The 56,685-nt window shown below is 64.2% G+C and carries 54 protein-coding genes (1 of these 54 only partly in view); 31 read left to right on the top strand and 23 right to left on the bottom strand.

Annotated features, from left to right (window positions below; genetic code table 11):
* The 5 genes from N430_RS25735 to N430_RS25715 all read right to left on the bottom strand — a co-directional run.
* Positions 1–1,770 carry the 5' portion of an ABC transporter ATP-binding protein gene (locus tag N430_RS25735; RefSeq protein ID WP_110639594.1) on the bottom strand. The gene continues 63 nt to the left of window position 1, outside the view, so the window shows 1,770 of its 1,833 coding nt (coding positions 1–1,770); it begins with the start codon at positions 1,768–1,770; the stop codon falls past the left edge of the window.
* Complete coding sequence (locus N430_RS25730; protein ID WP_110639593.1) at positions 1,763–2,395, bottom strand: DsbA family protein; 633 nt, start codon at positions 2,393–2,395, stop codon at positions 1,763–1,765. Before N430_RS25730 ends, N430_RS25735 begins: the two co-directional genes overlap by 8 nt.
* 3 nt (positions 2,396–2,398) lie before the next feature.
* Complete coding sequence (locus N430_RS25725) at positions 2,399–3,331, bottom strand: rhodanese-related sulfurtransferase (protein ID WP_110639592.1); 933 nt, start codon at positions 3,329–3,331, stop codon at positions 2,399–2,401.
* A gap of 205 nt (positions 3,332–3,536) precedes the next feature.
* A complete protein-coding gene (locus tag N430_RS25720) occupies positions 3,537–3,833 on the bottom strand; it encodes a BolA family transcriptional regulator (protein WP_110639591.1) in 297 nt (98 codons plus the stop codon).
* Positions 3,834–3,843: 10 nt separating this feature from the next.
* Entirely contained in the window at positions 3,844–4,368 is a 525-nt protein-coding gene (locus tag N430_RS25715; protein WP_110639590.1) for a DUF2059 domain-containing protein, read from the bottom strand.
* Between the two features lie 154 nt (positions 4,369–4,522).
* On the opposite strand from N430_RS25715, the gene N430_RS25710 reads away from it, so the two are divergent.
* Positions 4,523–5,917: a class II fumarate hydratase gene (locus N430_RS25710; RefSeq protein ID WP_110639589.1), complete on the top strand. Its 1,395-nt coding sequence runs from the start codon at positions 4,523–4,525 to the stop codon at positions 5,915–5,917.
* Positions 5,918–6,043: 126 nt separating this feature from the next.
* Here the strand turns inward: N430_RS25710 and N430_RS25700 are convergent, their stop codons facing one another.
* Together N430_RS25700 and pap are read right to left on the bottom strand one after the other, a co-directional pair.
* A complete protein-coding gene (locus tag N430_RS25700; protein WP_110639588.1) occupies positions 6,044–6,997 on the bottom strand; it encodes a DMT family transporter in 954 nt (317 codons plus the stop codon).
* 117 nt (positions 6,998–7,114) lie between these two features.
* On the bottom strand, positions 7,115–8,608 hold the full coding sequence (gene pap / locus N430_RS25695; protein ID WP_110639587.1) for a polyphosphate:AMP phosphotransferase: 1,494 nt from the start codon (positions 8,606–8,608) through the stop codon (positions 7,115–7,117).
* A 106-nt stretch (positions 8,609–8,714) separates the two neighbouring features.
* Between pap and mnmC the strand changes: the two genes are divergently transcribed.
* The 5 genes from mnmC (at position 8,715) to N430_RS25670 (ending at position 16,020) form a co-directional block, all read left to right on the top strand.
* On the top strand, positions 8,715–10,682 hold the full coding sequence (mnmC, locus tag N430_RS25690; protein ID WP_110639586.1) for a bifunctional tRNA (5-methylaminomethyl-2-thiouridine)(34)-methyltransferase MnmD/FAD-dependent 5-carboxymethylaminomethyl-2-thiouridine(34) oxidoreductase MnmC: 1,968 nt from the start codon (positions 8,715–8,717) through the stop codon (positions 10,680–10,682).
* Between the two features lie 225 nt (positions 10,683–10,907).
* Positions 10,908–12,695, top strand: coding sequence for an N-acetylglutaminylglutamine amidotransferase (locus tag N430_RS25685; protein WP_110639585.1), 1,788 nt, complete (start codon positions 10,908–10,910; stop codon positions 12,693–12,695).
* 3 nt (positions 12,696–12,698) lie between these two features.
* A complete protein-coding gene (ngg, locus tag N430_RS25680; RefSeq protein WP_110639584.1) occupies positions 12,699–14,444 on the top strand; it encodes an N-acetylglutaminylglutamine synthetase in 1,746 nt (581 codons plus the stop codon).
* 108 nt (positions 14,445–14,552) lie between these two features.
* Complete coding sequence (locus N430_RS25675; protein WP_110639583.1) at positions 14,553–15,737, top strand: osmoprotectant NAGGN system M42 family peptidase; 1,185 nt, start codon at positions 14,553–14,555, stop codon at positions 15,735–15,737.
* 55 nt (positions 15,738–15,792) lie between these two features.
* Entirely contained in the window at positions 15,793–16,020 is a 228-nt protein-coding gene (locus tag N430_RS25670; protein ID WP_013971435.1) for a YheU family protein, read from the top strand.
* Between the two features lie 153 nt (positions 16,021–16,173).
* Here N430_RS25670 and N430_RS25660 read toward each other — a convergent pair whose 3' ends face one another.
* Both N430_RS25660 and N430_RS25655 read right to left on the bottom strand, forming a co-directional pair.
* The gene (locus tag N430_RS25660) at positions 16,174–16,356 is read right to left on the bottom strand and encodes a carbon storage regulator (protein ID WP_110639581.1); all 183 of its coding nucleotides are present in this window, start codon (positions 16,354–16,356) and stop codon (positions 16,174–16,176) included.
* Positions 16,357–16,482: 126 nt separating this feature from the next.
* Positions 16,483–17,292, bottom strand: a complete 810-nt coding sequence (locus N430_RS25655) for an SDR family oxidoreductase (protein ID WP_110639580.1) — start codon at positions 17,290–17,292, stop codon at positions 16,483–16,485.
* A gap of 312 nt (positions 17,293–17,604) precedes the next feature.
* Between N430_RS25655 and N430_RS25650 the strand changes: the two genes are divergently transcribed.
* Positions 17,605–17,757: a DUF3309 family protein gene (locus tag N430_RS25650; protein ID WP_012271016.1), complete on the top strand. Its 153-nt coding sequence runs from the start codon at positions 17,605–17,607 to the stop codon at positions 17,755–17,757.
* Positions 17,758–17,811: 54 nt separating this feature from the next.
* Here N430_RS25650 and N430_RS25645 read toward each other — a convergent pair whose 3' ends face one another.
* The 3 genes from N430_RS25645 to N430_RS25635 form a co-directional block, all read right to left on the bottom strand.
* Positions 17,812–19,476 carry a cation acetate symporter gene (locus tag N430_RS25645; protein ID WP_110639579.1) on the bottom strand — a complete coding sequence of 555 codons (1,665 nt, stop codon included), beginning with the start codon at positions 19,474–19,476 and terminating at the stop codon, positions 17,812–17,814.
* Entirely contained in the window at positions 19,473–19,784 is a 312-nt protein-coding gene (locus N430_RS25640; RefSeq protein WP_110639578.1) for a DUF485 domain-containing protein, read from the bottom strand. The genes N430_RS25645 and N430_RS25640 overlap by 4 nt, the downstream gene beginning before the upstream one ends.
* 217 nt (positions 19,785–20,001) lie before the next feature.
* Entirely contained in the window at positions 20,002–20,862 is an 861-nt protein-coding gene (locus tag N430_RS25635) for a glycine betaine ABC transporter substrate-binding protein (protein WP_110639577.1), read from the bottom strand.
* 197 nt (positions 20,863–21,059) lie between these two features.
* Between N430_RS25635 and N430_RS25630 the strand changes: the two genes are divergently transcribed.
* Complete coding sequence (locus tag N430_RS25630; RefSeq protein ID WP_110639576.1) at positions 21,060–22,625, top strand: beta (1-6) glucans synthase; 1,566 nt, start codon at positions 21,060–21,062, stop codon at positions 22,623–22,625.
* Between the two features lie 137 nt (positions 22,626–22,762).
* Here the strand turns inward: N430_RS25630 and N430_RS25625 are convergent, their stop codons facing one another.
* A complete protein-coding gene (locus N430_RS25625) occupies positions 22,763–23,128 on the bottom strand; it encodes a hypothetical protein (RefSeq protein WP_110639575.1) in 366 nt (121 codons plus the stop codon).
* 189 nt (positions 23,129–23,317) lie between these two features.
* On the opposite strand from N430_RS25625, the gene N430_RS25620 reads away from it, so the two are divergent.
* Both N430_RS25620 and N430_RS25615 read left to right on the top strand, forming a co-directional pair.
* Positions 23,318–24,616 carry a serine/threonine protein kinase gene (locus N430_RS25620; RefSeq protein WP_110639574.1) on the top strand — a complete coding sequence of 433 codons (1,299 nt, stop codon included), beginning with the start codon at positions 23,318–23,320 and terminating at the stop codon, positions 24,614–24,616.
* Positions 24,617–24,692: 76 nt separating this feature from the next.
* Positions 24,693–25,436 (top strand): VacJ family lipoprotein, encoded by a 744-nt coding sequence (locus N430_RS25615; RefSeq protein WP_371922798.1) that lies wholly within the window; start codon positions 24,693–24,695, stop codon positions 25,434–25,436.
* Positions 25,437–25,541: 105 nt separating this feature from the next.
* Here N430_RS25615 and N430_RS25610 read toward each other — a convergent pair whose 3' ends face one another.
* Both N430_RS25610 and N430_RS25605 read right to left on the bottom strand, forming a co-directional pair.
* Positions 25,542–26,690: a patatin-like phospholipase family protein gene (locus N430_RS25610; protein ID WP_099814776.1), complete on the bottom strand. Its 1,149-nt coding sequence runs from the start codon at positions 26,688–26,690 to the stop codon at positions 25,542–25,544.
* 65 nt (positions 26,691–26,755) lie between these two features.
* Positions 26,756–27,691: a lipid A biosynthesis lauroyl acyltransferase gene (locus N430_RS25605; RefSeq protein WP_110639572.1), complete on the bottom strand. Its 936-nt coding sequence runs from the start codon at positions 27,689–27,691 to the stop codon at positions 26,756–26,758.
* 111 nt (positions 27,692–27,802) lie between these two features.
* On the opposite strand from N430_RS25605, the gene minC reads away from it, so the two are divergent.
* The 7 genes from minC (at position 27,803) to N430_RS25575 (ending at position 34,450) form a co-directional block, all read left to right on the top strand.
* Complete coding sequence (gene minC / locus N430_RS25600; RefSeq protein WP_110639571.1) at positions 27,803–28,570, top strand: septum site-determining protein MinC; 768 nt, start codon at positions 27,803–27,805, stop codon at positions 28,568–28,570.
* 100 nt (positions 28,571–28,670) lie between these two features.
* Complete coding sequence (gene minD, locus N430_RS25595; protein WP_054893840.1) at positions 28,671–29,483, top strand: septum site-determining protein MinD; 813 nt, start codon at positions 28,671–28,673, stop codon at positions 29,481–29,483.
* 3 nt (positions 29,484–29,486) lie between these two features.
* Positions 29,487–29,741, top strand: a complete 255-nt coding sequence (minE, locus tag N430_RS25590) for a cell division topological specificity factor MinE (RefSeq protein WP_003252572.1) — start codon at positions 29,487–29,489, stop codon at positions 29,739–29,741.
* 166 nt (positions 29,742–29,907) lie between these two features.
* The gene (locus N430_RS25585) at positions 29,908–30,543 is read left to right on the top strand and encodes an RluA family pseudouridine synthase (protein ID WP_110639570.1); all 636 of its coding nucleotides are present in this window, start codon (positions 29,908–29,910) and stop codon (positions 30,541–30,543) included.
* Between the two features lie 44 nt (positions 30,544–30,587).
* Positions 30,588–31,877, top strand: a complete 1,290-nt coding sequence (locus N430_RS25580) for a M18 family aminopeptidase (RefSeq protein ID WP_110639569.1) — start codon at positions 30,588–30,590, stop codon at positions 31,875–31,877.
* A 207-nt stretch (positions 31,878–32,084) separates the two neighbouring features.
* A complete protein-coding gene (locus N430_RS29510) occupies positions 32,085–32,252 on the top strand; it encodes a hypothetical protein (protein WP_165837385.1) in 168 nt (55 codons plus the stop codon).
* 44 nt (positions 32,253–32,296) lie between these two features.
* Complete coding sequence (locus N430_RS25575; RefSeq protein WP_110639568.1) at positions 32,297–34,450, top strand: mechanosensitive ion channel family protein; 2,154 nt, start codon at positions 32,297–32,299, stop codon at positions 34,448–34,450.
* Positions 34,451–34,488: 38 nt separating this feature from the next.
* Here N430_RS25575 and N430_RS25570 read toward each other — a convergent pair whose 3' ends face one another.
* The gene (locus N430_RS25570) at positions 34,489–35,202 is read right to left on the bottom strand and encodes a UTRA domain-containing protein (RefSeq protein ID WP_110639567.1); all 714 of its coding nucleotides are present in this window, start codon (positions 35,200–35,202) and stop codon (positions 34,489–34,491) included.
* A 316-nt stretch (positions 35,203–35,518) separates the two neighbouring features.
* On the opposite strand from N430_RS25570, the gene N430_RS25565 reads away from it, so the two are divergent.
* From N430_RS25565 to N430_RS25540, 6 genes are all read left to right on the top strand, one after another.
* The gene (locus tag N430_RS25565) at positions 35,519–36,583 is read left to right on the top strand and encodes an ABC transporter substrate-binding protein (protein WP_110639566.1); all 1,065 of its coding nucleotides are present in this window, start codon (positions 35,519–35,521) and stop codon (positions 36,581–36,583) included.
* Between the two features lie 156 nt (positions 36,584–36,739).
* The gene (locus tag N430_RS25560; RefSeq protein ID WP_110639565.1) at positions 36,740–37,546 is read left to right on the top strand and encodes an alkaline phosphatase family protein; all 807 of its coding nucleotides are present in this window, start codon (positions 36,740–36,742) and stop codon (positions 37,544–37,546) included.
* Entirely contained in the window at positions 37,543–38,373 is an 831-nt protein-coding gene (locus N430_RS25555) for an ABC transporter permease subunit (RefSeq protein WP_110639564.1), read from the top strand. Before N430_RS25560 ends, N430_RS25555 begins: the two co-directional genes overlap by 4 nt.
* The gene (locus tag N430_RS25550) at positions 38,363–39,157 is read left to right on the top strand and encodes an ABC transporter permease (protein WP_110639563.1); all 795 of its coding nucleotides are present in this window, start codon (positions 38,363–38,365) and stop codon (positions 39,155–39,157) included. The genes N430_RS25555 and N430_RS25550 overlap by 11 nt, the downstream gene beginning before the upstream one ends.
* A gap of 1 nt (position 39,158) precedes the next feature.
* Positions 39,159–40,148 (top strand): ABC transporter ATP-binding protein, encoded by a 990-nt coding sequence (locus tag N430_RS25545; RefSeq protein ID WP_110639562.1) that lies wholly within the window; start codon positions 39,159–39,161, stop codon positions 40,146–40,148.
* A 14-nt stretch (positions 40,149–40,162) separates the two neighbouring features.
* Positions 40,163–40,816: an HAD family phosphatase gene (locus N430_RS25540; protein WP_110639561.1), complete on the top strand. Its 654-nt coding sequence runs from the start codon at positions 40,163–40,165 to the stop codon at positions 40,814–40,816.
* Between the two features lie 128 nt (positions 40,817–40,944).
* On the opposite strand, the gene N430_RS25535 is transcribed toward N430_RS25540, so the two are convergent.
* Positions 40,945–41,907 carry an NAD(P)H-quinone oxidoreductase gene (locus N430_RS25535; protein ID WP_110639560.1) on the bottom strand — a complete coding sequence of 321 codons (963 nt, stop codon included), beginning with the start codon at positions 41,905–41,907 and terminating at the stop codon, positions 40,945–40,947.
* 143 nt (positions 41,908–42,050) lie between these two features.
* Here N430_RS25535 and N430_RS25530 point away from each other — a divergent pair, with 143 nt between their 5' ends.
* Both N430_RS25530 and N430_RS25525 read left to right on the top strand, forming a co-directional pair.
* Positions 42,051–44,132 carry a carboxy terminal-processing peptidase gene (locus N430_RS25530; RefSeq protein WP_165837384.1) on the top strand — a complete coding sequence of 694 codons (2,082 nt, stop codon included), beginning with the start codon at positions 42,051–42,053 and terminating at the stop codon, positions 44,130–44,132.
* A 114-nt stretch (positions 44,133–44,246) separates the two neighbouring features.
* Positions 44,247–45,302 carry an EAL domain-containing protein gene (locus N430_RS25525; protein ID WP_110639558.1) on the top strand — a complete coding sequence of 352 codons (1,056 nt, stop codon included), beginning with the start codon at positions 44,247–44,249 and terminating at the stop codon, positions 45,300–45,302.
* On the opposite strand, the gene N430_RS25520 is transcribed toward N430_RS25525, so the two are convergent.
* The 6 genes from N430_RS25520 to N430_RS25495 form a co-directional block, all read right to left on the bottom strand.
* Positions 45,284–45,652: a hypothetical protein gene (locus N430_RS25520; RefSeq protein WP_060509068.1), complete on the bottom strand. Its 369-nt coding sequence runs from the start codon at positions 45,650–45,652 to the stop codon at positions 45,284–45,286. The two genes, N430_RS25525 and N430_RS25520, sit on opposite strands and share 19 nt — an antisense overlap.
* Positions 45,649–45,987, bottom strand: coding sequence for a helix-turn-helix transcriptional regulator (locus N430_RS25515; protein ID WP_110639557.1), 339 nt, complete (start codon positions 45,985–45,987; stop codon positions 45,649–45,651). Before N430_RS25515 ends, N430_RS25520 begins: the two co-directional genes overlap by 4 nt.
* Before the next feature lie 101 nt (positions 45,988–46,088).
* On the bottom strand, positions 46,089–46,529 hold the full coding sequence (locus tag N430_RS25510) for a YkvA family protein (RefSeq protein ID WP_110639556.1): 441 nt from the start codon (positions 46,527–46,529) through the stop codon (positions 46,089–46,091).
* A 279-nt stretch (positions 46,530–46,808) separates the two neighbouring features.
* Positions 46,809–47,564, bottom strand: a complete 756-nt coding sequence (locus tag N430_RS25505; protein ID WP_027918134.1) for an FKBP-type peptidyl-prolyl cis-trans isomerase — start codon at positions 47,562–47,564, stop codon at positions 46,809–46,811.
* Between the two features lie 217 nt (positions 47,565–47,781).
* Positions 47,782–48,714, bottom strand: coding sequence for a pca operon transcription factor PcaQ (gene pcaQ / locus N430_RS25500; RefSeq protein ID WP_110639555.1), 933 nt, complete (start codon positions 48,712–48,714; stop codon positions 47,782–47,784).
* A 10-nt stretch (positions 48,715–48,724) separates the two neighbouring features.
* The gene (locus N430_RS25495) at positions 48,725–49,654 is read right to left on the bottom strand and encodes an AraC family transcriptional regulator (protein WP_110639554.1); all 930 of its coding nucleotides are present in this window, start codon (positions 49,652–49,654) and stop codon (positions 48,725–48,727) included.
* Positions 49,655–49,948: 294 nt separating this feature from the next.
* Here N430_RS25495 and N430_RS25490 point away from each other — a divergent pair, with 294 nt between their 5' ends.
* The 6 genes from N430_RS25490 to tssI all read left to right on the top strand — a co-directional run.
* Entirely contained in the window at positions 49,949–51,289 is a 1,341-nt protein-coding gene (locus tag N430_RS25490; protein ID WP_110639553.1) for an MFS transporter, read from the top strand.
* Between the two features lie 219 nt (positions 51,290–51,508).
* Positions 51,509–52,219: a fumarylacetoacetate hydrolase family protein gene (locus tag N430_RS25485; RefSeq protein ID WP_110639552.1), complete on the top strand. Its 711-nt coding sequence runs from the start codon at positions 51,509–51,511 to the stop codon at positions 52,217–52,219.
* A gap of 17 nt (positions 52,220–52,236) precedes the next feature.
* Positions 52,237–52,995, top strand: coding sequence for an SDR family oxidoreductase (locus N430_RS25480; protein ID WP_110639551.1), 759 nt, complete (start codon positions 52,237–52,239; stop codon positions 52,993–52,995).
* 24 nt (positions 52,996–53,019) lie between these two features.
* Entirely contained in the window at positions 53,020–53,970 is a 951-nt protein-coding gene (locus tag N430_RS25475) for a 2-hydroxyacid dehydrogenase (protein WP_110639550.1), read from the top strand.
* Between the two features lie 264 nt (positions 53,971–54,234).
* Positions 54,235–55,116: a type IVB secretion system protein IcmH/DotU gene (gene icmH, locus N430_RS25470; protein ID WP_110639549.1), complete on the top strand. Its 882-nt coding sequence runs from the start codon at positions 54,235–54,237 to the stop codon at positions 55,114–55,116.
* A gap of 19 nt (positions 55,117–55,135) precedes the next feature.
* Positions 55,136–56,685 (top strand): type VI secretion system tip protein TssI/VgrG (tssI, locus tag N430_RS25465; protein ID WP_116583661.1); only part of this gene is annotated, 1,550 nt, incomplete at its 3' end.

Below are 56,685 nucleotides of genomic sequence, written 5' to 3'. Positions count from 1 at the left end.
ATGGTCGCCATCCTCGGCCACATGCCCGCCGTCGAACACCAGCACGCGGTCGGCCTGCTTCACCGCCGACAAGCGGTGGGCAATGATCAACGTGGTCCGGCCGCTGAGGAAACGCGCCAGTGCCTTGTGCAGGTTGTACTCGGTGGCGGCATCCAGCGCCGAGGTGGCCTCATCGAGAATGACCACCTTGGGCTCGGCCAGCACCATGCGGGCAATCGCCAGGCGCTGACGCTGCCCACCGGACAAGCGCACCCCCGAGCGGCCGACAACGCTGTCCAGCCCTTGCGGCAAGGCGGCAATGGTGGCGTCCAGCTGGGCAATACGCAGTGCCTGCCAGCAGGCCTCGTCGCTGCATTCGCGCCCCATGGTCAGGTTGGCGCGCACGCTGTCGTTGAACAGCGAGGGGTGCTGCAGCACCACTGCGACGTTCTCGCGCAAGGTCTCAAGGCCGATTTCCTGCAGGCTGGCACCGCCAAAGCGGATGGTCCCGGCCTGCGCGCTGTACAGGCCCAGCAGCAACTGCACCAAGGTGCTCTTGCCGCCACCGCTGGCACCGACGATGGCCACCTTCTCACCGGGGGCAATGGCCAGGTTCAACTGGTCCAGCACCGGCTCATCGGCATAGGCGAAACGCAGGTCGCGTACTTCGATACCCACCGTCTCGCGGCCGGCGAACGGGTCGCTGGCGGCCGGGTACTGCGGCTCGTCGGCCCGCGACAGCAGCTCGTTGAGCCGGCTCAGCGCGCCGCCGGCGGCGTAGTAGGCATATTGCAGGTTGAGCAGCTGCTCCACCGGGCCGATCATGAACCACAGGTAGCTGAACACCGCCAGCATCTGGCCGATCGACAGGTCGGAGAACAGCACGGTCAGCATCGCTGCAGCGCGGAAAATATCGATACCGAACTGGAACAGCAGGCCACTGGCACGGCCACTGGCATCGCTCTTCCATTGCGATTCCACGGCATAGTCGCGCACTTCACGGGCGCGCAGGCCGAGGCGGCCGAGGAAATAGCCCTGGCGGTTGCCGGCCCGGATCTCCTGGATCGCATCCAGGGTTTCCGACAGCGCCTGGGTAAAGCGCGAGGTGCTGTCGTTCTCGAGCTTCTTCAAGTGCTTGACGCGCTTGCCCAACTGCACGGTGAAGTAGATCACCAGCGGGTTGAACAGCAGGATCAGCAACGCCAGCTTCCAGTGCATCCAGATCAGGATCGCCGCCGTGCCGGTGAGGGTCAGCATGGCCACCAGGAAGCGGCTGAGGGTCTCGCCGACGAACTTGTCGAGGGTATCCAGGTCGGTGACCAGGTGCGTGGTCACGGTGCCGCTGCCGAGGCTTTCGTATTCCTTGAGCGAGATGCGCTTGAGGCGCTCGATCAGGCGAATGCGCAGGCGGTAGACGATATCCTTGGCCAACCCGGCGAACAGCTTGGCCTGCACCACGTTGAAGGCCAGTGCCGCCAGGCGCAGGCTCAGCGTGGCCGCCAGCATCAGGCCGATGTAGCCGGCCGCCACTTGCCAGCTGCTTGGCAGCAGGTGGTTCATCCATTTCAGCGCGGCATCGCCGTGGCCCAGCAGCACTTCGTCGACCAGCAACGGCAGCAGCAACGGAATCGGCACGCTGCAACAGGCCGCCAGTACGGCGACCAGATTGGCGGTCCAGAGGTTTTTCTTGTGATGCAGGGCCAGGCGGCGGATTTCCGCCCAGCTCAGGCGATCAGACACAGCAGCGGGCTTCCCTGGCACAGGGTCTGGCGACCCTGGCAGATCAAGCACAGACGGCCTGCTGTAGCCAGCGGCCAAGCAGGGGCTGCAGGCTTTCCAGCGGCTGGTAGCCGTTGGTCAGCAACGCCAGTTGGCCATTGCGCTCGGCCAGCAGGGTCGGGAAGCCGGCGATCCCGAGGTCCTGTACCCAGCTGAAGTCCGCGCTGGTGGCGGCGCGGGTGTCATGGCTGGCGAACTGCTGGGCGAAGCGCTCGCGGTCGAAGCCGGCCTGCTCGGCCAGCTCGACCAGTTGCGGGGCGCGGGTGACATCCACGCCCTGCTCGTAGAACGAGCGCTGGATCAGCGCCAGCAGCGGCCACACGCGCTCGGCGTCCAGCTCGCGGGCAGTGACCAGGGCACGGCAGGCTGGTTCGGTGTCGTAGACGAAGCCGTCAGGCATGGCGCCTTCGAAACGGAACGGCTGCCCGGTGGCTTCGGCCACCGCCTGCCAGTGTTCGAGGATGTACTTGCGGGTCGAGCCGTCCAGCGCGCTGCCACCGCTGCGCAGGCCGCCCGGCACCAGCCGCGTGCTGACGCCCGCCTCGGCGGCCTGTGCGATCAGCGCCGCAGCCACTGGCGCGAACCCCCAGCACCAGGAGCACATCGGGTCCATCACATAGATCAGGCGGGCGGTCATGGCTCAAGCCTCGGCTTTATAGTTGTAACCAATCGGGTGTGGCTGGTTGCGGGCCTTGGCCAGCTCGATCTGCTTCTGCCGGTCGATGGCGCTGCGCCGGGTCTTCTCGCTCAGGGTGTCCCAGCAGTGCGGGCAGCTCACGCCTGGCGAATAGTGCTCGGACTCACGGTCCTTGGCATCGACCGGGTGGCGGCAGGCATGGCACTGGTCATACTCGCCTTCGCTCAGGTCATGGCGCACCGTGACACGGTTGTCGAAGACGAAGCAGTCGCCGTCCCAGAGGCTTTCTTCCTGAGGCACTTCCTCGAAGTATTTCAGGACGCCACCCTTAAGATGATAGACCTCCTCGAAGCCTTCACCGAGCATGTAGCTGGAAGCTTTTTCGCAACGGATGCCACCGGTGCAGAACATGGCGACCTTCTTGTGCTTGCTCGGGTCGAAGTTGGCCTTGATGTACTCGGGGAACTCGCGGAAGGTCTCGGTCTTCGGGTCGATGGCGCCCTTGAAGGTACCAATGGCCACTTCGTAGTCGTTGCGGGTATCGATCAGCAGCACTTCCGGATCGCTGATCAGGGCGTTCCAGTCCTTGGGCTCGACATAGGTGCCGACGGCCTGGTTCGGGTCGACGCCCGGCACGCCGAGTGTGACGATCTCTTTCTTCAGCTTGACCTTGGTGCGGTAGAACGGCTGCTCGTCGCAGTAGGATTCCTTGTGGTCGACATCGGCCAGGCGCGGGTCGTTGCGCAGCCAGGCGAGCAGGCCGTCGATGCCCTCGCGGGTGGCCGAAACGGTGCCGTTGATGCCTTCGTGGGCCAGCAGCAAGGTGCCTTTGACGCCGTTGTCGAGCATGGCCTTGAGCAGCGGCTCACGCAGTTCGACGTAATCTTCCAGGGTGACGAACTTGTACAGCGCCGCCACGACGATAGCTTGGGACATTCAGGTGGATCTCCAGGTGGTTGCCCTCGTAAGGGGCGGACCGTGGTTGACATAAAAAAGCATGGGGGCGCCTTGCGCCCCTTTCGCGACACAAGGCCGCTCCTACAGGGGAATGCGAATTCCTGTAGGAGCGGCCTTGTGTCGCGAAAGGGCCGCAAAGCGGCCCCCGGATTTTGCAGGATTGTACCAGAACGACGGAAAGGATTCAGTGCCCGCCGCCGGCACACACCGGCGAAGCCGGTGCTGCGCCCACTTTGGCCCACTCTTCGGCCGTGTAGGTGTGAATCGCCAGGGCATGGATCTCGCCCATCAGCTCACCCATGGTGGCGTAGACCTTCTGGTGGCGCTTGACGCTGTTGAGCCCGGCAAACTGCTCGCTGACGATCACCGCCTTGTAGTGGGTTTCCTGGCCACGGCTATGCATGTGGCTTTCGTTGAGCACTTCAAGGTGTTGCGGGGCCAGCGCGGCCAGTTGCTGCTCGATGCGTTGCTGCATGCTCATCGGCTATGACTCACTTCTTGGCCGGGGCGGCGGCCTTGCCTGCGTTCGGGTCCAGCTCCTTGGTCATGTCGTCGAGCAGCTTGTTGACCACCGGTACAGCCGGTTCCAGGCTGGTCTGGGTCAGCTGGGCCGACTGCTGGGTGACCTTGGGCATTTCTTTCAGGACTTTCTTGCCCAGCGGCGACTCGTAGAACTTGACCAGGTCCTTGAGCTCCTGCTCGGTGAAGGTCTGGGTGTACAGGTCGACCATCTTTGGCTTCAGCTTGTTCCAGCCGATGGCGTTGTCCAGCGCGGCGTTGGCCTTGGCCTGGTAGCTCTCGAGCACCGGCTGCTTGGAGGCCGGGGCTTTGGTCTGGGCGAAACGCTGGGCGAACATCTGCTGGACCTGCATGTACACCGGAGTGCCGAGCTTGTCGGCATTGGCCAGGGTCAGGAATTTCTCGGCGGCTGCGTTGTGGCTTGGGGTGGCAGCGAGTACCTGGCCACTGGCACAGGCCAGGGCGACGGCAGCACAGAGGACACGGAGACGGGTCATTGCATTTCCTTCAGGAGGGGGAGGCGGTACCTCAGAGTAGAGCATTCTGCTCCCGCAGGGGCGCAGCGCTCAAGTGGCACGACGAGCGAATGAACCGCTCGATCGCATGAGGGCCTAAACTGCTGATTCTGACTGACAAAGGAGTGAACGCAGCATGAGCCGTATCGAGACAGACAGCCTGGGCCCGGTCGAAGTTCCTGAGGACGCCTACTGGGGCGCCCAGACCCAGCGCTCGCTGATCAACTTTGCCATTGGCAAGGAACGCATGCCGCTCGCGGTGCTGCACGCCCTGGCACTCATCAAGAAAGCCGCCGCGCGGGTCAACGACCGCAACGGCGACCTGCCCGCCGACATCGCCCGGCTGATCGAACAGGCGGCCAACGAAGTGCTCGACGGCGAGCACGACAACCAGTTCCCGCTGGTCGTCTGGCAGACCGGCAGCGGCACCCAGAGCAACATGAACGTCAACGAGGTGATCGCCGGGCGCGCCAACGAGCTGGCCGGCAAGGGCCGCGGTGGCAAGGCGCCGGTGCACCCCAACGATCACGTCAACCGCTCGCAGAGCTCCAACGACTGTTTCCCTACTGCCATGCACATCGCCGCCGCCCAGGCGGTGCATGACAAACTGCTGCCGGCGATTGCCGAGTTGTCGGCGGGGCTGGCCGAGTTGTCGGCGCGCCACAGCAAGCTGGTCAAGACCGGCCGCACGCACATGATGGACGCCACGCCGATCACCTTCGGCCAAGAGGTGTCGGCCTTCGTCGCCCAGCTCGACTACGCCCAGCGCGCCATCCGCGCCACCTTGCCAGCGGTGTGCGAGCTGGCCCAGGGCGGGACCGCCGTGGGTACCGGGCTGAACGCCCCACATGGTTTTGCCGAAGCCGTGGCCGCCGAGCTGGCCGCCCTCTCCGGCCTGCCCTTCATCACCGCCCCCAACAAGTTCGCCGCCCTCGCCGGCCATGAGCCGCTGACCAGCCTGGCCGGTGCCCTGAAGACCCTGGCGGTGGCGCTGATGAAGATCGCCAACGACCTGCGCCTGCTCGGCTCCGGCCCGCGTGCGGGGCTGGCCGAAGTGCGCCTGCCGGCCAACGAGCCGGGCAGCTCGATCATGCCCGGCAAGGTCAACCCGACCCAGTGCGAGGCCCTGTCGATGCTGGCCTGCCAGGTATTGGGCAACGACGCGGCAATCGGCTTTGCCGCAAGCCAAGGGCACCTGCAGCTGAACGTGTTCAAGCCGGTGATCATCCACAACCTGCTGCAGTCGATCGAGCTGCTGGCCGATGGCTGCCGCAACTTCCAGCAGCATTGTGTGGCCGGCATCGAGCCGGATGCGCAGCAGATGGCGGCGCATCTGGAGCGCGGGCTGATGCTGGTGACGGCGTTGAACCCGCACATCGGGTATGACAAGGCGGCAGAGATTGCCAAGAAGGCCTATGGCGAGGGCAAGACCTTGCGTGAGGCAGCGCTGGAGCTGAAGTACCTGACCAATGAGCAGTTCGACCAGTGGGTAAGGCCGGAGAACATGCTGGCGCCCGGTGGCAAGGGCTGACTCTGCCAACAGGCTTTACGCGATCCCCGTGGGAGCGGGCTCGCCCGCGAACACGGGCGAAGCCCGTGCCATCCACCGCGGTGTATGCTTCGCGGGCACGCCCGCTCCCACAAAGAGCGCGCAATCCTATGCCAGGCGTGCCCTTCTGGTCTTCCAGCCGGCCACCAGCGAAGGCCCCAGAGCCACCAGGGTCGACCCCGCCACCACCGTCACCGCCCCCACATAGCCCAGGGTATTGATGTCCTCGGCCTGCACATACTCCGGCCACACCACGGCCGCCAGCGCCACCGCGACAAAGGTCACCAGCGGCGTCAGCGCCAGCGTGGCACTCACCCGCGACGCCTCCCAATGCGCCAGCGCCTCGGCAAACGCGCCATACGCCACCAGGGTATTCAGGCAGCAGGCCAGCAGCAGCCAACCCTGCACCGGGGTCAATTGCAGCGCCTCCAGCGGATGCACCCACGGCGTCAGCAGTGCCGCGCAAGTCAGGTAGATGACCATCATCACCTGCTGCGAATGCCACACCGTCAGCAGCTGCTTCTGGCTCAGGGCATAGAACACCCAGATGCTGGTCGCCAGCAGAACGGTCAGGACCCCCGTGGTATAGGCGCCAAGTGAGGTCAGCAGCTCTTCAAGGCGCTGGTTGAAGAACAGGCCAAAACCGCCCAGCAGCACCAGCAGGCCGATGCCCTGCCCCAGGCTGAAACGCTCTTTGAACACCAGCACGCTGGCCACCAGCAACAGCACCGGCCCCATCTGTACCACCAACTGGGCAGTACCGGGGCTCAGCAGTTTCAGGCCGATCAGGTACAGCACGTAGTTGCCCATCAGCCCGAACACGGCCACCACGATCAGCGCCCTGCCCTTGGGCGCCAGCTTGCGCAGCGATGGCAGGCGCCGCTGGGCCGCCAGCCAGGCGAACAGCACGCCGCCGGAGACCAGCAGGCGGTACCAGGTAACGGTCAGCGGGTCGACCACCTGCAGCACCTGCTTGAGTTTGATCGGCAGGATGCCCCAGAGCAGCGCAGTCAGCAGTGCCAGGAACAGGCCGTAGCCCCAACGGCCGGAAGTTGTGTGCATACAGTCCTCGAATCAGCCCTTGGTGGGGGTAAGCGAATTCTAAGGCCTTGAAGCACCGGGCCGGAGGAAACTGCCGGGAAATAAATTCACCGGGTCATTCCCTGGCGGCATGCCTGGCTATTTCTTGTCCTTGGCGAACGCCGCTTCGATGGCCTCGTTGATGGTGCGCAGCACCTTCACCCGTGCCCAGCGCTTGTCGTTGGCTTCGACCAGGGTCCAGGGTGCGATCTCGCTACTGGTGCGGTCGACCATGTCACCCACGGCCTGGGTGTAGTCGTCCCACTTTTCGCGGTTGCGCCAGTCGTCTTCGGTGATCTTGTAGCGCTTGAACGGGATCTGCTCGCGCTCCTCGAAGCGCTCCAGCTGGGTCTGCTGGTCGATCGCCAACCAGAACTTGACCACCACCACGCCGGCATTCACCAGTTGTTCTTCGAAGTCGTTGATTTCGCTGTAGGCACGCATCCAGTCGGCTGGGCTGCAGAAGCCTTCCACCCGTTCCACCAGCACCCGGCCATACCAGGAGCGATCGAAGATGGTGAATTTGCCACGCGCCGGGATGTGCCGCCAGAACCGCCACAGGTAAGGTTGCGCACGCTCTTCTTCAGTGGGCGCGGCAATCGGCACGATGCGGTACTGGCGCGGGTCCAGCGCGGCCGCCACGCGGCGGATGGCACCGCCTTTGCCGGCGGCGTCGTTGCCCTCGAACACCGCCACCAGGGCATGCCGACGCATGCGTTTGTCTCGCAGCAGGCCAGCCAGGCGGGCCTGCTCAGTGACCAGTTGCTCCTGGTAGTCCTGCTTGTCCAGGCGCAAGGTCATGTCCAGCGCACCGAGCAGGCTGCGCTGGTCGATGCTCTGGCCCAGCGGAGCGACGTTGCCCTGGTGCTTGCCCTTGGGGTTGTTGGCCAGCGCCGCCTGCAGGCTCTCCAGCAGGATGCGCCCCACCGCCAGGCTGCGGTAGTTCGGGTCGACCCCTTCGACGATATGCCACGGCGCGTAGTCGCGGCTGGTGCGGCGCAGCACGCGTTCGCCGAAGCGCACGAAACGGTCGTAGGTTTCCGACTGCTGCCAGTCCAGCGGGCTGATCTTCCAGCTGTGCAGCGGGTCGTCCTTGAGCGATTTCAGGCGCGCCTTCATTTGCTTCTTGGACAGGTGGAACCAGAACTTGATGATCAGTGCGCCCTCGTCGCAGAGCATCTCTTCGAGCCGTTCGGCGCCGGTGATGGCCTGGTCGAGCACGGCATCCTTGAACTGGCCATGGACCCGCCCCTGAAGCATCTGGCTGTACCAGTTGCCGAAGAACACGCCCATCCGCCCTTTGGGTGGCAACGCCCGCCAGTAGCGCCAGGCCGGTGGCCGGGCCAGTTCTTCATCGGTCTGCTGGTCGAAGGTGAGCACGTCGATCATGCGCGGGTCCATCCACTCGTTGAGCAGCTTGACCGTCTCGCCCTTGCCGGCGCCTTCGACACCGTTGATCAGCACGATCACCGGGAACCGCGCCTGCTGCTTGAGTTCGTACTGGGCATCGAGCAGCGCCTCGCGCAAGGCGGGGACTTCTGCGTCGTAGGTTTCCTTGTCGATGCTGTGACCGATTTCTGCGGATTCGAACATGCACTGGCTCCTTCATTGGATAAGCAAGACTAGCGGATTTGCGTAGTGCCTGTGCAAACCCGGCAGATGACATAAAATCCGCACATCCGCTGCAACCGAGCCAACCATGTCCACCCTCCTCCAGCATGCCCAGATCGACTGGGACGACCAGGGCCGCCCCCACTCGCGGCAGTACGACGACGTCTATTTCTCCAAGAATGAAGGCACCGACGAAACCCGCTACGTATTCCTCGAGCAGACCCGCCTGGCGCAGCGCTTTGCCGACCTGGCGCCACACGGCTGCCTGGTGATCGGCGAGACCGGCTTCGGCACCGGCATGAACTTCTTCTGCGCCTGGCAGCTGTTCGCCGAGCAGGCTCATGCCGATGCGCGCCTGCATTTCATCAGCGTCGAGAAATACCCGCTCGGCCATGAGGACATGGCCCGCGCCGTGCGCCTGTGGCCCGAGATGGCGGCTTTCACCGAGCCGTTTCTGGCGCAGTACGTGGCGGTACACCCAGGCTTCCAGCAGTTCAGCTTCGACAATGGCCGGGTCACCCTGACCCTGCTGATCGGCGACGTCCTGGAACAACTGCCGCAGCTCGATGCCAGCATCGACGTGTGGTTCCTCGACGGCTTTGCGCCTGCGAAGAACCCCGACATGTGGACCCCCGAGCTGTTCGCGCAATTGGCGCGGCTGGCCCACCCCGGCACCGCGCTGGGTACCTTCACCACCACTGGCTGGGTACGCCGCGGGCTGATCGATGCCGGCTTCACCATGAAGAAGATCCCTGGCATCGGCAAGAAGTGGGAGGTGATGAGTGGCGAATACACCGGGCTTCCCTCTCCGGCCAGCGCCGCGCCCTGGTACGCCCGCCCTGCCCCCGTGGAAGGCCCGCGCCAGGCACTGGTGATCGGTGCCGGGCTGGCGGGCAGTGCCAGTGCCGCCAGCCTGGCCGCACGCGGCTGGCAAGTGACCGTGCTGGAGCGTCACGATGCACCTGCCCGGGAAGCCTCAGGTAATCCCCAGGGCGTGCTGTACCTGAAATTGTCCGCCCATGGCACTGCCCTGTCGCAGATGATCCTGTCCGGTTTCGGCTTCACCCGGCGCCAGCTCGAACGCTTGCAGCGTGGCCGCGATTGGGATGCTTGCGGCGTGCTGCAACTGGCATTCGACAGCAAGGAAGGCGAGCGCCAGGCCAAGCTTGCCGAGGCCTTCGACAGCAGCCTGCTACGTGCACTGTCGCAGGCCGACGCCGAGACGATGGCCGGGGTCGCGCTGCCGGCGGGCGGCCTGTTCTATCCGGAGGGTGGCTGGGTACACCCGCCTGCGCTGTGCCAGGCACAACTGCAGCACCCGAACATTCGCGTTCAACTGCATCAGGACGTGGTCGAGCTGCGTAAGGCCGACGGCCTGTGGCAGGCGTGGGATGGCGAGCGTTTGCTGGCCAGCGCGCCGCTGGTGGTGCTGGCCGGGGCTGCCGACGTGCGCCGCTTCGAGCCTTGCGCGCAATTGCCACTCAAGCGTATCCGCGGGCAGATCACCCGCCTGCCGGCCACCGCCGCCAGCCGAGCACTGCGCACCGTGGTCTGTGCCGATGGCTATGTCGCTCCGCCTCGGGGTGATGAGCACACCCTGGGCGCCAGTTTCGACTTCCACAACGACGACCTGACGCCAACGGTCGCCGAGCATCAGGGCAACCTGGCGTTGCTCGACGAGATTTCCACCGATCTGGCCTCGCGCCTGGGCGTTGAGGCTCTCGAAGCCGAGCAACTGCAGGGCCGCGCGGCGTTTCGTTGCACCAGCCCCGACTACCTGCCGATTGTCGGGCCGGTAGCCGACCCTGCGATGTTCGCCGAGGCCTATGCCGTGCTCGGCAAGGATGCGCGGCAAGTGCCGGAGATGGTGTGCCCGTGGCTGGACGGGCTGTATGTGAACAGCGGGCATGGCTCGCGAGGGCTGATCACAGCGCCATTAAGTGGCGAGCTGATTGCAGCCTGGGCCAGTGGTGAACCGTTGCCGTTGCCACGGGCGGTGGCCGAAGCCTGCCACCCGAACCGGTTCATGCTGCGCAAGCTGATTCGCGGAAAGTGAAAGGCTGGGGCCGCTGTGCGGCCCTTCGCGGGCATGCCCGCTCCACAAAGATCTCGATGGCTGTGATATCCCTGTGGGAGCGGGCGTGCCCGCGAAGGGCTGCACAGCAGCCCCATTCCTTATAACAGATCGATCTAAAACTCCCACAAACCACGCGGGTCAGTTCCTTACAGGGTGCCCTAATCCGGGGCACTCATTCCCCAACGGAAAAACCGGTAAGGACCTATGTGCGGATTAGCAGGAGAGTTGCGTTTCACCCCAATCGACCAAGCCCCTCGCCCAGCCGACCTGGCTGCGGTAGAGCGCATCACCCATCACCTGGCGCCCCGCGGCCCCGATGCCTGGGGCTTCCATAGCCAGGGCCCGATCGCCCTCGGCCACCGCCGGCTGAAGATCATGGACCTGTCCGACGGTTCGGCGCAGCCGATGGTCGACAACACCCTGGGCCTGTCGCTGGCCTTCAACGGCGCCATCTACAACTTCCCCGAGCTGCGCCAGGAGCTGCAGGACCTGGGCTATAGCTTCTGGTCCGAAGGCGACACCGAGGTGTTGCTCAAGGGCTACCACGCCTGGGGCGCGGCCTTGCTGCCCAAGCTCAATGGCATGTTCGCCCTGGCCATCTGGGAGCGCGACAACCAGCGCCTGTTCCTGGCCCGCGACCGCCTCGGCGTCAAGCCGCTGTACCTGTCGCGCAACGGTGAGCGCCTGCGCTTCGCCTCGACCCTGCCGGCGCTGCTCAAGGGTGGCGACATCGACCCGATGATCGACCCGGTGGCGCTCAACCACTACCTCAACTTCCACGCCGTGGTGCCAGCACCGCGCACGTTGCTGGCCAATGTGCAAAAGCTCGAGCCCGGCACCTGGATGCGTATCGACCGCCACGGCGAAGTCGAACGCCAGACCTGGTGGCAACTGCACTACGGCCCCAACCCGGACGAGCGCGACCTCGACCTGGAAGGCTGGACCACCCGCGTGCTCGACGCCACCCGCGATGCCGTGGCCATCCGCCAGCGCGCCGCCGTGGACGTGGGTGTGTTGCTGTCTGGCGGTGTCGACTCCAGCCTGCTGGTCGGGCTGTTGCGCGAGGTCGGCGTGGACGACCTGTCGACTTTCTCCATCGGCTTCGAGGACGCCGGGGGCGAACGCGGTGACGAGTTCCAGTACTCCGACCTGATCGCCAAGCACTACGGCACCCGCCACCACCAGTTGCGCATCGCCGAGCACGAGATCATCGAACAGTTGCCGGCCGCCTTCCGCGCCATGAGCGAGCCGATGGTCAGCCACGACTGCATCGCCTTCTACCTGCTGTCGCGAGAAGTGGCCAAGCATTGCAAGGGCGTGCAAAGCGGCCAGGGCGCCGATGAGCTGTTTGCCGGCTACCACTGGTACCCGAAAGTGGACGGCGCCGAGGATGCCTTTGGCGCCTACCGCGAGGCCTTCTTCGACCGCAGCCACGACGAGTACCGCGACACGGTCCAAGCGCCCTGGCTGCTGGAAACCGACGCGGCCGGCGACTTCGTCCGTGAACACTTCGCCCGCCCCGGCGCTCCCGATGCCGTGGACAAGGCCTTGCGCCTGGACAGCACGGTGATGCTGGTCGACGACCCGGTCAAACGGGTCGACAACATGACCATGGCCTGGGGCCTGGAGGCGCGCACGCCGTTCCTCGACTACCGCCTGGTCGAGCTGTCGGCGCGCATTCCTGCGCGCTTCAAGCTGCCCGACGGCGGCAAGCAGGTGCTCAAGCAGGCCGCACGGCGGGTGATCCCACACGAGGTGATCGACCGCAAGAAGGGCTACTTCCCGGTGCCCGGCCTCAAGCACCTGGAAGGCGCGACCCTGGGCTGGGTGCGCGACCTGCTGACCGACCCGAGCCAGGACCGCGGCCTGTTCAACCCGGCGATGCTCGACCGCCTGCTGAGCAACCCGCACGGCCAGCTCACCCCGCTGCGCGGCTCCAAGCTGTGGCAGCTGGCGGCCCTGAACCTGTGGCTCAGCGAACAAGGAATCTGACCGATGAAAGCCCACGAGATCGCTTACGGTCAGCGCCTGCTGCGCGGCCAGGCGCCGTCCTACGAGCGCCTGCAGGCGCGCCTGGCCGGCGACGGCAGCGAGCCCCACGACCAGCCGCGGGCCTTGCACTGTGGCTGGGGGCGCCTGCTGATCGGCCACACCTACCCGGACCCCGCCAGCCTGGCCGCCGCGTTGCAGGACGAGCGCCCCGGCGAGCGCGACATCGCCCTGTACGTGGCGGCCCCTCAGCAACTGCTGGCCCAGGCGCCGCAGCAGCTGTTCCTCGACCCCTCCGATACCTTGCGCCTGTGGTTCACCGACTACCGCCCGGCGCAGCGGGTATTCCGCGGCTTCCGCGTGCGCCGGGCGCAGAACCCCGGCGACTGGCAGGCGATCAACACCCTGTACCAGGCACGCGGCATGCTGCCGGTCGACCCCGAACTGGTCACCCCGCGCCACCTCGGTGGCCCGGTGTACTGGCTGGCCGAGGATGAAGACAGCGGCGCGGTGATCGGCAGTGTCATGGGCCTGAACCACAGCAAGGCGTTCGACGACCCCGAGCATGGCAGCAGCCTGTGGTGCCTGGCCGTGGACCCGCAGTGCACCCGCCCGGGCGTCGGTGAGGTGCTGGTGCGCCACCTGGTCGAGCACTTCATGAGCCGTGGCCTGGCCTACCTCGACCTGTCGGTGCTGCACGACAACCGCCAGGCCAAGCGACTCTACGAGAAGCTCGGTTTCCGCAACCTGCCGACCTTCGCGGTCAAGCGCAGGAATGGCATCAACCAGCAACTGTTCCTCGGCCCAGGCCCGGAAGCCGGCCTGAACCCCTACGCCCGCATCATCGTCGACGAGGCGTTGCGCCGGGGTATCGAGGTGCACGTCGACGATGCCGCTGGCGGCCTGTTCACCCTCAGCCTCGGAGGCCGCCGGATTCGCTGCCGCGAGTCGCTGAGCGACCTGACCAGCGCCGTGACCATGACCCTGTGCCAGGACAAGCGCCTGACCCAGCATGCCCTGCACAACGCCGGGCTGCAGGTGCCGGCGCAGCAGCTGGCCGGCAATGCCGACGACAACCTGGCGTTTCTTGACGAGCATGGCGCGGTGGTGGTCAAGCCGGTGGATGGTGAGCAGGGCCAAGGTGTGGCCGTGAACCTCACCTGCATCGAGGAAGTGACCCAGGCCGTGGAAAACGCCCGTCGCTTCGACAGCCGCGTGCTGCTGGAAAGCTTCCATGCCGGCAGCGACCTGCGCATCCTGGTGATCGGCTATGAGGTGGTGGCCGCAGCGATTCGCCACCCTGCCCAGGTGATCGGTGACGGCAAGCACAGCATTCGTCAACTGATCGAGGCACAGAGCCGTCGCCGTCAGGCGGCGACCGGTGGCGAGAGCCGCATCCCGCTGGATGACGAGACCGAGCGCACCCTGCACGGCGTGGGCCTGGGTTACGACGATGTGCTGCCGGCCGGCCAGCGTCTGGCGGTGCGGCGCACGGCCAACCTGCATACCGGTGGCACCCTGGAAGACGTCACCGAACGCCTGCACCCGGTGCTGGCCGACGCCGCAGTGCGTGCGGCGCGGGCGCTGGAGATCCCGGTGGTGGGCCTGGATTTCATGGTCCGCGATGCCGAGCACCCGGATTACGTGATCATCGAAGCCAACGAGCGGGCCGGCCTGGCCAACCATGAACCACAGCCCACGGCTGAGCGGTTTGTCGACCTGCTGTTCCCGCATAGCCGGGCTTTGGCATGAATCAGTGTTGGGGCCTTCGCGGGCACGCCCGCTCCCACAAGGGCGGTGCAGTCCCTGTGGGAGCGGGCGTGCCCGCGAAGGCCCCAACACAGGAACCAAGGAGTACCCATGACCGAACGACTCCCCGAACCTGACCTCGACTACATGAAGCGCGTCCTGCTGGAGATGCTCGCCATCCCCAGCCCGACCGGTTTCACCGACACCATCGTGCGCTACGTGGCCGAACGCCTGGACGAACTGGGCATCCCCTTCGAACTGACCCGCCGCGGCACCATCCGCGCCACCCTCAAGGGCCGGCAGAGTTCACCCGACCGTGCCGTCTCGGCCCACCTCGACACCATCGGCGCCAGCGTGCGCCAGTTGCAGGACAACGGCCGCCTGGCCCTGGCCCCGGTGGGCTGCTGGTCGAGCCGCTTCGCCGAGGGCAGCCGGGTCAGTGTGTTCACTGACACCGGCGTATTCCGCGGCAGCGTGCTGCCGCTGATGGCCAGCGGGCACGCCTTCAACACCGCGATCGACCAGATGCCGATCAGCTGGGAACACGTCGAAGTGCGCCTGGACGCCTACTGCACCACCCGCGCCGATTGTGAAGCGCTGGGCATTGCCATCGGTGACTTCGTCGCCTTTGACCCGCTGCCGGAATTCACCGAAAGCGGCCACATCAGCGCCCGCCACCTGGATGACAAGGCTGGCGTGGCAGCCCTGCTGGCGGCACTCAAGGCGGTGGTGGAAAGCGGCCGCCAGCCACTGATCGACTGCCATCCGCTGTTCACCATCACCGAGGAAACCGGCTCCGGCGCCGCCGCTGCCCTGCCCTGGGACGTCAGCGAGTTCGTCGGCATCGATATCGCCCCGGTCGCCCCCGGCCAGGCTTCCAGCGAGCATGCGGTAAGCGTGGCCATGCAAGACTCTTCCGGGCCATACGACTACCACCTGTCACGCCACCTGCTGAAGCTGGCCGGCGACCAGGATGTGCCGGTGCGCCGCGACCTGTTCCGCTATTACTTCAGCGATGCCCACTCGGCCGTGACCGCCGGGCATGACATCCGCACCGCGCTGGTGGCGTTCGGCTGCGATGCTACCCATGGCTACGAACGGACCCATATCGACAGCCTGGCCGCGCTCAGCCGCCTGCTTTCGGCCTACCTGCTCAGCCCACCGGTGTTCGCCAGCGACTCGCAACCGGCCAATGCCTCGCTCGAGCGCTTCAGCCACCAGTTGGAGCACGATGCGCAGATGGAGAGCGACACCCGGGTGCCGGCGGTGGACAGCCTGGTAGGAAACAAAAGCTGATGGCCATGGAATCGCGTAGCATGCAGGGATTCCTGAACAAGACCGTGCGCCGCCCATGCTGATCCCTTACGACCAACTGCAAGCCGAAACCCTGACCCGCCTGATCGAGGACTTCGTCACCCGCGACGGCACCGACAACGGCGACGACACCCCGCTGGAAACCCGTGTGCTGCGGGTGCGCCAGGCATTGGCCAAGGGCCAGGCGTTCATCCTGTTCGACCCTGAGAGCCAGCAGTGCCAGTTGCTGGCCAAGCATGATGTGCCCCGCGAGCTGCTCGACTGACATCGGGCCTGGTAGCGGACTCTGTGGGAGCGGCCTTGCGTCGCGAAAGGGCCGCAAAGCGGCCCCAGGGTATCAGCGGCGACGCCGAGAATGCAGGGGCTGCTTTGCAGCCCTTTCGCGACGCAAGGCCGCTCCCACAATGACCGGTGCAGGTCAATCAGCCTTGCACACCTGCGCCGCCTTGATCCGCCGATAGACTTCAGCCCGGTGCACCGGCACCTTGCGCGGTGCTTCCACGCCAAAGCGCACCATGCCATTGCGCGATTCCACCACCTTGATCCGAATATCGTCACCAATGGTGATGACTTCACCGACTTCACGCCCGATCACCAACATGCTCCGGTCCTCTCAACAGGAAAAAACCGCAGAGTGCTTGGGGATATTCGTCTGGACAATGCTTCACCAGCAATTCAGAGCAAACCTACAAGGGCTGGTAACTTCTCCTACAGACAGATCCTACAATCAGCGTGGCTGCGCCTTGGCCCGCATCTTCACCGCCATGTCCGCCATCTCGTCGTACAGCCGCTCCGGCGCCTGACGTTTGAGTTGCCAGGCCTGGCGCCCAGCCTCATGGGGCAGGATCAGAAACTCACCCGCCGCCACTTGCTGGTGGATGTAGTCGGCAATATCCGCCGCGCTGATCGGCGAGCCTTCCAGCAGCTTGCCGACCTGGGCCTTCATCGCCGGGTTCGGCCCGCGGAAGGAATCGAGCAGGTTGGTCTGGAAGAACGACGGGCACACGCAGTGCACGGCCACTTCAAGCTGGTGCAATTCCACCAGCAGGCTCTCCGACAGCGCCAGCACACCGGCCTTGGCCACGTTGTAGTTGCTCATCCCCGGGCCCTGCATCAGCGCCGCCATGGAGGCGACGTTGATGATGCGCCCCTTGCTGCGCTCGAGCTGCGGCAGGAACGCCTTGCAGCCCTTGACCACCCCCATCAGGTTGACCGCGATCTGCCAGTCCCAGTCTTCCAGCGACAGCTCGGCGAAGAAGCCGCCCGAGGCGACGCCAGCGTTGTTGACGATCACGTCGATGCCGCCGAACCTTTCTTCGCAGGCCTGGGCCAGGGCGGTGAGCTGGCTGTAGTCGCGCACGTCGCAGCGCTGGACGAAGCCCTCGCCGCCTGCGGAGCGCACTAACTCCAGGGTCTCGCGCAGGCCCGCTTCGTTGACATCGGCCAGCGCCAGGCGCCAGCCCTCGCGCGCCCAGCGCAGGGCGATCTCGCGGCCCAGGCCCGAGCCGGCGCCAGTGATCATGATGCGGTTTTGCATGGTGGCACGCCTTGTTGTGACAGGTTGTGCAACGAGTCTAATCAAGGCCTTGGCCAGAGGCAGGATTCATCAGGGTAGTGAATGGGCAGGCATGACTGTGTGGTCAGTGCCGGCCTCTTCGCGGCTAAAGCCGCTCCCACAGGTACTGTGCTGGCCTCAGGCCTGAGGTGATCCCTGTGGGAGCGGCTTTAGCCGCGAAGAGGCCAGCACAGGCAGTATTGAAATGGAATCTTTGGCAAGCGGCACCGGTCCGAATTTACAAGAGGCCAGCATTCCGAGGCCCTTGACCCTCAACCACGCAAGGACTCCGTCATGACCACGATTCTCATCATCATCCTGATCCTTCTGCTGATTGGTGGCTTACCGGTCTTCCCGCACTCGCGCAGTTGGGGCTACGGCCCGTCCGGCATCGTCGGCGTGGTGCTGGTGATTCTGCTGGTGCTGTTGCTGCTAGGGATGATCTAGCCGCAGAAAACGAAAAACCGCGCCAAGGCGCGGTTTTTCAATTGCCGAAGGGTATCAGTGCGAAACCGCGCCAGAAGCCCCCAGGCCAGTTTGCGAACGAACGAACTGCGGGTAGAACAGCGCACGCTCGTCGTCAGCCGCCTTGGACTTGTCGGTGACCGAGAAGAACCAGATGCTGACGAAGGCAATGGCCATCGAGAACAGCGCCGGGTATTCGTACGGGTAGATGGCTTTTTCGTGACCGAGGATCTGCACCCAGATGGTCGGGCCGAGGATCATCAGCGTCACCGCGCTGATCAGGCCCAGCCAGCCGCCGATCATGGCGCCGCGGGTGGTCAGCTTCTTCCAGTACATCGAGAGCAGCAGTACCGGGAAGTTGCAGCTGGCGGCGATGGAGAACGCCAGGCCGACCATGAAGGCGATGTTCTGCTTCTCGAACAGGATGCCCAGGCCGATCGCCAGCACGCCGAGGGCGACGGTGGTGATCTTCGACACGCGGATTTCATCCTTGTCGTTGGCCTTGCCCTTGCGCCAGACACTGGCGTACAGGTCGTGGGAAACCGCCGAGGCACCGGCCAGGGTCAGGCCGGCGACCACCGCCAGGATGGTGGCGAAGGCCACGGCGGAGATGAAGCCGAGGAACACGCTGCCACCCACGGCATCGGCCAGGTGCACCGCCGCCATGTTGTTGCCGCCGATCAGGGCGCCTGCGGCGTCCTTGAAGTCCGGGTTGGTGCTGACCAGCAGGATCGCGCCGAAGCCGATGATGAAGGTCAGGATGTAGAAGTAGCCGATGAAGCCGGTGGCGTACAGCACGCTCTTGCGGGCTTCCTTGGCGTCACTGACGGTGAAGAAGCGCATCAGGATGTGCGGCAGGCCAGCGGTACCGAACATCAGCGCCAGGCCCAGCGAGAATGCCGAGATCGGGTCCTTGACCAGGCCGCCCGGGCTCATGATCGCCTCGCCCTTGGCGTGCACCTTGATTGCTTCGGAGAACAGCGTGTTGAAGTCGAAGCCGACGTGCTTCATCACCATCAGCGCCATGAAGCTGGCACCGGACAGCAGCAGCACAGCCTTGATGATCTGTACCCAGGTGGTGGCCAGCATGCCGCCGAACAGCACGTACAGGCACATCAGGATACCCACCAGGATCACCGCGACGTGGTAGTCCAGGCCAAACAGCAGCTCGATCAGCTTGCCCGCGCCGACCATCTGCGCGATCAGGTAGAACGCCACCACCACCAGCGAACCGGAGGCCGACAGGGTACGGATTTCCTTCTGCCCGAGGCGGTACGAGGCGACGTCGGCGAAGGTGTACTTGCCGAGGTTGCGCAGGCGTTCGGCAATCAGGAAGAGGATGATCGGCCAGCCGACCAGGAAGCCGATCGAATAGATCAGGCCGTCGTAGCCAGAGGTGAACACCAGGGCGGAAATACCCAGGAACGAGGCCGCCGACATGTAGTCGCCGGCAATCGCCAGGCCATTCTGGAAGCCAGTGATCTTGCCACCGGCGGCGTAGTAGTCCGCCGCCGACTTGTTGCGCTTGGAGGCCCAGTAGGTGATGCCGAGGGTGAAGGCGACGAAGGCCACGAACATGGCGATCGCCGGAACGTTCAGCGGTTGTTTCTGCACCTCGCCGGTCAGGGCATCGGCGGCCCACACGGCGGGTGCGAAGGCTCCGCAGGCCAGTACGGCCAGGGCTTTGGCGTGGCGAATCATTGTTGCGCCTCCTTCAGGATGGCCTTGTTCAGCTCATCGAACTCGCCGTTGGCGCGGCGCACGTAGATGGCGGTCAGGACGAATGCCGAAACGATCAGGCCGACGCCCAGGGGAATGCCCCAGGTAATCGACGAGTCAGGGCTGAGCTTGGTGCCCAGAATCTGAGGACCGTAGGCGATCAGGAGGATGAAGGCGCAGTAGAGGCCGAGCATGATCGCCGAGAGAATCCAGGCGAACCGTTCGCGTTTGCTGACCAGCTCCTTGAAACGGGGGCTGTTTTGTATCGAGAGGTAAATGCTGTCGTTCATTGTTTTTGTCCTAGCAGCACAGGTAGGGGATGGAACCCACACCCTTACTTTATGCAGCTGTTGGACGCCAACCAGACGACCTTAGTCTTAGATGCAACGGTGTTTTACCGATTGCGTAACAAAGTAACGGACCTTTCGCGGGCATGCCCGCTCCCACACGGTTACCTGTAGGAGCGGGCTTGTCCCGCGAAGAAGCAAAACTGGCCCTGACGGGTTGTTACTTGCCAGTCCACTCCTTGACCCGGTCCGGGTGCTTGGCCACCCAGTCCTTGGCCGCCGCCTCAGGCTTGGCACCTTCCTGAATCGCCAGCATCACCTCGCCGATCTCGTCCTTGGACTGCCACTGGAATTTCTTCAGGAACTCCGCCACTTCCGGCGCCTTGGTGCCCAGTTCCTTGCTGCCGATGCTGTTCACGGTCTCGGCCGCGCCATACACGCCTTTCGGGTCTTCGAGGAACTTCAGCTTCCACTTGGCGAACATCCAGTGCGGCACCCAGCCGGTCACGGCAATCGACTGCTGCTTGGCGTACGCGCGGCCCAGTTCGGCGGTCATCGCCGCGCCGGAGCTGGCCTGCAGCTTGTAGCCGGTCAGGTCATAGTCCTTGATCGCCTGGTCGGTCTTGAGCATTACTCCAGAGCCGGCATCGATACCAACGATCTTCTGCTTGAAGCTGCTGTCGGTCTTGAGATCGGCAATGCTCACGGCCTTGACGTACTCGGGGACGATCAGGCCGATCTTGGCATCCTTGAAGTTCGGGCCGTAGTCGACCACGTTGTCCTTGTTCTTGGCCCAGTATTCACCGTGGGTGACCGGCAGCCAGGCCGAGAGCATGGCGTCGAGCTTGCCGGTGGCTACCCCCTGCCACATGATGCCAGTGGCCACGGCCTGCAGCTTCACGTCATAGCCGAGTTTCTGCTTGATCACTTCTGCGGCCACGTTGGTGGTCGCCACACTGTCGGCCCAACCATCCACGTAACCAATGCTGACTTCTTTGGCCATGGCCTGTGCAGCGCCCACGGCCAATACTAGGGCGGTGCCCACCCCCAGGAAACGGCGCATTCTTGTAAAAGTTGCCATCAAAGCATCCCCTCGTCAGGTCTTGGAGATTGCATCATCTTCCTGCAACACAGGTCGACCTGCTCCCACTGCGACCTGTAACTGCCCCATATGCGACAGCACTGTGCCATTAGCGGCATCGGCCAACGCCTACCTGCGCGATCCTTGCATGCCAAAGGTTTGGCGCCGGGCTACTATCTAACGTTTTGCGCCTGACGATGGACCGCCCGATGCCTGATGCTTCCCGCCTGCTGCCGTTGTACCTGCTCGCCTGCCTGCTCGCCCTGCTCGGGCTGGGGGCGCTCTGGTACGGGCTGGGCAAACCGGTCTTGCTGCCCGACGCCGCCAGCCCCACGCATAAACTGCAGTGTGCGTCGTACACGCCGTTCGACAAGGACCAGTCGCCCTTCGACCAGCCTTTCCGCCTGCGCCCGGCGCGCATGGACGCCGACCTGGCGTTGCTGGCCGAGCGATTCCAGTGCATCCGCACCTATTCGATGACCGGCCTTGAGGCAATCCCGGCGCTGGCGCGCAAGCATGGGCTGAAAGTGATGCTCGGGGCCTGGGTCAACGCCAACCCGGTCGACACCGGCAAGGAGGTGGACGCGCTGATCGCCGCCGCCAATGCCAACCCGGACGTGGTCAGCGCGGTGATCGTCGGCAACGAGGCGCTGTTGCGCAAGGAAGTGACCGGCGAGCAGCTGGCCGCACTGATCAACAAGGTGAAGAGCCAGGTCAAGGTGCCGGTCACCTATGCCGATGTCTGGGAGTTCTGGTTGCAACACCCGCAGGTGGCACCAGCCGTGGACTTCCTGACCATCCACCTGCTGCCCTACTGGGAAGACGAGCCGCGCGGCATTGACGATGCCCTGGCCCATGTTGCCGACGTGCGCCAGGTGTTCGGCAACCGTTTCGCGCCCAAGGACATCTTCATCGGCGAAACCGGCTGGCCCAGCGAAGGCCGCCAGCGCGAGACCGCCGTACCCAGCCGGGCCAACGAGGCGCGTTTCATTCGTGGCTTCGTCAGCATGGCCGAAGCCAATGGCTGGCATTACAACCTGATCGAAGCGTTCGACCAGCCGTGGAAGCGTGCCAGCGAAGGCGCCGTTGGCGGTTACTGGGGGCTCTACGATGCCGACCGGCAGGACAAGGGCGTGCTCGAAGGGCCGGTCAGCAACCTGCATTACTGGCCGCAGTGGTTGCTGGCGAGCGTGCTGTTGATGGCGGTCACGCTGCTGATGGCCGGGCGCCCCGCAACACCGCTGGCGGCCCTGCTGCTGCCGTTGCTGGCCGCATTTGGCGCAGGCTGCCTGGGATTGTGGGGAGAGTTGATGCGCACCCATGCGCGGTTTGCCGGGGAATGGGTGTGGGCGGTGGTGCTGGCCGGGTTGAACCTGCTGGTGCTGATGCATGCGGCCCTTGCCTTGGTCCGTCGTAACGGCTGGCGTGAACGGCTGTTCGCCTGGTTGCAGGCGCGTGCAGGCTGGTGGTTGCTGGCAGCCGGTTTTGCGGCGGCGGTGAGCATGCTGGCTATGGTGTTCGACCCGCGCTACCGGAGCTTCCCGAGCGTGGCGCTGGCATTGCCGGCGGTGGTGTACCTGTTGAAGCCGGTGGCGGCTCGGCGAGCGGAGGTGGCGTTACTGGCCTTTATCGTGGGGGCCGGGGTGTTGCCGCAGTTGTATCGGGAAGGGTTGGAGAATCAGCAGGCTTGGGGGTGGGCGGTGGTCAGTGTGATGATGACTGTGGCGCTCTGGCGGAGCTTGCGGCTTAACAGGAGACACTGAGTTATGTGGGAGCGGCCTTGCGTCGCGAAAGGGGCGCACAGCGGCCCCAGGATCCCAGCATCGCAGCAGAAATTGCCGGGGCCGCTACGCGGCCCTTTCGCGACGCAAGGCCGCTCCCACAGAGACCGCGCAGCTTTTCAGGCTGCGGGCTGCCGAACCAGCCGCAACCCCGCCAACACTACGGCGAACACAGCAATGCTGGCGGTGTACAACACCAGCGCCGGAACACCGAACACCAGCGCCAGCACCGCCAGCCACCAGCCGCCGCGACCGGCAATGACCTGCGCGAGCAACGCCAACCCCAACCCGACCCAGGCCATCACCTGAAAGTGAATGCCCAGCCCCAACCACGAACGCACCTGGCACTGCCAGTAGTCGCCTGGCACCGCGCACAGGCCAACCCACTGTGCATCCTCCATCAACCGATAGCGCACGCCATAACTGGCCGCGAGCCAGATGGCCAGAAACATCAGCAGTAGAGCTGCCGGCAGCGATCGAGACATCCCATTCTCCAATAGCGGTAATCGAAATCATCCATGATCGCCCAAGCCCTGTTGTAAGGCAAAATCACAACCCTGCAGCTATGTTGCAGATAACAAGCACACCAAAGGCCACCGCACTCGGCAACTTTGCCCAGGCTATCGTGGTCCTAGCCTGCGTACTGCACGACCTTGATCCTTCTGGGGGAATACATGCTTCGATCTTGGCGCCTTGCCGCCCTTATTGGCGGCCTGCTCATGGCTGCGGCCGCTTCGGCGCGGGATATCGACGCCGCAAGCTACGGCTACCCCTTGACCAACCCGTTCGAGGCGACCATCGCCACCACGCCGCCGGAGCAGCGCCCGACCCTGCCCAGCGACGATGACATCAACCAGTCCGACTACAGCCTGAACCTGCGCCCCGAGCGCGAGTTCACCCTGCCCGACAACTTCTGGGCAGTGAAGAAGCTCAAGTACCGCCTGGCACGCCAGGACCACGAGGCGCCGCTGATCTTCCTCATCGCAGGTACCGGTGCGCCTTACTCCAGCAGCATCAACGAATACCTCAAGAAGCTGTTCTACCAGGCCGGCTACCACGTGGTGCAGCTGTCGTCGCCAACCAGCTACGACTTCATGAGCGCCGCCTCGCGCTTCGCCACCCCCGGCGTCAGCAAGGAAGACGCCGAAGACATGTACCGGGTGATGCAGGCCGTGCGTGCCCAGCACCCACGCCTGCCGGTCAGCGAGTACTACCTCACCGGTTACAGCCTGGGCGCGCTGGACGCCGCTTTCGTCAGCCACCTCGACGAAACCCGTCGCAGCTTCAACTTCAAGCGCGTGCTGCTGCTCAATCCGCCGGTCAACCTGTACACCTCGATCAACAACCTCGACAAGCTGGTGCAGACCCAGGTCAAGGGCATCGACCGCAGCACCACTTTCTATGAGCTGATGCTCGAGAAGCTCACCCGCTACTTCCAGGACAAGGGCTATATCGACCTCAACGACGCCCTGCTGTATGACTTCCAGCAGTCGAAACAGCACCTGTCCAACGAACAGATGGCCATGCTCATCGGCACCTCGTTCCGCTTCTCGGCGGCCGATATCGCCTTCACCTCCGACCTGATCAACCGCCGCGGCCTGATCATTCCGCCGAAGTTCCCGATCACCGAGGGCAGCAGCCTGACGCCGTTCTTCAAGCGGGCCCTGCAATGCGACTTCGACTGCTACATGACCGAGCAGGTGATCCCGATGTGGCGCGCCCGTACCGATGGCAACAGCATCCTGCAACTGGTCAACCAGGTCAGCCTGTATGCCCTGGAAGACTACCTGCACAACAGCAACAAGATCGCCGTGATGCACAATGCCGACGACGTCATCCTCGGCCCCGGCGATATCGGTTTCCTGCGCAAGGTGTTCGGCGACCGGCTGACCCTTTACCCCCATGGCGGCCATTGCGGCAACCTCAATTACCGCGTCAACAGCGACGCCATGCTGGAGTTCTTCCGTGGCTAACCCATTCCTCCTCGCCACCGCGCTGCTCGTCGTCGCCGGCAATGCCCTGGCCGCGGAAACCGCGCCACGGGCCAGCGTGATCGAAGCCGACCCGCAAGTTACCCAGGCGCCGCTGACGCCGGAGGCCGACGGCTTCATCGACCCGCTGCGCGAACTGAAATTCAACCCCGGGCTCGACCAGCGCGAGTTCGAACGCTCGACCCTGGAAGCACTGAACGTGTACGACCCGCTGGAATCGGTGAACCGGCGCATCTACCACTTCAACTACCGCCTGGACCAATGGGTGCTGCTGCCACTGGTCAGCGGCTACCAGTACGTCACGCCCAGCTTCGTGCGCACCGGGGTGAGCAACTTCTTCAACAACCTGGGTGACGTACCGAACCTGTTCAACAGCGTGCTGCAGCTAAAGGCCAAGCGCTCGGCGGAAATCACCGCGCGGCTGATGTTCAACACCATCATCGGCGTGGGGGGCTTGTGGGACCCGGCCACCAGCATGGGCCTGCCGCGCCAGAGCGAGGACTTTGGCCAGACCCTGGGCTTCTATGGCGTGCCGGAGGGGCCCTACCTGATGCTGCCAGTGCTCGGCCCGTCGAACCTGCGCGACACCACCGGGCTGGTGGTGGACTATGCCGGCGAGCAGGCGGTCAATTACCTGAACGTGGCCGAGGCCAGCGAAAATCACCCCGAGATCTTCGCCTTGCGCGTGGTGGACAAGCGCTACACCACCAAATTCCGCTATGGGCAGCTCAACTCGCCGTTCGAGTATGAGAAGGTGCGGTATGTGTATACCCAGGCGCGCAAGCTGCAGATCGCCGAGTAAGCAGGCCCGGCCTCTTCGCGGGACAAGCCCGCTCCTACAGGATCTGTGTCTGCGCGGTCATTGTGGGAGCGGGCTTGCCCCGCGAAGAGGCCGGCACAGGCAACATCAAATCCCCAGGAACTGGCACAGCTCGCGCTTCTTGGCCAGGGCATCGCGCCGCCCCAGTTCGATCAGCTCGCTGCAATAGCTGGCCTCGAACAACAGATAGCTCAACACCCCTGCCCCGCTGGTCCGGGTCGCCCCCGGACCACGCAGGAACAGGCGCAATGCCGCCGGTAACTCGCGCCGGTGCCGCGCCGCAATCTCGTCCAGCGGCTGGCTGGGCGCTACCACCAGCACCTCGATCGGCGCCAGCCCCAGGCGCCGTGCATCCAGGTGCGCCGGCAGCAGCCGACTGAGGTGGTTGAGCCGCTGCAGCAGCTCGATATCGTCTTCAAGGCTGTCGATGAACGTGCTGTTGAGCATGTGCGCACCGATCTGCGCCAGGCTCGGCTGCTGGCCGCTGAACACGCGCTGGGTCGGCAACGGTGCCGCCGGGCGCTGCGGGTTGCCGCTGACCCCGACTACCAGCACCCGGCTGGCACCCAGGTGCAGGGCCGGGCTGATCGGTGCCGACTGGCGCACCGCGCCGTCACCGTAATACTCGTCACCCAGGCGTACCGGGGCGAACAGCAGCGGGATCGCCGCGCTGGCCAGCAGGTGGTCGATGGTCAACGGTGTGGGCACGCCGATACGGCGGTGGCGCAGCCAGGCATCGATGGTGCCGCGCCCCTGGTAGAAGGTCACCGCCTGGCCGCTTTCGTAGCCGAAGGCGGTCACGGCGACTGCCCGTAGCTGTTCGGCGGCGATGGAATGGCCGATGCCATCCAGGTCCAGGTGCGACTGCAACAGGCCCCGCAGCGGGCTGCTGTCGAGCAAGGCCACCGGCACCTGGCCGCCCAGGCCCAGCAGGCTATGGCCAACGAAGCGGCTGGCCTGGCGCACGACGCCGGGCCAATCGCTGCGGATCACCAGGCGGCTGCGGAAGTTCTGCCAGAACGTGGTGAGGCGCTGCACCGCATCGTTGAAGCGGGTGGCGCCACTGGCCAGGGTGACGGCGTTGATGGCACCGGCCGAGGTGCCGACGATGACCGGGAACGGGTTATGCGCGCCGGGCGGCAGCAGTTCAGCGATGCCGGCAAGGACGCCGACCTGATAGGCGGCGCGGGCACCGCCGCCAGAGAGGATCAGACCAGTTACCGGGGGTGGCGCCATGGATTCCTTCCTGGGGTTGATGTGCTTTCAGGCCCGCGAAGAGGCCGGCACAGGCAACAAACGGTCTAGCGTTTTTTCTTGTCGTACAGCCGTGGCGCGCCCTCAGGCCGCGACTTGAAGCGCCGGTGCGCCCACAGGTACTGCTCCGGGCACTCGCGCAGCACACCTTCGACCCACTGGTTGATGCGCAGGCAATCGGCTTCTTCGCTCTCGCCGGGGAAGTCTGCCAACGGCGGGTGAATCACCAGACGATAGCCGCTGCCGTCCTCCAGACGCTTCTGGGTGAACGGAATCACCTGCGCCTTGCCCAGGCGGGCAAACTTGGTGGTCGCGGTAACCGTGGCTGCCGGAATACCGAACAACGGCACGAAGATGCTCTGCTTGGCGCCGTAGTCCTGGTCCGGTGCGTACCAGATCGCCCGGCCCGAGCGCAGCAGCTTGAGCATGCCACGCACGTCATCACGCTCCACGGCCAGCGAATCGAGGTTGTGCCGCTCACGGCCACTGCGCTGGATGAAGTCGAACAGCGGGTTGCCGTGCTCGCGGTACATGCCGTCGATGGTATGCGCCTGGCCAAGCAACGCGGCGCCGATTTCCAGGGTGGTGAAGTGCACCGCCATCAGGATGGCACCCTGCCCGGCCTGCTGCGCCGCCTGCAGGTGCTCGAGGCCTTCGATGTGGGCCAGGCGTGCCAGACGGGCCTTGGGCCACCACCAGCTCATGGCCATTTCGAAGAAGGCGATGCCGGTGGAGGCGAAGTTGGCCTTGAGCAGACGCCGCCGTTCGTCGTCGGACAGTTCCGGGAAGCACAGTTCGAGGTTGCGCGCGGCGATGCGCCGGCGCTCGCCGGCCACGCGGTACATCAGCGCGCCCAGGGCACCGCCGAGCCACAGCAGGGCACGGTAGGGCAACTGTACCACCAGCCACAGCAGGCCCAGGCCCAGCCACAGGCCCCAGAATCGCGGGTGGAGGAAATAGGGTCGAAAACGCGGGCGTTCCATTGAAGCTTCCGGCAAGACAAAGGCCGAGCATTCTACAACGGATCGGCACCGGTTGCGGCCAACCGGTCTTATCGCTATAAGTCAGGGCACTTTTTTCGCAACAAGCCGTCTATGCAGACCATGAGCCCAAACCACACACCCGACACCGCCTCCGTGTTCCAGCTCAAGGGCAGCATGCTCGCCATCACTGTGCTGGAACTGGGGCGTAACGACCTGGAAGCCCTCGACCGCCAGCTGGCGGCGAAAGTGGCCCAGGCCCCGAATTTCTTCAGCAACACGCCGCTGGTGCTGGCGCTGGACAAGCTGCCGGCCGACGAAGGGGCGATCGACCTGCCCGGGCTGATGCGTATCTGTCGCCATCATGGCCTGCGTACCCTGGCGATCCGTGCCAACCGCATCGAGGATATCGCTGCGGCGATCGCCATCGACCTGCCGGTGCTGCCGCCGTCCGGCGCCCGCGAGCGGCCGCTGGAGCCCGAACCGGAGGTGAAGAAGGTCGAGCCCGTTCCTGAGCCGGCCCCGGCTCCGGCGCCAGCCGAGCCAGAAGTGCGCCCTACCCGCATCATCACCTCCCCTGTGCGCGGCGGCCAACAGATCTACGCCCAGGGCGGCGACCTGATCGTCACCGCTTCGGTCAGCCCGGGTGCGGAACTTCTCGCCGATGGCAACATCCATGTGTACGGCGCCATGCGCGGCCGCGCCCTGGCCGGGATCAAAGGCAATACCAAGGCACGTATCTTCTGCCAGCAGATGACCGCTGAAATGGTCTCGATCGCCGGCCAGTACAAGGTGTGCGAAGACCTGCGCCGCGACCCGCTGTGGGGTGCCGGCGTGCAAGTCAGCCTGTCCGGTGACGTGTTGAACATCACCCGTCTTTAACGGATACTTGCCGTCATTTTTAGAGCAACTTTTTTATCTGTTGCCGTTTTTTTGCATTTTGCTGGGACACGAGTCCCGACTTATTTAGGGGTGAAACACCTTGGCCAAGATTCTCGTCGTTACTTCCGGCAAGGGGGGTGTGGGCAAGACCACCACCAGCGCCGCCATCGGCACCGGCCTCGCACTGCGCGGCCACAAGACTGTCATCGTCGACTTCGACGTGGGCCTGCGTAACCTCGACCTGATCATGGGCTGCGAGCGCCGCGTGGTGTACGACTTCGTCAACGTGGTCAACGGCGAAGCCAACCTGCAGCAGGCCCTGATCAAGGACAAGCGCCTCGAGAACCTGTTCGTGCTGGCCGCCAGCCAGACCCGCGACAAGGACGCGCTGACCCAGGAGGGCGTCGAGAAGGTGCTGATGGAACTGAAAGAACAGTTCGATTACGTCATCTGCGACTCCCCGGCCGGTATCGAGAAAGGCGCGCACCTGGCAATGTACTTCGCCGACGAAGCCATTGTCGTGACCAACCCTGAAGTGTCCTCGGTACGTGACTCGGACCGCATGCTGGGCATCCTGTCGAGCAAGTCGCGCCGCTCCGAGAACGGCGAAGAGCCGATCAAGGAACACCTGCTGATCACCCGTTACCACCCAGAGCGCGTCGAAAAGGGCGAAATGCTCAGCATCGCCGACGTCGAAGAGATCCTGGCGATCAAGCTCAAGGGTGTGATCCCCGAGTCGCAGGCCGTACTCAAGGCCTCCAACCAGGGTATCCCGGTCATCCTCGACGACCAGAGCGATGCCGGCCAGGCGTACAGCGACACGGTCGACCGCCTCCTGGGCAAAGAGAAACCCCTGCGTTTCATCGAAGTGCCGAAGCAAGGATTCTTCGCGCGCCTGTTTGGAGGCAAGTAAACCATGAACCTTTTTGACTTCTTTCGTGGCAGACAGAAACAGACCAGCGCGTCGGTAGCGAAAGAGCGTCTACAGATCATCGTGGCGCATGAGCGCGGCCAGCGCAGCGAACCGGACTACCTGCCGGCGCTGCAGAAAGAACTGCTGGAAGTGATCCGCAAGTATGTGAACATCGGCAACGATGATGTGCACATCGAGCTGGAAAACCAGGGCAGCTGCTCGATTCTGGAACTGAACATCACCTTGCCTGATCGCTGATCTGGCTAAAAGCTGGGGCTGCTTTGCAGCCCTTTCCGACCGGTCCGGCGCCCCGGCAAGGCCGCTCCCACAAGGGTTATGCATTCCCCTGTGGGAGCGGCCTTGTGTCGCGAAAGGGCCGCAAAGCGGCCCCAATGGTTTTCCCCGATTTAACCGAGACCAAGCAATGCCGCTTTCAAACGTCCAGATCCTCTTCGAGGACGCCGCCATCCTGGTGATCAACAAACCGACCTTGCTGCTGTCGGTACCCGGCCGTGCGGAGGACAACAAGGACTGCCTGATCACCCGCCTGCAGGAAAACGGCTATCCGGACGCACTGATCGTGCACCGCCTGGACTGGGAAACCTCCGGCATCATCCTGCTGGCCCGCGATGCCGACAGCCACCGCGAGCTGTCGCGCCAGTTCCACGACCGCGAGACCGAAAAGGCCTACACCGCGTTGTGCTGGGGCCAGCCGGCGCTGGACAGCGGCAGCATCGACCTGCCCTTGCGCTACGACCCGCCGACCAAGCCTCGGCACGTGGTGGACCATGAGCAGGGCAAGCATGCGCTGACCTTCTGGCGCATCGTCGAGCGTTGCGGGGACCACTGCCGGGTCGAGCTGACGCCAATTACCGGGCGTTCGCACCAGTTGCGCGTGCACATGCTGTCGATCGGCCATCCGTTGCTCGGCGACCGCCTGTATGCCAACCCAGAGGCGCTGGCGGCCCATGAGCGGCTGTGCCTGCATGCCTCGATGCTGAGCTTCACTCACCCGGTTTCCGGGGAGCGCTTGAAGTTCGAGTGCCCTGCCCCCTTCTGAAGGTATCTGCGCTAAACTCGCGCCACTGCTGTCTGGAGTGAGTTATGCGCGAAGCACTGAATACCGGCCTGATTGAATTCCTCAAGGCCTCCCCGACGCCCTTCCATGCCACCGCCAGCCTGGCCCAGCGCCTGGAGGCGGCCGGCTACCAGCGCCTGGACGAGCGTGACAGCTGGGCCACGGTGCCCGGTGGCCGCTACTACGTTACCCGCAACGACTCCTCGATCATCGCCATCAAGCTGGGCAAGCAGCCGCCGCTGCTGAACGGCATCCGCATGGTCGGCGCCCACACCGACAGCCCGTGCCTGCGGGTCAAGCCACAGCCCGAACTGCAGCGCCAGGGCTTCCTGCAACTGGGCGTGGAAGTGTACGGCGGTGCGCTGCTGGCGCCGTGGTTCGACCGCGACCTGTCGCTGGCCGGGCGCGTTACCTTCCGCCGTGACGGCAAGGTCGAAAGCCAGCTGATCGACTTCAAGCTGCCGATCGCGATCATCCCCAACCTGGCGATCCACCTGAACCGCACCGCCAACGAAGGCTGGCAAATCAACCCGCAGACCGAACTGCCGCCGGTGCTGGCCCAGGTGGCCGGTGACGAGCGCATCGACTTCCGTGCCGTGCTCACCGAGCAGTTGGCCCGCGAGCACGACCTCAACGCCGACGTGGTGCTGGATTACGAGCTGAGCTTCTACGACACCCAGGACGCCGCGCTGATCGGCCTGAACGGCGACTTCATCGCCGGCGCCCGCCTGGACAACCTGCTGTCGTGCTACGCCGGCCTGCAGGCGCTGCTCAGCGCCGACAGCGACGAGACCTGCGTGCTGGTGTGCAACGACCATGAAGAAGTCGGCAGCTGCTCGGCCTGCGGCGCCGATGGCCCGATGCTCGAACAGACCCTGCAGCGCCTGCTGCCGGACGGCGACGCCTACGTGCGCACCATCCAGCGTTCGCTGATGGTCTCGGCCGACAACGCCCACGGTGTGCACCCCAACTATGCCGACAAGCACGACGGCAACCACGGGCCCAAACTCAACGCCGGGCCGGTGATCAAGGTCAACAACAACCAGCGCTACGCCACCAACAGCGAAACCGCCGGGTTCTTCCGCCACCTGTGCATGGCCGAGGAAGTGCCGGTGCAGAGCTTCGTGGTGCGCAGCGACATGGGCTGTGGTTCGACCATCGGGCCGATTGCCGCCAGCCATCTGGGGGTGCGTACGGTGGATATCGGCTTGCCGACCTTTGCCATGCATTCGATCCGCGAGCTGTGTGGCAGCCATGATTTGGCGCACCTGGTGAAGGTGCTGAGCGCCTTCTACCGTAGCCGCGAGCTGCCCTGACATCCTGGGGGCGCTGCGCACCCCTTTCGCGACACAAGGCCGCTCCTACAGGAATCGCGTATCCCCTGTAGGAGCGGCCTTGTGTCGCGAAAGGGCTGCACAGTAGCCCCAGAATTCCTCAGGCCAAATCCTGCCTGAGATCAATCCCCCTTCTGCCCAACCCGCTATGCTTGTTGTATGGCTCCCAAAGCAGAAGGACCGCTGCCCATGTCCCCCTTTCTCTCGCTGTTCGTGCCGGTATTCCTGTTCCTGATGCTACTGACCATCGGTTTCAGCATGCGCGAGCGCAATATCGGCGTGCTGATGATGTGGATCGGCACACTGGGCATCTTTGGCCTCACCTGCTGGACGATCCTGGAGAAACTGCCGACATAAACCTCTACACTCGGTCAATCGTTTGACCTGAGGTAGATTTCCCGGTGCCAGCCTTTCTGCGTTGCCTAGCCCTGCTGCTGTTCATCTTCATGTCCCCGGTCCAGGCGGCGGGCTTACCCAGCCTGCTGGGCTCCAGTGCCCCCGCCCAGCCCGAAGCCACCGAGCCACTGGGCAAATCCCTGGATGAGGTCATCAAGAACCTCGAGAACGACCAGCAACGCGCCAAGCTGCTGGCCGACCTGAAGAAGCTGCGCGACGCCACCAAGCAATCGCAACCCACCGTCGAACAAGGGGTCCTGGGCCTCATCGGCGGTGCCCTTAACGACCTCGAAAAGCAGTTCAGCGGTGACTCCAGCCCGTTCTACCGCTGGTCGCAGGAAATCGAACAGGCCCAGGCCGAACTCACCGAACTGATCGTGCCGGTGCATCAATGGCCGGCCATCCTGTTCGGCTTTGCCGCGGTCATCGCGGTATGGAGCCTGCTGGCCTATGCCTTCAACTGGGTCGGCCACCGCGTGCGGGTGCGTTTCGGCCTGACCGAGGAACTGCCGCAACACCCCCGTACCTGGGACCTGGTGCGCTTCGCCCTGCGCAAACTGGGGCCGTGGCTGGTGGCGCTGATCTTCACCGTGTACCTGAGCTTCGCCCTGCCCCCGTCGCTGGGCAAATCGCTGGCCATGGTGCTGGCCTATGCACTGGTGGTCGGCACCTGCTTCTCGGCCATCTGCGTAATCGCCTTCTCACTGCTCGACGGCCCCCATCGCCACCGCGCCCTGCACATCCTGCGCCACCAGGCGTTCCGCCCGCTGTGGCTGATCGGCAGCTTCGCCGCCTTTGGCGAGGCCATGAGCGACCCGCGCATGCTGGTCGCCCTGGGTACCCACCTGGCCCATGCCCTGGCGACCCTGGCCAATGTCATCGCGGCGCTGTCGTCCGGCCTGTTCATCCTGCGCTTCCGCCGGCCGATCGCCCACCTGATCCGCAACCAGCCCCTGGCCCGACGCCTGACCCGGCGTACCCTGAGCGACACCATCGAGATCCTCGGCAGCTTCTGGTTCGTGCCGGCGCTGATCCTGGTCGCCGTCTCACTGTTCGCTACCTTCATATCCGCCGGTGACACCAGCACCGCCCTGCGCCAGTCGCTGATGTGCACCGTGCTGGTGGTGGTGTGCATGGTGCTCAACGGCCTGGTGCGCCGCCACGCCGCCAACCCCAAACGCGCCAGCAAGCGTCAGGCGGTGTACGCCGAGCGCCTGCGCAACTTCGGCTACCTGCTGGTGCACCTGTTCATCTGGCTGGTGTTCATCGAGCTGGGGCTGCGCGTGTGGGGCCTGTCGATGATTGGCTTCGCCGAGGGCGACGGCCATGAAGTGAGCGTGCGCCTGCTGGGCCTGGCCGGCACGCTGATCGTCGCCTGGCTGGTGTGGATCCTCGCCGACACGGCAGTGCACCATGCCCTGGTGCGGTCGCGCCGGGGCCTGGCCAACGCCCGCGCGCAGACCATGATGCCGCTGATCCGCAACGTGCTGTTCGTGGTGATCTTCATCATCGCGGTGATCGTCGCCCTGGCCAACATGGGCATGAACGTCACGCCGCTGCTGGCCGGTGCCGGTGTGATCGGCCTGGCTATCGGCTTTGGCGCACAGTCGCTGGTGGCCGACCTGATCACCGGTTTGTTCATCATCATCGAAGACTCGCTGGCGATCGACGACTACGTCGATGTCGGCGGCCACCTGGGCACGGTCGAGGGCCTGACCATCCGTACCGTGCGCCTGCGAGACATCGACGGCATCGTGCACACCATCCCGTTCAGCGAGATCAAGAGCATCAAGAACTACTCCCGTGAGTTCGGCTACGCGATCTTCCGGGTGGCCATCCCGCACAGCATGAACATCGACCAGGCGATCACGCTGATTCGCGAAGTGGGGCAAAAGCTGCGCAATGACCCGCTGATGCGCCGCAATATCTGGTCGCCACTGGAGTTGCAGGGGGTGGAGAGTTTCGAGTCGGGCTCGGCGATCCTGCGGGCACGGTTCAAGACTGCCCCCATCAAGCAGTGGGAAGTGTCGCGAGCGTTCAACCTGGCCTTGAAGCGCCAGTTGGATGAGGCCGGGCTGGACCTGGCTACGCCGCGCCTGTCGGTGCAGGTGGTGACTGCCGGAGGTGGCCAAATGGCTGAATCCGGTTCTTCCAGCTAGGGCCCTTTCGCGGGCTCGCCCGCGAAGATTCCAACACCTCAGCCAGCCTGCGCGCGGATGCGGATGGCATCGTGCCGCCAATATTCCAGGTCACAGTCGATCAGGTGCCCATGCTGGTCGCTGTTGACCCGGGTGATATGCAGGCCCGGGCTGCCGGCCGACACCTTCAACGCCCCCGCCGCTTCCACCGGCAAGGCCGTCGGCAGGATTTCGAAGCACACCTGCCCGTACTGGATGCCATACACCCGCCCGTAGATCTCGGTCAGTGACTGCGCCAGGTCCTGTTCGAGGATGCCGGGAAAATACTTCGGGTTCAGGTAGTGCTCGGCATACAGCACCGCCCGCCCATCGATGCGCCGCAACCGACAGATCCGTACCACGCTGGACAGCGCCGGCAGTTGCAGCCGTGCACAGATGGCTGCCGAAGCCGGCTGCAGGCGCGCCGAAAGCAACTCGGTGGTGGGCACCCGACCCTGGTCCCGCACCATTGCATGAAAGTGGCTACGCTCGATCAGGTCGTAGGTCAGGCGCTGCGGTGCGACGAACCAGCCCCGCCGCTCTTCGCGGTAGATCAAGCCCTGGGCTTCCAACTGCACCAGCGCTTCGCGCAGGGTGATGCGCGTGGTGTCGAACACTTCGCTGAGCTTGCGCTCGGCCGGCAGTTTGCCGCCCGGCGCCAGCAAGCCGTGCTCGATCTGCTCCTGCAGGGCATGGCAGATGGCTGTTACCGCGCGCGGTGGCGTCGACTGCATCAAAAGGTTACCTATCTGGACTAGTCCAGCCCCATTCCGGGGCCTCTGGAGAATAGTGCAAGCCTAGGCAGGGCTGATGAACATCCTGTGACAAAGGCCTGGGCAGACACTGCCAGAAACGCGCCAAGCCAGCATAGCCGGGGTGATCGGGTGGTCTACGCTGTAGCTTCAAGGGCTGTACAGGCCCTGCCCTACATCAAACTGTCACGCAAGCGGCCTACCTTGGCTCAAGCTTTGCTGACCTAGACCAACGGTCAGCAAAAACAGCTTCATTCATAACAACGATCGCTAAAGGCACCCACCCAAGGAGCTTCGGATGAAAAAGTTGTTCATGGCGTCACTGCTCGGCTCGGCCATTACCCTGTGCACCTCGGCGATGGCCGCAGGCCCTGACCTCAAGGCCCTGGAAGACGCCGCCCGCAAGGAAGGCAACGTCAACAGCGTGGGCATGCCCGATGCCTGGGCCAACTGGAAAGGCACCTGGGAAGACCTGGCCAGCAAGTACGGCCTCAAGCACAGCGACACCGACATGAGTTCGGCCCAGGAAATCGCCAAGTTCGAAGCCGAGAAGGACAACGCCAGCGCCGACATCGGCGACGTCGGGGCCGCCTTCGGCCCTATTGCTGCCAGCAAGGGCGTGACTCAGCCGTACAAGCCAAGCACCTGGGACCAGGTACCTGAGTGGGCCAAGGACAAGGACGGCCACTGGGCGCTGGCCTATACCGGCACCATCGCCTTCATCATCAACAAGGACCTGGTCAAGGAAGGCGATCGCCCGAAAACCTGGCATGACCTGGAAAAAGGCAAGTACAAGGTCGCCATCGGTGACGTCGGCACCGCCGCCCAGGCTGCCAACGGCGTGCTGGCTGCGGCCATCGCCTACAAAGGTGACGAGAAGAATATCGAACCTGGCCTGCAGCTGTTCACCAAGCTGGCCCAGCAGAAGCGCCTGTCGCTGGCCAACCCGACCATCCAGACCATCGAGAAAGGCGAAGTCGAGGTCGGTGTGGTGTGGGACTTCAACGGCTTGAGCTACCGCGAGCAGATCGACCCCAAGCGCTTCGAAGTGCTGATCCCGTCGGACGGCTCGGTGATTTCCGGCTATACCACCGTGATCAACAAGTACGCCAAACACCCGAACGCGGCGAAGCTGACGCGTGAATACATCTTCAGCGATGCCGGGCAGATCAACCTGGCCAAGGGGCATGCGCGGCCGATCCGTGCCGAGCACCTGAAGCTGCCGGAGGATGTGCAGGCCAAGCTGCTGCCGAACGAGCAGTACAAGGCGGCGCAACCGATCAAGGATGCCGCGGCCTGGGAAACGACCTCCAAGGCACTGCCGCAGAAGTGGCAGGAGCAAGTGATCATCGAGATGGAATAAAGCAGGACCAATTCGGGGCTGCTGCGCAGCCCATCGCGACGCAAGGCCGCTCCCACAGGGCCGGCGTCGCCCCAGAGGTTTTCGCTGTCCTGTGGGAGCGGCCTTGTGTCGCGAAAGGAGGGCGCAGCCCTCCCCAGTTCCTTTGCGGAGTATTGAATGAGCCACAACGTCATCCTGGTCCTGCTCGACGGCCTCAACTACCAGGTCGCCCACCACGCCATGGGCCACCTGCACGCCTACGTCGAGGCCGACCGCGCCGCGCTCTACCGCATGGAGTGCGAACTGCCGTCGCTGTCACGGCCGCTGTACGAGTGCATCCTCACCGGCGTGGCACCCATCGACAGCGGCATCGTGCACAACAACGTCAACCGCCTGTCCAACCAGCGCAGCGTGTTCCACTACGCCCGCGAAGCCAACCTGGGCACGGCGGCGGCGGCCTATCACTGGATGAGCGAACTGTACAACCGCTCGCCCTTCGACCCCCAGCGCGACCGCCACACCCACGCGCCGAAACTGCCGATCCAGCACGGCCTGTTCTATTGGGACGACCGTTACCCCGACTCACATTTGCTGGCCGACGGCGAATACCTGCGTCGCCGGCATGCACCGAATTTCCTCCTGGTGCACCCGATGAGCATCGACGATATCGGCCACCGCCATGGCCTGGACAGCAGCCAGTATCGCAATGCCGCGCGCAGCGCCGACATCCTGTTGTCCGATTACCTGCCGGGCTGGCTGGAAGAGGGCTATCAGGTGCTGGTCACCGCCGACCACGGCATGAACAACGACCGCTCGCACAACGGCCTGCTGGCCGAGGAGCGTGAAGTGCCGCTGTTCGTGTTCGGCGACGCCTTCAGCCTCGACCCGGCCGCCAAACCGCTGCAGACCGAACTGTGCGGGACCATCTGCGAGCTGCTGGAGGCAGCCCACGACAAGACGGTTTGCCGGGAGCTGCTCAAGTGAACCGTGGCCGCTACCTGGCCCTGCTCTGCCTGCTGCCGTTCGCCGTGTTCTTCGTGATCTTCCAGATCGCCCCGCTGGCCTGGGTAGCCATCAACAGCTTGCAATCGGAAGCCGGCTGGGGCGTGGACAACTTCAGCAAGGTGTTCGCCTCCAAGTTCTACCTGCAGGCCCTGCAACGCAGCCTGGAGATCAGCTTCTGGTCGAGCCTGTTCGGCATCGTCATCGCCACCCTCGGCGCCTATTCGCTGCGCCAGGTCGACTCGAAGCTGCGCGACTTCGTCAGCGCCTTTGCCAACATGACCAGCAACTTTGCCGGGGTGCCGCTGGCGTTTGCCTTCATCATCCTGCTTGGCTTCAACGGCGCGCTGACCCTGCTGCTGAAACAGATCGGCCTGCTGGAGGACTTCAGCATCTACTCCAAGAGCGGCCTGATCCTGGTGTACACCTACTTCCAGATCCCGCTCGGTGTGCTGCTGCTCTACCCCGCCTTCGACGCCCTGCGCGAAGACTGGCGCGAGTCGGCCGCGCTGCTCGGTGCCAGCCACTGGCAGTTCTGGCGGCATATCGGCCTGCCGGTACTCACCCCGGCGCTGCTCGGCACCTTCGTCATCCTGCTGGCCAACGCCCTCGGCGCCTACGCCACCGTGTATGCCCTGACCACCGGCAACTTCAACGTGCTGCCGATCCGCATCGCCGGCCTGGTGGCGGGCGACATCAGCCTCGACCCGAACCTGGCCAGCGCCCTGGCGATGGTGCTGGTAGGGCTGATGACACTGGTCACGGTGATTCATCAATGGCTGCTCAAGAGGAGCTACCATGCGCGCTGAAAAAACCTCCGCCGGGCTCTACCATCGGCTGGTGGTGTACCTGCTGTTCCTGATCCTGCTGCTGCCGCTGGCTGGCACCCTGCTCTACTCGCTGGCCACCAGCTGGTCGGCGAGCCTGCTGCCCAGCGGCCTGACCTTCAAGTGGTACATCGCGCTGTGGAGCGAGCCGCGCTTCCTGGCCGCGTTCGGCCAGTCGCTGCTGGTGTGCGTGGGCGCGCTGGTGCTGTCGGTGGTGCTGATCCTGCCGCTGCTGTTCGTGGTGCACTACCACTTCCCGAAACTCGACGCACTGATGAACGTCCTCATCCTGCTGCCGTTCGCGGTACCGCCGGTGGTGTCGTCGGTAGGCCTGCTGCAGCTCTATGGCAGCGGCCCGATGGCGATGGTCGGCACGCCGTGGATCCTGATCGGCTGCTACTTCACCATCGCCTTGCCGTTCATGTACCGGGCGATCACCAACAACCTGCAGGCGATCAACCTGCGCGACCTGATGGACGCTGCCCAACTACTCGGCGCCAGCACCTGGCAGGCCGCCCTGCTGGTGGTGCTGCCGAACCTGCGCAAGGGCCTGATGGTGGCGCTGCTGCTGTCGTTCTCGTTCCTGTTTGGCGAGTTCGTGTTCGCCAACCTGCTGGTCGGCACCCGCTACGAGACCTTGCAGGTGTACCTGAACAACATGCGCAACAGCAGCGGCCACTTCAACAGCGCGCTGGTGATCTCATATTTCGCCTTCGTGCTAGTGCTGACCTGGGTCGCCAACCGCTTGAACAAGGACAAAACCTGACATGAGCTTCGTCAGCGTACAGAACCTGCAAAAAAGCTACGCCGGCAGCCCGGTGTTCGAGAACATCGACTGCCAGATCGAACGCGGCGAGTTCGTCACCCTGCTCGGCCCCTCCGGCTGCGGCAAGTCCACCCTGCTGCGCTGCATCGCCGGGCTGACCCCGGTGGACGGCGGCAAGATCCTCCTCGACGGCCACGACATCGTGCCGGTAAGCCCGCAGAAGCGCGGCATCGGCATGGTGTTCCAGAGCTATGCGCTGTTCCCCAACATGACCGTGGAACAGAACGTTGCCTTTGGCCTGCGCATGCAGAAGGTCAAGGCCGATGAAAGCCAGCAGCGTGTGCGTGAAGCGTTGGACCTGGTGGAGCTGGGCAACTTCGCCGGGCGCTACCCGCACCAGCTCTCCGGCGGCCAGTGCCAGCGCGTGGCCCTGGCCCGCTCGCTCGTCACCCGGCCGCGCCTGCTGCTGCTCGACGAGCCGCTGTCGGCGCTGGATGCGCGCATCCGCAAGCACCTGCGTGAGCAGATCCGCGCGATCCAGCGCGAGTTGGGGCTGACCACCATCTTCGTCACCCACGATCAGGAAGAGGCGCTGACCATGTCCGACCGCATCTTCCTGATGAACCAGGGGCGCATCGTCCAGAGCGGCGATGCCGAAACCCTCTACACAGCGCCAGTGGACCTGTTCGCCGCCGGCTTTATCGGCAACTACAACCTGCTCGACGCCGACAGCGCCAGCCGCCTGCTGCAACGCCCGGTGGCCGGCCGCCTGGCCATCCGCCCGGAGTCGATCACCCTGGGCACCAACGGTGAACTGGACGCCGAGGTGCGCAGTCACAGCCTGCTTGGCAACGTCATCCGCTACCGGGTAAAAGTGCGCGAAGTGGAACTGGTGGTCGACGTGCTCAACCGTTCGCCTGAAGACCTGCATGCCGACGGCCAGCGGGTTTCCCTGTCGATCGACCCCACGGCGCTGCGCGAAGTGGCTTAAGGAGAATCAGCAAGATGGCACTGGCAATTTTCGATCTGGACGAAACCCTGATCCATGGCGACTGCGCGTCGCTATGGAGCGAACAGATGGCCCGGCTGGGCTGGGTCGACGGCAAGGAGTTCCTGCGCCGCGACCATGAACTGATGGAGGCCTACGGCAAGGGCCACCTGCAGATGGAAGACTACATGGCCTTCAGCCTGGAGCCGATTGCCGGGCGCACGCTGGAGGAAGTCGAGCACCTGGTGGAGCCGTGGGTCGAGGAGGTGATCGAGCCGATCATCTACGGCGACGCCTGCCGCTGCATTGCCGAGCATCGCCAGCGCGGTGACCGGATCCTGATCATTTCCGCCTCAGGCACGCACCTGGTCGGGCCGATTGCGGCGCGGCTGGGGGTGGATGAGTACCTGGCGATCGAGCTGGAGGCGGTGAACGGCGTGTATACCGGCAAGACCCACGGGGTGCTGACCTACCGCGAGGGCAAGATCACCCGTTTGCTGGAATGGCTGGACCAGGAGCAGGAGAACCTGGAAGGGGCGAGTTTCTATTCTGATTCGAGGAATGACCTGCCGCTGCTACTGAAGGTCGACTATCCGCATGTGGTGAATCCGGATGCGGTGTTGCGTGAGCATGCCGAGAAGAATGGCTGGCCAATCCTGAGCTGGTCCTGAAGATTAGTGTGGACCTCTTCGCGGCGGTTCGGCGCCCCGACACGCCCGCTCCCACAGGCACCCCACAGTTTTCGGACTTGTGGTGATCCCTGTGGGAGCGGGCGTGCCCGCGAAAGGGCCTGGCCTGATTACGCCAGGCTCGGGTCGATGACCATCACCAGCTTGCCGGACACCTGGTTGCTCTCAAGCTCGGCATACGCCGCCTGGGCAAACTCCACCGGGTAGGTATCGACCAGTTGGGGCGACAGGCGCCCTTCGGCAAACAGCGGCCACACCTGCTGCTGCAGTTCGCGCAGCAGCTCGGCCTTGAAACCGTCATCGCGGTTGCGCAAGGTCGAGCCGGTGATCTCCAGGCGCTTGCCCAGTACCTGGGCCAGGTCCAGCTCGAACTTGCGCCCGCCCATCAGGCCGATGATCACCCAACGCCCGTCACGGGCCAGTAGCTTGAGGTTCAGCTCGCCGTAGCCGGCACCCACCGGGTCCAGAATCACATCGAACGGACCGAAGCCTTCCAGCGCGTCGAGGTTCTGATTACGCACCACGCCACCCGCAGCACCCAGCGCCTCACAGTAGTCCAGGCGGTCCTGGGAACCGACACTGACCCATACCGGGCTGCCAAACGCCTTGCACAGCTGGATCGCCGCCGAGCCCACGCCACTGGCGCCAGCATGCACCAGCACCTTCTCGCCGGCCTTCACCTTGCCCAGCTGGAAGATGTTCAGCCACGCCGTGGCATACACCTCCGGCAGCGCCGCCGCTTCGTGCAGGCTCAGGCCCTCTGGCACCGGCAATACATGGCGGGCATCGACCACCACTTCCTCGGCCATGGCACCGCTGGCCAGCAGCGCGCAAACGCGGTCGCCCACGCGCCAGTCAGCGCCGGCACCGACTTCCTCGATCACCCCGGCGCACTCCAGGCCCATGTATGGGCTGGCGCCTGGCGGTGGTGGATACAGGCCCTTCATCTGCAGCAGATCGGCCCGGTTCAGCCCCGCAGCGGCCACGCGAATGCGCACTTGGCCCGCGTCACAGGCGGGGCGTTCGGCCTCGACCCAGGCCACATGTCCGTCAACGCCTTGCAATGCCTTCACAGTGCCTCCATAGTTGAATCACAGACTGAGCCTGAGGAGCCCGCTCCTCAGGCTTTTTGCAGTATTTGTCCGGCTCCGATGGAACCGGCGAACGGAAAAGACGGCCTACTATGCGTGATCAATTGCCTCCACGTCGAATCAGCATGAAGCATTTCCTCCCAAGCACCGCCCTCGCCCTCATGGTTGGCCTGGGCAGCCTCACGCTCGGCGGCAATGCGGCGGCCGCCAACAAGTGGGACAGCCTGCAGCCGGATCGCGACGAAATCGTCGCCAGCCTTAACGTGGTGGAGCTGCTCAAGCGTCACCACTACAGCAAGCCACCGCTCGATGACGCCCGCTCGGTGATCATCTACGACAGCTACATCAAGCTGCTCGACCCGGCCCGCAGCTACTTCACCGCAGCCGACATCGCCGAATTCGACAAGTGGAAGACGCAGTTCGACGACTTCCTCAAGAGCGGCAACCTCGACCCCGGCTTCACCATCTACAAACGCTACCTCGACCGCGTCAAGCAGCGCCTGGACTTCGCCCTGGCCGAGCTGGCCAAGGGCGTCGACAAGATGGACTTCACCACCCACGAAACCTTGCTGATCGACCGCAAGGATGCCCCGTGGGAGAAGGACCAGGCCGCGCTCGACGACCTGTGGCGCAAACGCGTCAAGGACGAGGTGCTGCGCCAGAAGATCGCCGGCAAAGAGCCGAAGCAGATCCAGGAAACCCTGACCAAGCGCTACAAGAACCAACTGGCGCGCCTGGACCAGACCCGTGCCGAGGACATCTTCCAGGCCTACATCAACACCTTCGCCCAGTCCTACGACCCGCACACCAACTACTTGTCTCCGGATAATGCGGAGAACTTCGACATCAACATGAGCCTGTCGCTCGAAGGCATCGGCGCGGTGCTGCAGAGCGACAACGACCAGGTCAAGATCGTGCGCCTGGTGCCGGCAGGCCCGGCCGCCAAGACCAAGCAGGTGGCACCGGCCGACAAGATCATCGGCGTCGCCCAGGGCAACAAGGAAATGGTCGACGTGGTCGGCTGGCGCCTGGACGAAGTGGTCAAGCTGATCCGTGGCCCGAAAGGCTCGGTGGTGCGCCTGGAGGTCATCCCGGCCACCAATGCACCAAGCGACCAGACCAGCAAGATCGTCTCGATCACCCGCGAAGCCGTGAAGCTCGAGGAGCAGGCGGCGAAGAAGTCGGTGCTCAAGCTCAAGCAGGACGGGCGTGACTACAAGCTCGGCATCATCGAGATCCCGGCCTTCTACCTGGACTTCAAGGCCTATCGTGCCGGTGACCCCGAGTACAAGAGCACCACGCGCGACGTGAAGAAACTGCTCACCGAGCTGCAGAAGGAAAAAGTCGACGGCGTGGTCATCGACCTGCGCAACAACGGCGGCGGCTCCCTGCAGGAAGCCACCGAGCTGACCAGCCTGTTCATCGAGAAAGGCCCGACCGTGCTGGTACGCAACAGCGACGGCCGCGTCGATGTGCTCGAGGACGAAAACCCGGGCGCCTTCTACAAAGGCCCGATGGCGCTGCTGGTCAACCGCCTGTCGGCCTCGGCCTCGGAGATTTTCGCCGGCGCCATGCAGGACTACCACCGCGCGCTGATCATCGGTGGCCAGACCTTCGGCAAAGGCACCGTGCAGACCATCCAGCCCCTCAACCATGGCGAGCTGAAGCTGACCCTGGCCAAGTTCTACCGGGTTTCCGGGCAGAGCACCCAGCATCAGGGCGTGCTCCCGGACATCGACTACCCGTCGATCATCGACACCAAGGAAATCGGCGAAAGCGCCCTGCCTGAAGCCATGCCGTGGGACACCATCCGCCCAGTGGTCAAGCCGGCAGTCGACCCGTTCAAGCCGTTCCTGGTCGACCTCAAGGCCAAGCATGACGCACGCAGCGCCAAGGATGCCGAGTTCACCTACATCCGTGACCGCCTGGCCCTGACCCAGAAGCTGATGGACGAGAAGACCGTCAGCCTCAACGAGCAGGAGCGCCGTGCCCGCCACGATGACGTCGAAGCCAAGCAGCTGGCGATGGAGAACATCCGTCGCAAGGCCAAGGGCGAGGAGCCGCTCAAGGAGCTGAAGAAAGTCGACGAAGACGCCCTGCCGGACGAAGATGACAAGACCAAGCCGGAAGACGACGCCTACCTGGCCGAGACCGGTCGCATCCTCATCGATTACCTGAGCGAAAGCACCAAGATGGCCAAGAAGTAATCCGACCGATGATGGCAGATTAATGTGATCTGTCATCAAACAGTCATTGCGCTGTCGTGAAATAGACGGGCCGGGCATGCAAATGCCCGGCCCTTTCATTTTCAGGATACCGTCATGACCGTCGCCGAACAGCTCACTGCCTTGAGCGCAATTCTGGCTCAGCGCAGCATTCACAGCCTGTTCCAGCCGATCGTGCGCCTCAGCGAACGGCGTGTCTTCGGCCATGAAGCCTTGAGCCGCGGCCCATCCAACAGCCCGCTGCATTCGCCATTGAACCTGTTCGCCATCGCCCGCCAGTCCGGTCACCTGACCGAACTGGAGGCCGCGTGCCGGGAAAGCGCGTGCCGACGCTTCAGCGAGCAGGGGCTCGACGGCAAGCTGTTTCTCAACATCTCACCTGAATCGCTGCTGGAACCGCACTACCCTTCCGGGCGCACCCTCAAGCTGCTCGAGCAAGTGGGGCTGGCACCCAGCCGGGTAGTGATCGAACTGACCGAACACACGCCTACCGACGATTTCCAGCTGCTGTCCAATGCCTTGCACCACTATCGCGACATGGGCTTTTCCATCGCTCTGGACGACCTTGGCGCGGGCTATTCGAGCTTGCGCCTGTGGTCGGAGCTGCGCCCGGAATATGTGAAGATCGACCGCCACTTCATCGACGGCATCCACCGCGACCCGCTCAAGCGCGAGTTTGTCGGCTCCATCCTGCAGATAGCCCGGGCGTCGAAGGCGCAGGTGATAGCCGAAGGGATCGAGCTGGCGGAAGAGCTGGCGGTGTTGACCGAGATGGGGGTGGACCTGGTGCAGGGGTACCTGCTGGGGCGGCCGCAGGAATTGGGGGTGCGGGAGAGTCAGCAGCTACTGGCGCAGGTGCTGCCTGTGGCTCTGGTCGAGCAACCGACGGTGGGGCTGAATGCCACGCTTGGCCAGATCATGGAACTGTTTGGCCGCAATGGTGACTTGAAGGAACTGGATGTACTGGATGCCGATGGCAACCCCTGCGGCGTGATCCATCGAGATGCATTGCCTCTACTGGCCTCTTCGCGGGCACGCCCGCTCCCACAGAAACACCGTGGATTTCGAAGCGGTGATGAGCCTGTGGGAGCGGGCGTGCCCGCGAAGAGGCCAGCACAGGCAATACATAACCCTCAGGCATGCTCGGGATAGCTGTACTCAAACACCCGAACTACTTCGGAGGCATGCCAGGACGCCGCCTCCATGCCATCCACCGGCCCGGAGAAGCGCCCCAGGCGCTCCACGCATTCGAAAAAGCCGGTGCGCGGCAAACGGCTGGCCCCCTGGCTAATCACCAGCGAGCTGCGCAGTGGCTGCTCGGCACGGGCATCGAGCACCGCCAGGTACTCCAGCGCAGCGGTGAGGGTCTGCATGGCCGGGCTGGGCAGCTGCAGGCGCTCGATCAGCGCACGGTAGGTGAGCAGGTGGCGTTGACGGCGGGCCAGGTCAAGCTCGTCCAGCAGGTTTTGCCAATGCTGTCGGCTGATCCTGACCTGGCTCATGACGGTTCGCTCCAGCCGGCCACCCCCAGGTGCCACGCCAGGGCACGGCGGATCGCAGCATCCGGCTGGCGCTCGCCCGATTCGATCATGGCCAGGTAAGCCGGGCTCACCCCGACATTACGCGCCAACTGCTCAGCGGCGATGCCTTTGGCCTGGCGCAGCTGTGCCACTTCACTGAACGCAGGCAGGCTGGCTGCCGGGGCGCTCTGTTGCGCTGATTCGACAGACACCTCGGCGGGTGCCTGCCCGGCTGCCTTGAGCAGCGCTTGATACTGCTCCCAGGGCACGACGGCGTACTCGGGCTGACCGTCCCGGCTAATGACCTGAATACCCATTACAACCCCCTTACGTAAGGATTACCGCATGTAATCCGTAGGCATAACGCTTATGCCAATTATATTACCAAGCGCGGGAGTCTGTGGGGACTTGCTCGATTTCAGTGCGTATTGCGCTCCAGGCGCAGCGCTTCGGGGGTATCGGGCAGGCGCTCGACCACCCGCAGGCGCTCAGGCGCCTGGCTGTCGCGCCAGGCCTTGAAACGCGCCAGCTCATCGGCCACGGTCTTCAGCACCCAACCGAGCACGGCGATGTCATCGAGAAAACCGACGCCCAGAATCCAGTCGGGGATGGCGTCGATGGGGCTGACGAAGTACAGCAAGCCGGCGACGATGGTCACCAGAGCCTTGGGGCTGATGGCGCGGTACTCACCCCGCCACCAGGCCAGGCACAACGACTGCAGCAGCTTGACGTCCTCACGCAACTGGCCGATGCGCGGGCCTTTGCGGGCGACGGCGAACAGCAAGGCCGGCAACCGGCCACGGCTGAGCAGGCGCTCGGCCAAGGGCAGGAAACGGGCGAAATTCCAGGGTGCGCTCATGGAGCCTCCAGCAGGGAAAGGTTATCCACATTTATTGTGGATAACCTTGTGAACAGGGCGAAGTTTGTGACGGCAGGCGCCCACAAGGCAAGGGCCCCGGTCAGATCGGGCGTTTTTTACACAGCCGTTTCAGATCCGCAAACGATTTGCGACAGAAGCTTCCGGCTTCTCCACACTGCCCTAGCTCGGACAGTACTTGCCGCACGAGGTTCGCCGAATCATCCCCCACAAACGACAACGCCCCGTCATGACGGGGCGTTGTGCAGGTACCAGCCGTTATTACTTGGCAGGCGCTTCGGCCGGGGCTTCAGCTTCTGGCGCTTCGCCACCCTGCAGCTGGGCCGGGTCCTTGATGGCGATCAGTTCCAGGTCGAACACCAGAACCGAGTTGGCCGGGATCAGCGGGCTCGGGCTCTGGGCGCCGTAGGCCAGTTCAGCCGGGATGAACAGCTTGTACTTCTCGCCAACGTGCATCAGCTGCAGGCCTTCGACCCAGCCTGGGATCACACCGCTGACGGGCAGGTCGATCGGGCTGCCGCGCTCGACCGAGCTGTCGAACACCTTGCCATCGATCAGCTTGCCTTCGTAGTGAACAGTGACCACGTCGGTCGGCTTCGGCTGCGGGCCGTCGGCCTTCTTCACGACTTCGTACTGCAGGCCCGAGGCGGTGGTGACCACGCCAGGCTTCTTGGCGTTTTCTTCGAGGAATTTCTTGCCGGCGCTGGCAGCTTCTTCGCTGGCCTTGGCCAGGCGCTCTTCGGCGCGCTTCTGCAGCGCGGTGAAGGCTTCTACCAGCTCTTCGTCCTTGATGCGTTGCTCTTTCTTGCCGACAGCGTCTTCGATGCCGAGGGCTACGGCTTTCGAATCAAGGTCTTCCATGCCTTCCTGAGCCAGGCTCTTGCCCATGTTCAGGCCGATACCGTAGGAGGCTTTCTGTGCCGGAGTCTTCAGCTCGGGGCTGCTGGCTTGTTGATCACAGCCAGCCAGTACCAGGCCTACCAGGGCAACCGCAGCCGCCAGACGATGCTGTTTCATGCTATTTCCTTGTTCATGCGCCATAAGGGCAATCAGGGTAAAGCCGCGAGCTTATCAGGCGGCCATCACCAATGGCTACCGGCATAAGAGCGGGTTTTCGTAAGGAAGTTCAGTAGGTAAAGGCTTCTTCATGGAAGCTTTACAGCCATTGGCCAGTATTGACCCTTTGTGCCGGGTTTTCCTGGTTTTTGTGGCTTTTTATTTCTGGTAGTTCTGATCAGGGATAGGTGCCTGCCCGGTACTGCTCAGCGAGTTCGCGCAGCACCTCGCACACCCACTGCCCCGGCAGGCTCAACGGCAAGGCGGCATTCCGGCAGATGCCCACCGAACCACCCGGCTCACGCACTCCGAGATCCAGTTCGGCCAGCTCACCCCGGCGCAAATCGAGCAGCACCGCATCACGCGGCGCGACCCACAGCGCATCGCTACCCAGCAGGTAACGACGGCTCAATGCCAACGACAAGGTCTCCAGCCGCTGCGTCGGCATTTGGATGCCGCACTGCACGAACAGGCTGTCAGCATGCTGGCGGATCGTGGTGCCCGGCGGTGGCAGCACCAGCGGATACTGGCCGACCCGCTGCCGCTCCACCAGTGTGCTGGCAAGCAACGGATGGCCAGGGCGCACCACCAGCGCCATGGACTCGCTGTACAGGTGCTCGAACGACAACCCCTGGATCTGCGGGCTGTCGGTCATGCGCCCAACGACCAGCTCCAGCTCACCCAGGCGCAGTTGCCCAAGCAGCTGCGCACTGACCCCGGTGACCACGCTGATCACCAGCGCCTCGTGGCGCTGATGCAGGCGGCACAGCACCTCGGGCATCAGCAGCCCCTCGACCGTCGACAGCACGCCAATGCGCACCTGCGACGGCGCCCGCGCTTCGCCACGCAGGCTGCTGACGCCATCGCGCAGCGCCTGCACGCTGGGCCCGGCGTAGCGCATGAAACGCGTGCCAGCCGGGGTCAGCTCGACGCCCTGGCGGCTGCGCTCGAACAGGCGCGCTTCGAGCAGGTCCTCGAGCTCCTTGAGGGTCTTGGAAATCGCCGGCTGGCTGATCGCCAGAATGTCGGCAGCCCTGGCCAGGCTGCCCTGCCGGGCAATCTCCAGGAAGCACAGCAGATGACGGTACTTGATTCGGGTGTCGAGGTTCATGCCGGCAAGCTTACCGCATCGCCACCTGCGGCGTATCCGGGTCGCGCTGCTGGCGGCGGAACTGCCCGGGTGGCAGGCCATGGATCTGGCGGAAACGCCGGGAGAAGTAGGCTTCATCGGCGAAGCCACAGAGCCGTGCCACCTCGCCCACCGGGCGGCTGCCGTTGAGCAGGTAGTTGCGCGCGGTGTGCATGCGCCGCTCCAGCACCAGCTCGCTGAAGGTCTTGCCGATTTCCTTGCGCAGCCAGTGGGTCAGGTAGGTCGGCGACAGGTAGGTGGCGGCGGCGACTTTCTGCAAGTTCAGGTCAGGGTCGTCGATATGCCGGCGCAGGTACTCGCTCATGCGGCCTAGCGCGGCGCGCCGGCTGAGCTGCGCGGCATTACTGTCGGCCAGTTCGCGCAGCGGCTCGGCGTACAGGCCGCAGACCTGGCCGATCAGCTGCAGCAGCAGGCCCTTGAGCATTTCGCGGCTACCAAAGCGGCGGTTGGCATCCAGCGCGCGCATGCGTTCGAGGACCTGCCGCACCTCGGCGAAGTCGGCCTCATCAAGGCAGAAATCGAGGTGTTCCTGGAAGCGAAAGGGTGACAGTTCCGGGGCCTGCAGGATCGACACCTCTTCCAGGTCCATCGGGTCGCAGGCCAGGTGCGGCAGGAGGAACGTCTGGGAGAAATTGATCACCACGAAGTCGCTGTCGGCCGGGTGCGGGATCACATGCACCCGGTGCGGCAGGATAAAGGCCAAGGTGTTGCGCTTGAAGGGGCGCTGCACGCTGCCGATGTGCTGCAGCGTGTCGCCGCCGAAGTTGACCTGAATCTGGAAGTACTCATGACGATGCGGCGCGGTCTCGGCGGGGCGGCCGCGCTGGTCGCGGATGTAGAAATCCATCAGCTCGCTGCGCTGCTGCATGACGTAGGTCGGGACCTCGCGCTTGGGGGGCATGGGCAATCTCCGGGTTGCGGGGCTCTAAGTTGTACGATGTCCAAGCTCTGCAATTTAACCCCTTCTGCAAAAACCTGCGCAACAGCAAATCCACGCAGCCGGCCAAAAACGCGACATACAGCAGAAAAACCGAACAAAACCCCAATGGCGATTTTTCTTGGACAGCGCAGCCCTGCCCCGCCTGCCGCGAAAAAAACGGTCTAAAACCGCCGTTGCATTCCTATCGTTGTACGACCACCTTAAAAAAGGGACTGCAGCCCAACCTCTACCAACAACAACAAACGAGGTCGACTCATGTCGAGCACGCCTACCCCCCGCGCCGCGTCGTCGTACGCGCTGGACGCGGCCCCTGCCCAGCGCCTGCCCACCCGCCGCCGCTGGTTCATGCTGTCGCTGCTGCTGGTGGCGACCATCATCAACTACGTCGACCGGGTGAACATCTCCATCGCCGCCCCGTTCATGGCCAAGGACCTGGGCCTGGACAAGGTCGAGATGGGCCTGATCTTCTCCGCCTTCGCCTGGACCTACGCCCTGGCCCTGGTGCCAGCTGGCTTCATCGCCGACCGCTTCGGTTCGCGCCTGACCTACGGCGTATCGCTGATCAGCTGGTCGGCGGTCACCGTGGCCCAGGGCCTGGCCAGCGGCTTCGCCTCGCTGTTCGGCCTGCGCCTGGCGGTCGGCGCCATGGAAGCCCCGGCCTTTCCGGCCAACAGCCGTGCGGTCACGGTGTGGTTCCCCGCCCGCGAACGCGGCATGGCCAGCAGCATCTACGTGTGCGGCCAGTACCTGGGCACCGCGCTGTTCACTGGCGCGCTGTTGTGGCTGGCGACCACCTATGACTGGCGCCATGTGTTCTACAGCACCGGCCTGGTCGGCATCCTGTTCGGCGTGGTGTGGCTGTGGCTGTATCGCGACCCGCTGAACTGCAAGAAGGTCAGCAAGGAGGAACTGGCCTACATCGAGCAAGGCGGTGGCCTGATAAAAAGCAGCCAGGAGCGCACCCGCTTCGACTGGCGCCAGGTCGCCGAGCTGTTCCGCTACCGCCAGGTCTGGGCCATCTGCCTGGGCAAGTTCGCCAGCACCTCGGCGCTGTACTTCTTCCTCACCTGGTTCCCCACCTACCTGATCGAAGAGCGCCAGCTGACCTTGATCAAGGTCGGCATCTTCGCCGTCATGCCGTTCATTGGCGCCACGGTCGGCATCCTCCTCGCGGGGATCGTGTCCGACCTGCTGATCCGCAAGGGCTACTCGCTGTCGTTCGCCCGCAAGCTGCCACTGGTGGTGGGCTCAATGCTGGGCATGTCGATCGTGCTGGTGAACTTCACCGACTCCAATGTGCTGTGCATCGCCATCCTCACCCTGGCGTTCTTTGCCCAGGGCATCGCCTCGGCGTCGTGGGCGGCGGTGTCGGAAGTGGCGCCCAAGGAACTGATCGGTCTCACCGGCGGGGTCACCAGCCTGGCGGCGAACATTGGCGGCATCGTCACGCCGATCGTGATTGGCGCCATCGTGCATGCCAGCGGCTCGTTCGCCATGGCGTTCTGGTTCATTGGTGGGGTGGCGCTGATGGGCACCCTGTCCTACTCGCTGCTGCTCGGCAAGCTGTATCGCATCGAGCTGAAGACTGCAGCCTGATTTGAGGAATGCATGGGCTGTACCGGCCTCTTCGCGGCTGAAGCCGCTCCCACAGGGAGAGTGCCAAACCTGAGGGCAGCGCTGTACTTGTGGGAGCGGCTTCAGCCGCGAAAGGGCCGGCACAGGTTACTTGGATAGTCCAAGCCGACCCCGTTTTCGTCCAACTTTGCCGGCCAGCCTCTGACTTACGCTGGCCATTCCAGTACGGAGGATCCACCCATGACCTACCTGTTCAACCCGCCGGCCATCGTCAGCCTGCCGATCCGCGGCAGCGCTGCGCGCTTCCCGGTCGGCAGGGTGTTCTGCCTGGGCCGCAACTACCCATGGCCGGAGTCCTACGGCCCGGCGCCACAGGAGCCGGTGTTCTTCATGAAACCGGCGAGCAATGTGGTCGAGGCGCAAGGCGAACTGCCCTTCCCGCCGCAGACCGATGAGTTCTGCCACGAAATCGAGCTGGTTGCAGCCATCGCCAAGGGCGGTGCCGACATCGCCCCGGGGCAGGCCCTTGAACACGTGTTCGGCTTTGCCGCCGGCCTCGACATGACCCGCCGCGACCACCAGCGCAAGGCCAAGGCCGAGGGTCTGCCCTGGGAAGGTGCCAAGGTGTTCGAGGCCTCGGCACCGATGACTGCCATCGTCCCTGCCAGCGAATGCACCTGGCCGCTGGAAGCCTCGCTGTGGCTGCAGGTCAACGGCCAGGAGCGCCAACGCGCCCACCTGAGCCAACAGACCTGGGCCTTGGCCGAGGTGATCAGCCGGCTGTCCCGCCAGCTGCCGCTGCGCCCCGGCGACCTGATCATGACCGGCAGCCCGCCCGGTGTGGCGCCATTGAACGCGGGCGACACGATCCACGCCGGCATCGATGGCATCGGCGAACTGCAACTGCGTGTCGGCCCTCGCCCTGCCGGGCAAGCCGCCAACGCCGCCTGAATCTACTGGAGCCCCACATGAGCCAAAACAAGAAAATCGCCCTGGTCACTGGCGCTGGTAGCGGCATCGGCCGCGCTGTCGCCCTCGCCCTGCTGGAAGACGGCTTCAGCCTGGTCCTCGCCGGGCGCCGCGCAGAACCGCTGCAAGCGGTCGTCGAGCAGGCGCTGGCAGCGGGCGGTGAAGCCTTGGCCGTGCCCACCGACGTACGCGATGAGCAGAGCGTCGCACAGCTGTTCGCCACCATCGAAGAGGTGCATGGCCGCCTCGATGTGATCTTCAACAATGCCGGCATCAACGCCCCTGCCGTACCGGTCGACGAGCTGCCGCTGGAAAACTGGCGCAACGTCATCGCCACCAACGTCGACGGCGTGTTCCTGTGTGCCCGCGCCGCCTTCGGCCTGATGCGCCGCCAACAGCCGCAAGGCGGGCGGATCATCAACAACGGCTCGATCTCGGCGCACACCCCGCGCCCGTTCACCGCGCCCTACACCACCAGCAAGCACGCGGTGCTGGGCCTGACCAAGGCGCTGGCGCTGGACGGCCGCCCCTACAACATCGTCTGCAGCCAGGTGGACATCGGCAACGCCCTGACCGAACTGTCCGAGCGCATGACCCGTGGTGTACGCCAGGCCAATGGCGAGATCGCCGCCGAACCGATGCTCGACGTGCGCCATGTGGCCGATGCAGTGCGCTACATCGCCGCGCTGCCGCTGGACGCCAACGTACTGAACATGACCGTGATGGCCAGCAACATGCCCTTCGTTGGCCGCGGCTGACCCCTGTTCCTGATGGAGTGACCGATGAAACCTGAAGTCCTGCAACTGAGCCCGATCCTCATCCCACAAATCCGTGAGCGCCTGGAACAGCTGTTCACCGTGCACCGCTACTACGAACAGGCTGACAAGGACGCCTATGTCAGCCAGCATGCCGACAACATCCGCGGCGTGATCACCGGTGGCCACACCGGCATCAGCCAGGCACTGATGGCGCGCCTGCCCAACCTCGAAGTGATCGCGGTCAATGGCGTCGGTACCGATGCGGTGGACCTGGCCTATGCCCGCGATCGCGGCATTCAAGTGACCGCGACCATCGGCGCCCTCACCGAGGACGTCGCCGACCTCGCCATCGGCCTGCTGATCGGCTTGTGCCGTGGCATCTGCACCGGTGACCGTTTCGTGCGTGCCGGCCACTGGGCCACCAGCGCCACGCCGCTGGCACCGTTGCCGCTGGCTCGCCAGGTGTCGGGCATGCGCGTGGGCATCGTCGGCATGGGCCGGGTCGGCCGCGCCGTGGCGCAGCGGGCGGCAGCGTTCGGTTGTCCGATTCGCTACACCGACCTGCAGGCGCTGGAGGTGCCTTATGGTTTCGAGGCGGATCTGGTGCAACTGGCCAAGGACAGCGATGCGCTGATCCTGGCGGCGGCGGCCGACAAGGGCGAGGCGCTGGTCAACCGCGAGGTGCTGCAGGCATTGGGCGCCGAGGGGTATCTGATCAACATCGCGCGTGGCAAGCTGGTGGATGAGCCGGCGTTGATTGCGGCGCTGGAGGCCGGCGAGATTGCGGGTGCGGCGCTGGATGTGTTTGCCGATGAACCGCGTGCGCCCGAGGCCTTGTTCGAGCGTGAAGATGTGGTGCTGCAGCCGCATCGCGCCAGTGCCACGGTGCAGACTCGCACGCGCATGGGAGAAATGGTGGTGGCCAGCCTGGTGGATGTGTTTGCTGGGCGTAAGCCGCAGGGGTTAGTGATGTAATTTGAATCTGACGTGAAAACGGTGAATGGCAAGCTGACTGCCGTTCACCGTTCCACTTTTTTCCTCGCAAACTTACATTAACTTACTTCTACCCAACACATCTCGAAAGTTATTTGGAGAAAAGTCCTACAAGGCTTTAGGAAGAGAGAAGCTCCTCTGAGAATTGATTCCTCGTTAGTGTTCAGGTGCAACCCAGACGCACCTGTTCGCTAACCAACCGTTGGCCGGCATAGCCGCGCGATGACGGGTGAAAGAGGAACTTCCATGCTCGACCAGTCTGATTCCAACAGCAAGAAAGCGGAGACGAAAGGTGTCACTCAAGCCATAAAGGAACACAACGCCGCGTCCATTCTCGAACCCTCGACGTGGAGCGCAAGTCCCTCTTCTCACTCCCCAAACAGCCAACCCGAATTCGCCGAGCTGCCTGAGCGCTACCCGGCCGACCCTGACTTCCAACTGCGCGGCACCTTCCAGAACCCGATGATTGATGCGGCGATGCCGCTGTTCGGCCTGGTAATGCGCCTGCGCACGTTGGACGACCTGCCCAACATCCTGGAGGTGCACCAGCAGGTGCGCACCCAGGTCGACAACATCCTCGAGGAAATGCGCCAGCGCGGCTATGAATCCGCGCAACTGCTGGCTTATTCCTACGCACTGTGCCTGTACCTGGACGAGGCCGCGATGAGCCGGCCCTGGGGCAGGCATTCCTGCTGGAGCCAGGAATCGCTGCTGAGCATCTTCCACCACGAAACCTGGGGCGGGGAAAAGATCTACACAGTGCTGTCGCGCCTGATGCAGGAGCCTCAGCGCTACATCGACGTGCTGGAATTCCTGTACCTGTGTCTGTGCCTTGGTCTCAAGGGCAAATATGCCCTCGCGCCAAATGGTGATGAGGCGGTGAACGCCCTGCTCCAGCAAATCTACACGCTTATCCGGGAAGTACGTGGTCCGGTCCCGGAACAGCTCTGCACCCCCCTGGCCAATGTCGCCCCGAGCAACTTCCGCATGCGCCGCCAGTGGCAATGGTGGGCCCCGTTGCTGATGAGTGCCGCAGCCATGGCGGTGGTGTACGGGATTTACAGCTATCGCCTGCAGCTGCTGACCGCCGAAGTGCTGGAGTCGCTCAACCACATCCTGCAGCAATGATTCTGCTTCTGGAGCCTTTATGCCTAGACAATCCGATCTGCGTTACAGCTTCCAGCCGCTGGCGGCTGATAGGGAACTCGAAGTGGTGTCGTTCGAACTCATGGAGGCTCTGAGCACCCCCTTCCAGTTAAAGCTGGAGCTCATCAGTTTCTACGACAACATCGACTTCGCTCAACTGCTCGACAAGCCTGCATTGTTCACCATCTGGGACGCAGACCGCCCGGTGCGTTACGTACACGGCCTGATCAGCAGTTTCCGCCAGGGCGATAGCGGCTTCCACCGCACCCGTTATCACGCCCTGGTCGAACCACAGCTGGCCCGCGCCGGGCTGCGATCGAACTGGCGCATCTTTCAGCAGAAGACCGTGCCGAAGATTCTCGAACTGATGCTTCAGCGCCAGGGCATCCTGCGCTTCGACCTGAGCACAGTCCGTGAGCACCAGATCCGTGAGTTCTGCGTCCAGGCTGGCGAGACCGACCTCGATTTCATTGCCCGCCTCGCTGCAGAGGAAGGTTTCGTCTACAGCTTCGAGCACAGCCCCAAGCAGCACAAGCTGCTCATCACCGACCGCTTGTTATCACTGGGCCTGATCAGGCAGGGTCCCATTCAGATCAAGGACAAGCACAAAGGCGCCTACGAAGCAGAGGATGCAATCCACTCGGAGCCTGTGCTTTACCACGTCAACAGCGGTGGCGACCAGGCCCAGCCCTGCCTGCGGCGCTTCTACTACAGCGAGAACGTGCGCACTGCGCGCCAGGCCCAGCGTGATTATACCTTCACCCACCCGGCCTATCGTCTGGATCAGCAAGCCAGCGCCAAGGGCGAAGTGCATCAGTCCATGGACTACGAGCGTTTCGACTACCCCGGGCGCTACAAGCGCGAAGCAGTCGGCATCTCCTTCACCCAGACCCGTCTGACCGGCTTGCGCCACGACGCCCGCATTGCCGAAGTCACAGGCGACGACGTACGCCTGCAACCAGGCCAGGCCTTCACCCTCACCGGCCACCCGCGCGAAAACCTCAATGTGCTCTGGCGGGTGATCAGCGCCCACCACGAAGGCAGCCAGTTCACCAGCCTGCAGGAAGGCGCCGCCGACGCCAAGCAAGGCACCCATTACGTGCAAAACGCGGTACTGGTCCCCGGCATGGCCGAATGGCGGCCGGCGCCCTTGCCCCGTCCGCGTGTCGACGGCCCACACATGGCCACCGTGGTCGGTCCGCCCGGCGAGGAGATCTTTTGCGACCAGTGGGGCCGGGTCAAGGTCAGCTTTCCCTGGGACCGGGAGAGCAAAAGCAACGAGTTCAGTTCCTGCTGGGTACGCGTGTCACAAGGCTGGGCTGGCGGCAGCTGGGGATCGATGGCCATCCCACGCATCGGCCAGGAGGTGATCGTCCAGTACCTCAACGGCGACCCTGATCAGCCGATCATCACCGGTCGCACCTACTGCGGTAACCAGCTGCCGCCATACGACCTGCCGGAACACAAGACCCGCATGACCATCAAGAGCCAGACCCACAAGGGTGATGGCTACAACGAGCTGCGTTTCGAGGATGAACTGGGGCGGCAGGA

It is taken from the genome of Pseudomonas sp. CC120222-01a (assembly GCF_003097235.1).
Taxonomy (GTDB): Bacteria; Pseudomonadota; Gammaproteobacteria; order Pseudomonadales; family Pseudomonadaceae; genus Aquipseudomonas.
The sequence above is the reverse complement of the archived record's forward strand: the minus strand, read 5'-3'. Positions and strand labels throughout refer to the sequence as shown.

Coding starts and splice junctions, on each gene's coding strand:
- N430_RS25475 (WP_110639550.1), top strand. CDS start 53,020: ATGAAACCTGAAGTCCTGCAACTGAGCCCGATCCTCATCCCACAAATC.
- N430_RS25675 (WP_110639583.1), top strand. CDS start 14,553: ATGACCGAACGACTCCCCGAACCTGACCTCGACTACATGAAGCGCGTC.
- N430_RS25545 (WP_110639562.1), top strand. CDS start 39,159: ATGAGCTTCGTCAGCGTACAGAACCTGCAAAAAAGCTACGCCGGCAGC.
- N430_RS25585 (WP_110639570.1), top strand. CDS start 29,908: ATGCCGCTTTCAAACGTCCAGATCCTCTTCGAGGACGCCGCCATCCTG.
- N430_RS25655 (WP_110639580.1), bottom strand. CDS start 17,292: ATGCAAAACCGCATCATGATCACTGGCGCCGGCTCGGGCCTGGGCCGC.
- N430_RS25625 (WP_110639575.1), bottom strand. CDS start 23,128: ATGTCTCGATCGCTGCCGGCAGCTCTACTGCTGATGTTTCTGGCCATC.
- N430_RS25495 (WP_110639554.1), bottom strand. CDS start 49,654: ATGCCCCCCAAGCGCGAGGTCCCGACCTACGTCATGCAGCAGCGCAGC.
- ngg (WP_110639584.1), top strand. CDS start 12,699: ATGAAAGCCCACGAGATCGCTTACGGTCAGCGCCTGCTGCGCGGCCAG.
- pap (WP_110639587.1), bottom strand. CDS start 8,608: ATGTTCGAATCCGCAGAAATCGGTCACAGCATCGACAAGGAAACCTAC.
- pcaQ (WP_110639555.1), bottom strand. CDS start 48,714: ATGAACCTCGACACCCGAATCAAGTACCGTCATCTGCTGTGCTTCCTG.
- N430_RS25510 (WP_110639556.1), bottom strand. CDS start 46,529: ATGAGCGCACCCTGGAATTTCGCCCGTTTCCTGCCCTTGGCCGAGCGC.
- N430_RS29510 (WP_165837385.1), top strand. CDS start 32,085: ATGTCCCCCTTTCTCTCGCTGTTCGTGCCGGTATTCCTGTTCCTGATG.
- N430_RS25570 (WP_110639567.1), bottom strand. CDS start 35,202: ATGCAGTCGACGCCACCGCGCGCGGTAACAGCCATCTGCCATGCCCTG.
- N430_RS25620 (WP_110639574.1), top strand. CDS start 23,318: ATGCTTCGATCTTGGCGCCTTGCCGCCCTTATTGGCGGCCTGCTCATG.
- N430_RS25640 (WP_110639578.1), bottom strand. CDS start 19,784: ATGAACGACAGCATTTACCTCTCGATACAAAACAGCCCCCGTTTCAAG.
- icmH (WP_110639549.1), top strand. CDS start 54,235: ATGCTCGACCAGTCTGATTCCAACAGCAAGAAAGCGGAGACGAAAGGT.
- N430_RS25605 (WP_110639572.1), bottom strand. CDS start 27,691: ATGGAACGCCCGCGTTTTCGACCCTATTTCCTCCACCCGCGATTCTGG.
- N430_RS25635 (WP_110639577.1), bottom strand. CDS start 20,862: ATGGCAACTTTTACAAGAATGCGCCGTTTCCTGGGGGTGGGCACCGCC.
- N430_RS25480 (WP_110639551.1), top strand. CDS start 52,237: ATGAGCCAAAACAAGAAAATCGCCCTGGTCACTGGCGCTGGTAGCGGC.
- N430_RS25490 (WP_110639553.1), top strand. CDS start 49,949: ATGTCGAGCACGCCTACCCCCCGCGCCGCGTCGTCGTACGCGCTGGAC.
- N430_RS25630 (WP_110639576.1), top strand. CDS start 21,060: ATGGACCGCCCGATGCCTGATGCTTCCCGCCTGCTGCCGTTGTACCTG.
- N430_RS25560 (WP_110639565.1), top strand. CDS start 36,740: ATGAGCCACAACGTCATCCTGGTCCTGCTCGACGGCCTCAACTACCAG.
- N430_RS25580 (WP_110639569.1), top strand. CDS start 30,588: ATGCGCGAAGCACTGAATACCGGCCTGATTGAATTCCTCAAGGCCTCC.
- N430_RS25660 (WP_110639581.1), bottom strand. CDS start 16,356: ATGTTGGTGATCGGGCGTGAAGTCGGTGAAGTCATCACCATTGGTGAC.
- N430_RS25670 (WP_013971435.1), top strand. CDS start 15,793: ATGCTGATCCCTTACGACCAACTGCAAGCCGAAACCCTGACCCGCCTG.
- minC (WP_110639571.1), top strand. CDS start 27,803: ATGCAGACCATGAGCCCAAACCACACACCCGACACCGCCTCCGTGTTC.
- N430_RS25550 (WP_110639563.1), top strand. CDS start 38,363: ATGCGCGCTGAAAAAACCTCCGCCGGGCTCTACCATCGGCTGGTGGTG.
- N430_RS25730 (WP_110639593.1), bottom strand. CDS start 2,395: ATGACCGCCCGCCTGATCTATGTGATGGACCCGATGTGCTCCTGGTGC.
- minE (WP_003252572.1), top strand. CDS start 29,487: ATGAACCTTTTTGACTTCTTTCGTGGCAGACAGAAACAGACCAGCGCG.
- N430_RS25645 (WP_110639579.1), bottom strand. CDS start 19,476: ATGATTCGCCACGCCAAAGCCCTGGCCGTACTGGCCTGCGGAGCCTTC.
- N430_RS25715 (WP_110639590.1), bottom strand. CDS start 4,368: ATGACCCGTCTCCGTGTCCTCTGTGCTGCCGTCGCCCTGGCCTGTGCC.
- N430_RS25525 (WP_110639558.1), top strand. CDS start 44,247: ATGACCGTCGCCGAACAGCTCACTGCCTTGAGCGCAATTCTGGCTCAG.
- N430_RS25520 (WP_060509068.1), bottom strand. CDS start 45,652: ATGAGCCAGGTCAGGATCAGCCGACAGCATTGGCAAAACCTGCTGGAC.
- N430_RS25505 (WP_027918134.1), bottom strand. CDS start 47,564: ATGAAACAGCATCGTCTGGCGGCTGCGGTTGCCCTGGTAGGCCTGGTA.
- N430_RS25540 (WP_110639561.1), top strand. CDS start 40,163: ATGGCACTGGCAATTTTCGATCTGGACGAAACCCTGATCCATGGCGAC.
- N430_RS25515 (WP_110639557.1), bottom strand. CDS start 45,987: ATGGGTATTCAGGTCATTAGCCGGGACGGTCAGCCCGAGTACGCCGTC.
- N430_RS25610 (WP_099814776.1), bottom strand. CDS start 26,690: ATGGCGCCACCCCCGGTAACTGGTCTGATCCTCTCTGGCGGCGGTGCC.
- N430_RS25485 (WP_110639552.1), top strand. CDS start 51,509: ATGACCTACCTGTTCAACCCGCCGGCCATCGTCAGCCTGCCGATCCGC.
- N430_RS25530 (WP_165837384.1), top strand. CDS start 42,051: ATGAAGCATTTCCTCCCAAGCACCGCCCTCGCCCTCATGGTTGGCCTG.
- N430_RS25565 (WP_110639566.1), top strand. CDS start 35,519: ATGAAAAAGTTGTTCATGGCGTCACTGCTCGGCTCGGCCATTACCCTG.
- N430_RS25720 (WP_110639591.1), bottom strand. CDS start 3,833: ATGAGCATGCAGCAACGCATCGAGCAGCAACTGGCCGCGCTGGCCCCG.
- N430_RS25710 (WP_110639589.1), top strand. CDS start 4,523: ATGAGCCGTATCGAGACAGACAGCCTGGGCCCGGTCGAAGTTCCTGAG.
- N430_RS25700 (WP_110639588.1), bottom strand. CDS start 6,997: ATGCACACAACTTCCGGCCGTTGGGGCTACGGCCTGTTCCTGGCACTG.
- N430_RS25685 (WP_110639585.1), top strand. CDS start 10,908: ATGTGCGGATTAGCAGGAGAGTTGCGTTTCACCCCAATCGACCAAGCC.
- N430_RS25650 (WP_012271016.1), top strand. CDS start 17,605: ATGACCACGATTCTCATCATCATCCTGATCCTTCTGCTGATTGGTGGC.
- mnmC (WP_110639586.1), top strand. CDS start 8,715: ATGTCCACCCTCCTCCAGCATGCCCAGATCGACTGGGACGACCAGGGC.
- N430_RS25725 (WP_110639592.1), bottom strand. CDS start 3,331: ATGTCCCAAGCTATCGTCGTGGCGGCGCTGTACAAGTTCGTCACCCTG.